Raw genomic sequence first — 56,059 nt, 5'->3', positions numbered from 1 at the left:
TCTCGGGCAATGTCAGTGATGGCGCCGCGCTGGCGCGGGCGCTGAATACGAGCGGCAACGCGACGGCGCCGACGCCGCCCATGCCTACGGGAACCACGACTCCGGGAACCGGGACGACGACCCCTGATACGCACACAGGGGGCACGTCCCAAAACGACCCAACACCGACGACGCCCCCGACCAAGGCAGTCGTGGAAATCACCAACGCGAGCGAAAGCCATTGGAGCCACACCGCCACGATCAAGGGCGTTGCTGATGCGGGCGCACAGGTAAAACTCTTCGACGGCAAGACCGCTGTGGGTTCGGTGAAGGCCGATTCCACGGGACACTGGACCTTCAAGTCCGGCATGCTGTCGGACACGGTCCACAAGTTCACCGCGCAAGAAGTTGACAGCGCAGGCCATGTGGCGGGGACTAGCTCCGGCGCCGCCATCATCGGGTCGAGCGGCCACAATACGCTGAGCAGCACGTCCGGCAATGACGTGTTCGTCGGCAACGGCCATCCCGACTCTTTTGTCTTCGCCGCCAACTTCGGCCACGACGTGATTAAGGATTTTGTCGCCACCGGCGCCGGCCACGACACGATCCAGCTGGCGGCGAGCGAATTTGCTAATTTCGCGGACGTACTCTCCCATGCTCATCAGTCCGGGCCCGACGTAGTCATCTCCTCCGGCCATGACGCCCTCACGCTGAAGCACACCAGCGTGACTTGGCTCAGCGCGCAGGATTTCCACTTCTCCTGACGCCCGCCAACTTCGGCTTTGAAGCGAATCATCACGCCAGCGGCCGACAAAGGCCGCTGGCGTTCAAAGTTCAACGGCTGGCGCTCTGCTCGAACCGCTCGACGGGGGACAAGCCCGAGGCGCAAGCCTACAGACCCAAAGCGGAAGCCTGCTCCAGATCCAGGCGATTGTCGATGCTCTGACAGCGGAGCCCTAGGACCGCAGCGCCTTGATCGATTTGGGCGAAGCCGGTCGCGATGAGTGACAGATCCTTGGCGCGTCTGTTGATCGGCGAGACAGGACTGACCTTCGGACGCTGGCGACAGCAACTCCACCTTCTCGTCGCCCTTCGTGAGCTGGCGAGTGGCAGGACGGTGCAGAATGTTGCGGCCGGGACTGGGCTACGAAGCGGTCAACACATTTATCACAGTGTGCGAAAAGGCGCTGGGGACCGCTCCCACTCAGTGCTTCGCGCTCGGTTAATTAATTAATTATTGCGGGCAGCGGAATTAAATGCCAAATTATTCGCAAGTCACATTCGTCGGGGAGACGGCCATGGACGTAGGCCTCGATATCAGGCCCGTGAGCGGCAAGGCTTTCGCGCGTTATCTTTATGCGCATGCGCCGGGCGCGGCTTGGCTTCGCTTCGCGTTGAAGGATATCGCGGCGTATTGCGTCGCCAAGCCGGAATTCGCCGGCGTGCGCGCCTTATCGCTTGGCGGTCTGTTCGTCGATGTCGGCGCCAATCGCGGCCAGAGCATCGCCGCCTTCCGGCGCCTGGCGCCCGGGGCCGAGATCGTCGCCTTCGAGCCAGAGCCGCTGTGCGCCGCGCTGCTGCTCCGGCGCTTCGGCGCGGTGCCGCGTTTGGCGCTGCACGCCTGCGCATTGGGCCGCGACGAGGGCGAATTGTCCTTCTTCATTCCGCGCTACGGCCGTTGGGATTGCGACGGCATGGCCGCGACGACCCGCGAGGAGGCGACGCTTTGGCTGCGCGATCCCGGCCGGATGTTCCGCTTCGACGAATCGCTGCTGCGCGTCGAGGATCGCCGTGTCGCCTGCCGTAAGTTGGATTCCTTCGCGCTGTCGCCGGACCTGATCAAGGTTCATGCCCAGGGGGCGGAGCTGGATATCCTTGAAGGCGCGCGCGAGACGCTGCGCCGCACCCGCCCAGCGTTGATGTGCGCCTTCCCCTCAGCGGACGTGGTCGAGTTTCTGGGGCGCCTCGACTACCGGCCCTACGCGGCCACCCGAAACGGATTCGCGCCCGGCCTTGCCGGCGGCGACGCCACCTTCACCTGGTTTTTGCCCCCCGCGCGGGCGGAGACGGCAGGCTTGGCGTGAGGGGCGCGCGGCCTTCGGTTCTCATTTCGGGGGGACGGCATCATCCAGGAAACGATGGGCGACATTATCTCGTAATTGCCTCCTGTCTGGGGATGTCCCGTCGATTGTTGAAATAGGGGGAGCGGCGTTGCTCGCCTTGAGCCGGTAGGACGAGTGTCGGAATTTCCGTGTGATGGCCATTTGGAAACAGATGGATGTTGATTTCCGCGAGGAACAGGCTCTGACGCACATTTGATGGCGACACCAGCTATTGCAGTCCGATGACGCTGGCCTGAAGGAGGTCGATTTTTCCTCTGCCGTACATTTGACGTTTCACAAGTTTGAGCTTGGTGATCTGCCCTTCTGTTTGTCCATTGGACCAGGGAGAGAGGATCGCGGCGGCGACGGCGGCGCGGTCTTTGGCGACGCCGCTGGCGAAACAAGCGACGAGGCTGCTTCGTGCGCGCGCCAGCCACGGATCCAGATCGAGCAACGCCTTCTTGCGGATCATCGCCTGAAAGCTGGCGAGAATCTCGCGCGCTTCCACGAGCGCCGGCGCGCCGCGCTCGATCGCCGCGACAGTGACCGTCTCGGATTTCGAAAGATCCGCGCGCCCGATGGTCATGAGCCGGGCGATGGTACGCGCCGCCGGCGCGCGGGCCAAGCCCTGCGCGTCGGCCTTTTCGGCGCGTCGCCGCCGGCTCGCCCATTCACTCACCACGCCTGAGCAACCTCGAAACCCCTCAATCCTGAGTCGACGCCACGGCTCCAAGGCATTGCCTGCTGGCGCAATTTCGTGGCGCGCAGCCGTGCCGCCAGCCGCTTGTCCTGGCGCAGGGACGCCTCGCGATCGAGCAAAAGACCGAGCCATTCCGGATGGCTGAGCCCGCAGGCTTCACTGGAGGCCGCGATTTCGACGAAGGCTTTGGCCATGCCGTGCAGGCCGAGGGTGTGGAGTTGGTCGAGCGTTGGATGTTTGAGCAAGAGCAGTCTCATAACCGTTGAGGCTGTCGATCACGATCGTCCGCGCGCCATCGACCTCGACCGCCCGGGTGACATTGTAGGCGAACCTGCCCGGCGACAGCTCGCCGGGATTGAATTCGTGCAGGCGCAGCCGCCCCGACTCCTCGTAGGGCGCCAGGTCCATGCCGAGGCTGGCGGAGCGTTGGCGCAGAGTGCTGCGCTGTTCGTCGAAAATGAAGCACGCCGCCGATTCGCCGCGCTGAAGCGCCGCGAGCATGCAGCGGGTCACGGCGGACGACTTGCCCGTGCCCGTCGGCCCGATTAATAGCGTGCTGGAGCCGGTCGCCAGCCCGCCTCCCAGCAAGTCGTCCAGCTTGGGGACGCCGGTGCTGACGATGGCGGATAGGGGTTCGGGCCTTCCCGGATAGGTGGCGACGCGCGGATAGACCGCGAGGCCCCCCGTGTTGATGGCGTAATCGTGGGCGCCGCGATGGAATTCGAGGCCGCGCATCTTCACGGCATTCAGCGCGAGCCGCTCGGCCCCGTAGGTGTCCAGGCTGCCGCGCTCCAGCGCGATCACGCCATGGACGATGGTATGCACCTGCAGGTCGTAGGGACGCGCCGTCTTGTCGTCGAGCATGAGGACAGTGCAGCCCAGGCGGGTGAAGACGCGGCGCAGCGCGAAGAACTGCCAGCGGTAGCGCAGCGGCGTCTGGGCCAGCATACGCAGCTCGGAGAGGTTGTCGATGACGAGGCGTTCCGGCTTTTCCTGCTCGACCCGCGCCAGAATGCGCCCGGTGGTCTCGCCGAGTTCGAATTCGGCGGGGTGGAGCAGGGTCTGCTGGTCGTCCACGCTGCGGACGGTGCTCAGCTCGATCACGGAGAGGCCGTCGAGCGACCAGCCGTGCGAGGCGGCGGCCGCGCGCAACTCGTCCTCGGTCTCGGAGAGCGTGACATACATGCTGCGCTCGCCCCGGCGCCGCCCCTCCAGCAGGAATTGCAGCGTGAAGGTGGTCTTGCCGGCTCCGGGCAAGCCCTCGACAAGACAGAGCCGGTGGCGGGCGAGGCCGCCGATAAGGATTTCGTCGAGGCCGGGAATGCCCGTGGACACCCGTTCGCCGCCGTCGCCCGCCCCACCGGACGTCATGTCCCCACCCTCGGTCACATGCGGAAATCCATTGCTGGAGATGGAACGGGAGGAGCCCCACGCCGCTGCACGTCAAACCGCTGGCGGGCGCGCGCGGTTCCGTCCGGATCTCGGGATCTCCCGCGCCTGACCGTTACTGGCTTCACACAAGCGATCACTCCAGTTTTAGCGTGGTTCCGGCGGGCGCCGTCAGTTTCCAGTGGAAGCAGGTTTCGAGGTCTCGACCGCCACTTCTCTCATGACGGAGGCCTCCGTCATGGCGAAGACTTTCTGGCCGAATCCTTCCATTTGAATGTGACGCCCGCATCATCCATCGCGACGAGCCGGGAGTTCGAGATCGCGACGCGGTGGTTGTAGCGCGACAGATAGGCGAGCACAGCCTTCGGTCCGGCGAAAGGACGTTTGGCGTAAACCACCCATTCGCAGCGCCGTAACGGCGCGAGCGCGGCGGCGAACGCCTCGTCATCGGAGAGCGCGGAAAGATCGCCGAAGAAGGCCAGGCCGCCGGCTTTGTGAAGCGCGGCGAGACCTTCGAGGAACAGCCGCCGGAACAGGCGCGACAGCGCGCGCACCGACAGGAAGAAGCCCGGCTTGCAGGCGATCCAGCGCGAGCCGTCCGGCGACAGGCCACCGCCGGGGACGATGATGTGGACATGGGGATGGTGGGTCAGCGCCGACCCCCAGGTGTGCAGGACGGCGGTGAGGCCGATGCGGGCGCCGAGATGTTTCGGATCGGCGGCGATGGTCGTGAGTGTTTCGGCCGCCGCCTTGAACAGCAGATCGTAGACGGCGGCCTTGTTCTGGAACGCGAAAGCCGAGCATCACGGCGACGAAGGCGACGTATTGCGGGCGCCGGATGCGGGCGTAGGGTCCGGTCGTCGCCACTTCCCCCGCGCGCTGCGCCTTATAGAGCGGCCGCCAGCAATAGCCGAGAAGGACAAATCCGGCGCCGATCAGCAGGCTGCTCGCGATGTGCAGCACGCTGAAATGCGGATCGCCCTTGGAACCGAGGATGGTCGACCAGAGATGACCGGAGTCGTGGGACATCAGGTCTGTCCCGGGATAATGCGTCGCGAGCCATCCAGACAGGAAGTAGATCGTCAGCTGAAAGCCGTACATTTCGGTAAACAGCGCCAGCACGAAAGCCGAGAACATGCCGAGTTCGCGCCAGTTCTTCTTCCAGCCCCCTACGGTAAAACTGCTCGCGAAAAAGATGAAGAAGACGCTGTTGATGATGACCAGCGACCAAAGGCCGTAGGCGGGAGCGTCGTGCGTCATGGCTGGTCCTCCTTGCCGGTCTCACTCTTGCCGTGCTGATGGCCGCCATGGCCGCCGTGCATGAACAGGTGCATGAGCGGACAAGCCAGCAACAGGAGGTAAGGCAGGGCGCCGAACAGATGCGCCGTATGCTCGGTGACAAGATAAAAAGCGCCGATTGCGAGGAACGCGCATAGCGCCCAGCCAGCGGGTGTCTTGAGCAAGGGGCGGTGATCGGGCGCTTCCGCGTGCGTCGCGCCGCCATGTTCATGTTCGGATGTCATTGATCATACTCCTTGAAACGCTTCGCGCGCCGCTCGTCTGGAATGGAAAACGGCGCTGGACATCGCGCACCTCTGGATCCGGTCATCCCCATAAGCCGCGCCAGCCGCTGGGCGCCGGAAGCGGCATTCATGGCGGCTCTCGTGAATGGCTCAATCGCCGTCGCGTTCACCAAGGGAATGCGCTCACTTTCCCACGCACTGATCGTACGTGATCTCGCATTGTGCCCTAAGAGATTGATATCGACTGTATAAGGGGGAGTTTTGCAGACAGAAATACCGACTGTTTTCGCAGGCGCTGGCGTGCTGGCGCGCAGCGCGGTATTTGCCCAGATCGACGTCTGGCTCTCTACCGAAATGGAAAGCGCCAGCTGGAGCGGCTTGCAGCGCGAACGCTGCCGCCAGGATCAAGAGCTTTCGTTTCCGTGACATCCTGTTCGCCTCCAGCGCTGTGCTTCGTATGTGAAACGTTCCCGCGCGCCACCGTCCGGGAGCGGAGACGGCGCGCGGGTTTCGGGCGCTGGTTTAGTGCTGCATCTTGAAGTCTATGACGCGCACCGTACCGTCCTGGTTGGCCACCTCGATTTGGACCGGGTCGCCCTTGTGCAGCATTTGCAGATGCGTCGGATCGGTCACCGGGAAGGTCATCGTCATCGCCGGCATATGGATCTTCGAGATCGCGCCATGCGAGATCGTCAATGTTCCTCCGGCGACATCAGCTTTCTTGACTTTGACATTGACCCAAAGCGGTGAGCCGGCAGGCTCCTTGTCCTTGCGGATCTTCTCCATCATCGTCAGCCATTCCGGCCCGTTCATTCTCCCCATCGCCAGCGTCGGTGCGACGCTTGCCGTCGTGAGCGCGCAGGCAAGGGCAAACGCGAGTGTGGAATGCGATTTCAACATATTGACCTCCTCGGACCATTGCTGTGAGCAGCAATATGTAAGTCATGAGGAGTTGATATCCGAGGCGGGCATTGATGTAAATCAATATGTCAAAGTATTATCCAGTATATATAAAAGGGTGTAGGTCGTTGTTTACTGTATAAATACAGTATTTATTTCCTCCAATCGCTTTGTCATTGAAGGCGGCCACTGGACATTTGCCCCGACCTTTCTTCTCGCGTGGCGGCCGGCGTGGTGGCGCATGATCGATCCCATTGACCGGCTGTTCAGGCGCTGCAACCGGTGACGGAATCTCCCAATCGGCAACGAAGGAGACGCCGAAATCGGAAACCCCGATGTGAAAGCAGTGGATTGCGCAGGACGCCATCAGCGCGCAATCCTGGCAGCCGTCCGGCATATCGTGAGAACTGCAAGGCTCATCGTCCGCCATGCTGACCGCGGCGCCAGAATCCATGGGCTGATGGGCGAAGCTGCTCACGGGCGCAAACACCAGTCCGACCAGCGTCAGGCACAGCAGCAACCGTCGAAACGCGGCGACAAGCCGCGACCCGAGGGGTCGCTGGGGCGCCCCTCCGATCGTGCCTTTTGTCACCGCCTTGCGTTTCATAGCTTCGCGCCTCCGCCTACAGCTTCACGCGCCGCAGCCGCGCGGCGTTGGAAATGACGCTGACCGACGAGAGCGCCATGGCCGCCGCCGCTATGATGGGTGAAAGCAGGATCCCGAACATCGGATAGAGGGCGCCCGCTGCGATCGGTACTCCGAGAGCGTTGTAAACGAAGGCAAAGAACAGGTTTTGCCGGATATTGCCCATGGTCGCCTGCGACAGCCGGCGCGCGCGCACGATGCCGGTGAGGTCGCCCTTCAGCAGGGTGACGCCGGCGCTTTCCATCGCCACATCTGTTCCCCCGCCCATCGCGATGCCGACATCTGCGGCGGCGAGAGCCGGGGCGTCGTTGACGCCATCGCCCGCCATGGCGACGATGCGACCCGCCGCCTTGTAGCGTTGCACCACCGCACTTTTCTGATCGGGCAAAAACTCGGCTTCGACATCCTCGATGCCGAGACGCCGCGCCACCGCGCGCGCGGTCGTCCAATTGTCTCCAGTCAGCATCACCGTCTTGACGCCCGCAGCCTTCAGGGCGGCGAGGGCTTCCGGCGTGGTTTCCTTCACCGGATCGGCGATAGCGAAGACGCCGGCGGCGCGATCATCGACTGCGATGAAAATCGCCGTCGCGCCATCCTCGCGCAGGCGGTCGGCCTCTTGCGCGAGATCGCCGCTCTCCACGCCACTCTCTTTGAGAAACCGCGCATTGCCGAGCAGAATGGCCTTGCCTTCCACCGTTCCCAGCGCGCCGCGGCCCGTGGGCGAATCGAAGTTCTCGACGGCAGGCGCCGAAATCCCGCGCTTGCCGGCTGCTTCGACGATCGCGCGGGCAAGCGGATGTTCGCTCGCCCGCTCGACGGCCGCCGCCAGGCGAAGCAGCTCCCGTTCGTCGAACCCGTCGACGGGGATGATGGCCGTAACCGCAGGCTTGCCCTTGGTGAGCGTGCCCGTCTTGTCCACCACCAATGTGTCGACCTTCTCCATCCGCTCCAGCGCTTCGGCGTTCTTGATCAGCACGCCGAGTTCGGCGCCGCGCCCGACGCCGACCATGATCGACATGGGCGTGGCCAAGCCGAGCGCGCAGGGGCAGGCGATGATGAGCACGGCGACGGCGGCGATCAGCCCGTAGGAAAAGCGCGGCTCCGGCCCGAACAGCGACCATGCGACGAAGGCGAGCGCCGCCACGCCGATCACCGCGGGGACGAACCAGCCCGCGACCTCGTCGGCGAGCCGCTGGATCGGCGCGCGGCTGCGCTGCGCTTCAGCGACGAGTTGGACGATCCGCGCGAGCATGGTGTCGCTGCCGACCTTTTCGGCGACCACGATCAGCGCGCCGCTCTGGTTGATGGCGCCGCCGATGACCTTGGCCCCCGCTTCCTTGGTGACCGGCATGGATTCGCCGGTGACCATGGATTCGTCCACCGCGCTTCTTCCCTCGATCACGGCGGCGTCGACCGGCACTTTTTCGCCGGGACGCACGCGCAGCTTGTCGCCGACCTTGACGTCTTCGAGCGGGACTTCCTCCTCCGAACCGTCGGCCTTGATCCGGCGCGCGGTTTTTGGTGCGAGATCAAGCAGCGCGCGAATGGCGCCGCTCGTCGTTTCGCGCGCCCGCAATTCCAGCACCTGACCGAGCAGCACAAGAACGGTAATGACTGCCGCCGCCTCGAAATAGACCGCCACCGACCCGTCGGCGGCGCGGAAGGCGGCCGGGAATATCTTGGGCGCTAAGGTCGCGACCGCGCTGTAGAACCAGGCGATGCCCGTGCCCATGGCGATTAGCGTGAACATATTGAGCTTGCGCGTGACGAGCGATTGCGCGCCGCGCACGAAGAACGGCCAGCCGGCCCAGAGCACCACCGGCGTGGCGAGCGCCAGTTGGATCCAGTTGGATGTCGTACGGTCGATGACGTGATCGAGGCCGATCAGGTGTCCGCCCATCTCCAGCAGGAAAACTGGCGCCGTGATCGCGAGGCCGATCCAGAATCTCCGCTTCATGTCCTTGAGTTCGGGGCTTAGTCCGGTCTCCGATGTCGCGACCAGAGGCTCAAGCGCCATGCCGCAGATCGGGCAGCTACCCGGCGCGTTTCGCCGTATCTCCGGATGCATTGGGCAGGTGTAGGTGTAGATCGTCCCCTCAGTCGCTGTTCCCGCGGCCTCCGCCGCTTCGAGGTAGCGCGCCGGTTCGGCGATGAATTTTGTTCGGCAGCCGGCGGTGCAGAAGTGATAAAGCGAGCCGGCATGTTCGGCCATGTGCGCGGTTTTCGCCGGGTCGACGGTCATGCCGCAGACCGGGTCCTTGACGCGATTCGCTTCGCGCCGGGTGTCGTGAACATGCCCGGCGTTGTCCGCTTCGTCGTGAACGGGGCTGTGATGGGTGTGACCTTCGCGCATTTGGGCCATGATGGATGCTCCTGGATTTTGGTCGTCGGCGATCGACCGCCTATGGGGTCGCAGGTGTGCATGCGCCGCCGAGTGGGCATGACGCCGTGACGCGCACCTCAATGAGTGGAAATGTCGTGCCGTCGTTTGAGTCGCCTGATCGACGTCTGTCCAGGCGATGCTCCGCCTGGATGTCCGGCTTTGAACCGGGCGACAGCGGACGCGATTGAGCGACGGCGGAAAGTCGCCGCAGCGCTTAAGGATAAGGTCGACATGAGGAATTTCCCGGCTGAAACGGCAAGGCGATCGCTTAGCGACGCCTATGGCTTGCGTTCAGACCGAGTGTTTGGGGGGATCCAGTTGCCCGCCAGGTTCGATGCCCTCGACAGGCAAATATCCGCCCAAATGCAGGCGTGACGCCGCCGAAACCGGCGGACGCGCGTGCTCAACGTCAGAACTGACGCAGACCGACGCGCAGCAGCATGCCACGCCGTTGCTGCAAACGCCACAATGGCAGAGACCGCCTCCCTCGCCGTGACGCGAAACCGATACAAATGCGGCTGAAACCCCTCGCTGCATGGCCGTAGTCTTGGGGGCGTGATCTGTTTCGGTCGGGGCGATCACCGCTGGCCTTACCGCGAATTCCGCTGTCGGCTTGAATGACGACGAGGGCGAGGTGGCATGAAGGGCGGGATCGGCGTGATGGTCGTGTCCTGGATGGGCGGAAGCCGTCGTTGAGCCAAGCGCCAGCAGGCCCGCAAAAAGCGCAGCCGCCAACCAAAGCGCAATGGAACCGATCGGACGAAGCACCATCATCTCCAAGCAACCGCCATTATATCCGAAGTCTTGTCGCATTGCTATGAATTGCCTTGAATGAATACATCCCGAGCAGGTCAGTTTCCTTCCGGCGAAACAGCGCCAAGGATTGCGACCGCGAACAGAACGGCAAGCGCGAGCCATTGATCCAGCACGACGTTGCGGAGGATCTGCGCCTTCGTCCCAGCGGGATCGGACGCCATGCGAGGTCCGAGGCGAAACCGGTTGAGACAAGCGATGGCCAGCAGCATGGCGAAGAGAAGCATCTTCGCGGTCAGCATGATCGACCATAAAGAGCCCGGCGAAAACGACGGCTGCTTCAGTTGCGGCCACGCGTTGACGGCGCCGCCGACAACGACCAGCGCGACGGCGAAACTCGCCATCAACCCGAAGCGCCCCAGCACGAAACACACCAGCGTATCCTGATGCGCATCGTTCCTCGCGGATGCGAGCGTGGCGAGGAGCGGCCAAAGGCCGCCGATCCATGCGGCGGCGCCCAGCACATGCAGCGCATAGAAGGCCTGGACGATCGCGCGCAAATCATCTGGAGCCGCAGCGGCGTGGCCCGCGCCCGCCTGAACGACGAGCAGGAGACCCGACACGATCACGGCGGCGCAGTTCGGTACGTTGCGCTCGAACAGGGATGATCTTGCCGCAAACAGAATCCCGGCGAGTCCGAGCGACAGCGCAAGCCGAGCCAGCCAGACATGGCCGAAACCGGTGTCAAGCAAATAGGATGTCGTCAAATCCACGTCGGAAAGCGCGCCCCAACCATCGCCCAGGCCCGCGATGGTCACGGCCAGCCAGACGACGATCGAAACGATCTGAGCGGCGCCGGCGACAGCGAGAACCCTTCGCGCCAGGCGCCGCGATTCGTGGTCGCGCGCGCGCGTCTCCGAACGTCGCGTAAAACGGAAACAGCGAGCCGCCAAAGAGCGCGAACAGAGAGATGAACTGCGTCCATCGCGCGGCGACGAGAATCGCCATTTGGGCGCCCGTCACGGGCGGATTTCGAATTTGTAGGAGCCTTTCATCGGATGGCCGTCGACGCCGACAGCCCGCCACCGGACTTCATAGGCCCCGGCCGCCAAAGGTTGCGTCGGCTTTAAAATCAGCGCGTTCAGCGCCGAGGACTCTGTCGTGGCCTTGCCATTGGCGCCGACGATTCCGCCGGGGCCGACGATCTCGATCGCGCTGACGTTCGCCTCGATCTTTTCATTGAACTCGATGCGGATCGTTTCCGGCGGCGTGGACGCCACCGAATTCGGAGCAGGCGACGCGCCTTTCATATGCGCGTGCGCGTCGGCTTCCGTGACGAAAACGCCGCTGAACGAGGCGGCTCCGATCAGGGCGGCGGCTGTGATCAAACCATGTTTTGTGAACGTCATATCACTTCCTCGTTGATTGTTCGCCGGACGACTGCCGGTCAAGGATATGCGGCGAACACCTGCGTCGTTCCGTCTTTCTTGATGAGCAGAACCTGATAGGGTTCGCGCGCTCCACCCTCCATTCCTGGAGAGCCGAGCGGCATGCCCGGCGCGCTGAGGCCAACGGCCACGGGGCGCTCGTCGAGAAGGCGCCTTATCTCCCGCGCGGGAACGTGCCCCTCGATCGTATAGCCATCGACCTTTGCGGTGTGGCAGGAGGCGACCTTCTGCGGCACGCCATGAGTCTTCTTGACCGCAGCCATGTCAGCTGCGTCGTGCATTGCCACATGCATTCCCGCGGCTTCCAGACTTTGCGCCCAGCGCTCGCAACAGCCGCACTCCGGCGAGCGCCAAGCCGTAACGTTCTGGGCGTCCGCGCCGGTCGCCGCCGCCGTGGCGACAATGGCTGCGAAAAGCGCCTTGATGTGGAGCATTCTCAACCTCTTTCCCTCCGCCGGCCGCAATCGTCGGCATTCAGCCATGCAGACTTTCGAGGCGGCGCCTCTGGACGAGACCGCGCCGCCCGACCGACTTCGCGTCGGCGCTCAGTCCGCGCGCTTGATGCTGTCGATCACATAGCCCGCTGCGCCATGCGTCAGCGTGAATGTGATCTTCGATCCGGTCTTGAGCGCGCCGAGATCGACGCCGGGCGCGACGCCGAAATCCATGGTCATGCCGGGCCATTTCAGCGCCGCGACGGGACCATGGGTGATGTTGAGCTTGTGGCCGGCAGCGTCGATCGCATTGATCGTGCCCTGTCCCGTCGGTTTCTCCGCCTGCGCCACGACCACCGCATCGGCGGCGCGCGCGGGGGCGAAGATTGCAAGCGGCGCGACGGCGATCGCGGCGGCCAGATAGATGCATTTCATTGTCATGTCTCCATTTTTGAGAGCTATTCGGCGGCCATTTGGCCGGCTTCCTTAGCCGAGGCAGGCAAAGCGCCAGCTTGTCGGGGCGCCGCGTTGTCGCGCGGGAGGCCGAATCCCTTGACCAGATCGTAAATCGCAGGAATGACGATGAGGGTCAGCAGCGTGGACGACACCATGCCGCCGATCATCGGCACGGCGATGCGCTGCATCACTTCGGAGCCCGCGCCGGTGCTCCACAGAATCGGCACAAGGCCCGCCATGATGGCGACGACCGTCATCATTTTCGGGCGCACGCGTTCGACGGCGCCGAGCATGATCGCCTTGTGCAGGTCGCCTCTGGTGAAAAGCCTGCCTTCGCGGACCCGCTCGGCGATCACCTCCTTGCGGGCGTGGTCGAGATAGATCAGCATCACCACGCCGGTTTCCGCGGCGACGCCGGCCAGCGCGATGAAGCCGACCGCCACCGCCACAGACATGTTGAAGCCCAGATACCACATCAGCCAGACGCCGCCGATCAGCGCGAAGGGCAGCGAGGCCATCACGATCAGGGTTTCGGTCAGGCTGCGGAAGTTGAGATAGAGCAGCAGCATAATGACCAGCAGCGTGATCGGCACGACCACGCGCATTTTGGCGGCGGCGCGCTCCATATATTCGAACTGGCCGCTCCAGGTGACATAATAGCCGGAGGGGAATTCGACCGAACTCGCCACCGCCTGCCGCGCGTCGGCGACGTAGGAGCCGATGTCGCGGTCGCGCACGTCGACATAGACATAGGCGGCGAGCTGGCCGTTCTCGGTGCGGATCGAGGTCGGCCCCCGCACCAGTTCGACTTTGGCCACCTCTCCGAGCGGTGCCGTTCCTCCGCCCGGCAGCGGAATGAGCACGTCATTGGCGATCGCCTGGGGCGACGAGCGGAAGTCGCGCGGATAGCGGATGGTGACGCCATAGCGTTCACGCCCTTCAACCGTCGTGGTCACGGTCTGGCCGCCAAGCGCCGTGGCGATCACGTCCTGCACGTCGCCGATCATCAGGCCGTAGCGCGCCAGGGCGGAGCGATCGGGGACGACGTCGAGGTAGTAGCCGCCGATGATGCGTTCGGCGTAAGCGCTGGACGTGCCGGGAACGTTTTTCAGGACGGTTTCGACCTGTCGCGCCAGACTTTCGATCTGGTTCAGGTCGCGCCCGAAGATCTTGACGCCGATCGGCGTGCGGATTCCGGTCGAGAGCATGTCGAGGCGGCCCTTGATCGGCATGGTCCAGGCGTTGGACACGCCGGGAAATTGCAGCGCGGCGTCCATTTCCGCGATCAGCTTGTCGATGGTGAGACCGGCGCGCCATTCCTCCTTGGGCTTGAGCTGGACCACCGTCTCGAACATCTCGGTCGGCGCCGGATCGGTGGCGCTGGAGACGCGGCCCGCCTTGCCATAGGCCGACACCACTTCCGGGAAGCTCTTGATGATCCGGTCCTGCGTCTGCAACAGCTCGGCCGCCTTGGTGACGGAGAGCCCCGGCAGCGTCGTCGGCATGTAGAGCAACGTGCCTTCATTGAGCGTCGGCATGAATTCGCTGCCGATCTGGCGGGCCGGCCAGACAGTCGCGACGAGGACGCCAAGCGCCACAACAATCGTCAGCACCCTGGCGCGCAACACCAGGGCGATGACCGGCCGGTAGACGAAGATCAGGACCTTGTTGATGGGATTCCTGGCCTCGGGGATGATCTTTCCGCGCACGAAAATGACCATCAAGGCCGGGACCAGCGTCACCGACAGGAAGGCCGCCGCCGCCATGGAAAAGGTCTTGGTGAAGGCGAGCGGACTGAACAGCCGTCCCTCCTGGGCTTCCAGCGTGAAGATCGGCAGGAAGGAGACGGTGATGACCAGCAGACTGAAGAACAGCGCCGGCCCGACCTCGACCGCCGCTTCGATCAGGATGTCGACGCGCGGCTTGCCCACGGGCGCGCGCTCCAGATGCTTGTGGGCGTTTTCGATCATCACGATCGCCGCGTCCACCATGGCGCCGACGGCGATGGCGATGCCGCCCAGGCTCATGATGTTGGAGCCGAGGCCCAACGCCTTCATCGCCGCGAACGCCATCAGCACGCCGACCGGCAGCATGACGATGGCGACGAGGGCGCTGCGCACATGCAGAAGGAAAACGATGCAAACGAGCGCGACGATGGCGCTTTCCTCGGTCAGCGTGTGCTTCAGCGTTTCAATCGCGGCATGAATGAGTTGCGAGCGGTCATAGACAGGCAGGATCTCGACGCCTTTGGGCAGGCTTGAGGCCATCGCGCTCAGCGTGGCCTTGACGTTGTCGATCACGGTGAGCGCATTGGCGCCGTAACGCTGGAGGGCGATGCCGCTGGCGACCTCGCCTTCGCCGTTCAGTTCGGTGATGCCGCGCCGTTCGTCCGGGCCGATCTCGACGCGCGCCACATCCTTCAGCAGCAGCGGCGTGCCATTGTCCGAGCGCAGCACGATCTGTTCGAGATCCGGAATGCCGCGCACGTAGCCGCGCCCGCGCACGATGAACTCGAATTCCGACAGCTCCACCGTGCGGCCGCCAACGTCGGCGTTGTTGGCGCGAATGGCGTCGCGGATCTTCTGCAAGGGAATGCCGAGCGCCTTGAGCCGGTTCGGGTCGACCACGACATTGTATTGCTTGACGAAGCCGCCGACGCTGGCGACCTCGGCCACGCCTTCCGCCTTGGCCAGACCGTAGCGGATCGTCCAGTCCTGGAGCGAGCGCAGTTCGGCCAGCGTCATCTCCTTGGCGACGACCGCATATTGATAGACCCAGCCGACGCCGGTGGCGTCCGGCCCAAGCACCGGCGTTACGCCGGCCGGCACTTTGCTGCCGGCGGCGCTGAGATATTCGAGCACGCGCGAGCGCGCCCAGTAGATGTCGGTCCCGTCCTCGAAAATGATGTAGACGAAGGAGACGCCGAAGAAGGAGAAGCCGCGCACCACTTTCGAGCGGGGCACCGTCAGCATCGAGCTGGCCAGCGGATAGGTGACCTGATCCTCCACCACCTGCGGCGCCTGGCCCGGAAATTCCGTATAGACGATGACCTGCGCGTCGGAGAGGTCGGGAAGCGCGTCCAGCGGCAGGGTTTTGACCGCAAAGACGCCGGCGGCGACCATGAAGGCCGTGCCGATGAGGATCAAAACGACATTGCGCGCCGACCAGGCGATGAGTTTGCCGATCATTTCGCCTCTCCCATGGTCAGCCCCTTCAGCGCCGCCTTGAGATTGCTCTCGGCGTCGATCAGGAAATTCGCTGAAGTCACGACCTTGTCGCCCTCCGCGACGCCCTCCCGGATTTCGACGGAGCCTTCGCCGCGCCGCCCGGTCCTGACCGCGCGCGGCTCGAAGCGGCCCTCGCCACGGTCGATCAGGACGAGCTGTTTCGCGCCGGAATCGATCACGGCGCTGTCGGGCACGGTGACGACTTTGCCGCCCTCGCCGGCGGCGATCTCGGCGTCGACATACATGTCCGGCTTGAGCAGCAGGTCGGGATTTTGCAGTTCGACGCGAATGCGCACAGTGCGCGTTTCCTTGTTGATCTGCGGATAGACGAGGGTGACCACGCCGCTGAAGCTGCGGCCCGCCATCCCCCGCGGCTGGACGGAGACCTTTTGCCCGATCTTGATCCGCATGTAGTCGCGCTCGGCGACGTCGACCAACGCCCAGACGGAGGTCATGTCCACGATCTTGAACAATTGCTGGCCTGGATCCGCTCGCATGCCCTCGTAGGCGTTGCGCTCAAACACGACGCCGTCGCGCGGAGACCGCCATTCGAGGCTCAACGGAATTTTTCGCGAGCGGTCGATTTCGGCGATGAATTCGGCGGGAACGTCCAGCACGTCAAGGCGCTTGCGGGCGCCTTCAAAGCCCGGATTCGAGAAGTACTGTGCGGCGGCGGAGGCGATTTCCGGCGAATAGAAGCGGAAGAGGACCTGGCCTTTCCTGACCTGATCGCCGGTCGTCACCTCGGCGACCTTTTCGATGAAGGTGGTCGATCTTGTGGACACGAGGGTGATGCGGCGCTCGTCGAGCTGGATCACGCCGGGGACGATGATCTTTGAAACGATGGACCGCGTCGTCGCCGCCTCCGTACGCACGCCGGTGCGCTGCACCTTGCCCGTCGCGATGTGAACAGAGGAGGAATCATCATCCTCGCCCTCGTACACCGGCCGGTAATCCATGCCCATCGCATCCTTTTTCGGAACGGGCGAGACGTCGGCGAGCCCCATGGGATTGCGGTAATAAAGGATGCGCTTTTTGGAAGGCTCAGGCGAAGTGTTGAGCGGCGCCGCGCCGCCGAGCGGCGGCAGCACGGCGGCGAGGTCGGCGGCGCGCACGGGCAGGAAATCCATGCCCATCGAATCTTTCTTGGGCGACAGCGAGATTTCCGTTCCGCCCATCGCGTCGCGCCAGAACAACGGCGCCTCGGCGGACCGCGACGGCGCAGGAAGCTTCGCGTTCAGCGCCACAACGACCGAGCGCCGGACAGCCAGGAAATCCATGCCCATGCCGTCCTTTTTGGGCGTCCTGGACACTTCCGGGCCGCCCATCGGATCGCGGTAAAACAACACCGGATCGTCCTCGGCCTGGGCGGCGGAAACGATTGTGACGTTTGAAAGCAGCGGGATTGCCGACGCCGCAGCGCAGGCGACGCCTCCCGCGAGCGCAAGCGCGCCCATGAGGCGAAAAGACGAGGTCATGATGTTGGGACTCCCGACCGGCGGACCGGCTCAAAGCATGAAGACACGCAGCATCCGCCCGTCTTGGGACGAGCGAAGGCGTTTGTTCACGGCTTCAGGCGATGGGAGGTCGCAGATCGGGAGAAGGAGAACGGCTCGGCAGGATGGCGTCGTCGCGCGAAGGCGACACGGATCGCGCAAAGGCGCCCGGTTCGGCAACGGACGCCACGCGCGGAGGCATCGGCGTTACGATGGCGCACACGGCCATCACGCAGCATTCCGGCAAAGCGCCGTGAGTGTCGCCGGCCCCGCCCGCCGAACGATCGTCCATCAACATGGCGGAGGACATTTGCGTCGTGGCGGAGGACATTTCCGGGCAGCAATGGTGATGGCTTTTCGACGCAAACGCTCCGCTCGTTCCCGCGGCCAGCAGACCGACGAGAGCCAGGACAGAGCATATGAGACGGAGCCAGTTCGCCATCAATCGTTCCATGACACGGCAACTAGTTTAATCGAAAACGAGGCCGTTGTCATGCCTGATGTTTTTGGCGACATCGGAAGAGGATTAATATCCTCCCGCGCTGCCGTTGCTTTGAGGTCGCTCAATGCCGCCGAAAAAGAAAGCCGCCCCTCGCAGGGCGGCCGGAGTCAGGGAGGAATCGCCCAAGAAGGGCACGGCGCCGAAACGCCACAATGAAATGTGTCTAGTCTCGCTATGTTCGCAGTATTGATCGAGATCAATGCGGCAAGACACGCCCTGGGAGTGTGGCGTTGAGGCTACAAACTTGCAGAAGGCCGCGTAGGCTGAGCGTCATGATCGCAACGGCGCCGGGCGAAACAAACAGGCTCCGTGCCATGCCGCCAGCCTTCCCGTGCATCAGCCAGCCGATATAGGTGGCGAACTGCTGGCCTTCGGGTCCACGACGCTACCAGTCCGGCGAGATCGACTACACCGGGAGCATCTCCAAATGCGGCGACAGACGCGTGCGGACACTGCTTTACGAGGCCGCCAATGTGTTGCTGACACGCCGCAAGGCCCCGATGAAGCTCAGAGATTGGGCCTTCGCCATCGCCAAGCGCTCGACCATGCGCAAAGCGCGGATTGCGCTCGCCCGTCGGCTTGCGATCATCATGCACGCGATGCTGCGCAACGGCGCGGAATTCAATCCGAAGCCGGCGCCGTCGGCTACGCCTCATGGGATCTCGACCAGCCTTACGTCGGCTATGCGAAACAGAGCCAGTTGGTGCTCGGCGGCCTGGTCGGTTATGATTTCGGCGCCGTCGACGTCGCGTTCAAATTGACCCGCACCGTGGCCGAAACCAATTAGGGCGGTTTTGAAACGCGCGGATGGGCGATTATCATTGTTCCGCTCTGGATCGCCGAGCCGCCGACGACGGTCGCAGCCAAATATTGAGCGGCTGAAAAGCATTTTGCGCGCAGATCCCATTTGACGTGAGCCTGCATTGGCTGCTGCGACCTACGCCGGTCAAACGGACCATCGCGATCTCGCCGCGTTCCGTCGCATAGCATCGGCGCATGAGCAGGAAAATGAATAGAAATTGACGTTCCTACTAGGAAACAAGATTATTGGCGCGGATCAGAGCGCGCCATTTGGCGGCGCAACAAAAGGACGATTCATGGTTTGCGTGTCTCGCATCCCGCGCCGTGACGAGGCGACTTTTGCCGAAGTCCTCGGCGCCCATCCCGATTTCCCCAGGTTGATCGCCATCAAGATCGACGTCCAGCGGCGCGGCCTGCATTACACCCGGCGCGCCATGGCCGCCGTCGATCCCACGCGTCACCAGATCTATATGTGGGAAGGCGTCGCCTATCCTCATTCCATGCTGTTGCGCGATGGTACGACCATTCTCGCCTATCCCCAGCCGCGCGACCGCAACCCCTATGACGTCGACTTTATCGACGGCGCCTTCGTGCTTATCGACGCGGGGCAGGTGGTGGAGACCGTCGAACTCTGGCCGAAGCCGCTCTATTACGACAAGAAGACCAGCTCCGGCCTGCCAATGAAGGAAGTGGTGTCGGCGCGGCCGCAGCGGCTGGATATTTTCGCCAGCAGCTTTTGTCACTTCGCCCATGTCGATGATCAGGGTTGCCAGTTCTGCCCGCTGCCGCATCATCACAGCCAGTTGCGTGAGGCCTATGACCTGCCGACCCGGCTCAAGCCGGAAGACGTCAAGGAATGTATCGCCGAGGCGCTGAAGGAGCCGGGCCGCTTCACCAACATCCACATCACCGGCGGCTCGGTGATCAAAGGCAGGGAAATGCTCGACGCCGAGCTAGACTATTACATCAAGCTGTTGCGCGCCATTGGCGAGGTGTTCGCCACGCCGCGCTTTCCCAGCCAATTGCTGGCCAGTCCGTTCAGCGAGAAGCAGTTGATCCGTCTGCGCGAGGAGACCGGGCTGGGCAGCTACACCTCCAATATCGAGGTGCTGGACGAGCAGCGCTTCAATTGGATTTGCCCCGGCAAGGCGCATCACATCGGCTATCGCGAATGGAAAGATCGCCTCGTCCGCGCGGTGGACATTTTCGGGCGCGGCAATGTCAATACCGGGATCGTCGGCGGGGTCGAAACCGCCGCCCCGCACGGGTTCCCATCCGAGGCCGAGGCGTTGCGCGCCACGCTGGACGAGGCGGAGGATCTGGCGCAAAAAGGCGTGACCACCGTGCATACGGTCTGGGCGCCGCAGAAGGGCTCGAAATTCTCCGAGCTGAGATCGCCCTCGCTGGATTATTTTATCCGCCTCGCCAGCGGCTTGCAGGAGATTCGCGCTCGCCACGGCCTGTCGGTCGATTTCGACGATTACCGCCGTTGCGGCAATCACCCGGACAGCGACCTCGCCCGCCTGCAGTAAGGATCAGACATGACCTCGCGTCTCTCCCCCGCCGTCACGGCCCTGCTGGACGATCCCGAAACGATAAAGATTCTGGCGACCGTCGGCGCCGACGGCGCGCCTCATGCGGTGGCGAAACAATCGCTGCATCTCGGCGAGGACGGCTGTCTGCATTATCTCGAATTGCTGGAATCCTCGACCACCAACAAGAACATGGTGCGCAGCCTGTGGTTCGACGGCACGGTGGCGATCACGCTGGCGCATCGCGACGGCCGCTCCGTGCAGATCAAGGGCCGTCCGATCAAGGTGCACATCACCGGCGAATTGTTCCAGCGCCATTATCGCGCGCTGCGCCTTTCCGACCCCGAGGCGGATCTGGCCTCGGTCTGGGTGATCGAGCCTGTCGCCGTGACCGACCAGAACGCGAGGGTGCGGCGCGAGGCGGAAGCTGTTCGTCATCCGCATTTCCTGCACCTCGACCGTCTGGCGCGGGCTCAGTAACAGTGAATCAGTCCTTGGGCGCGCTTGCTTCTTGTTCTTGGAAACGATCCAAATGGATCGGAAGCGGCCGTTCGATGCCGAAACAAGCGTGATTATTTGAATTGTAATTCCAGCAAGGCGTCATCGTCCCACTGTGTATCGCTGATGGGTGGGAAGAAGATACGTCCATCGCCGGAGATCAATCGGGCATCCAGGGTTTCGCGCCGCTCGCCTTGCACGAGCGCGACCGCCGCCAATGGGCGTGGGCTTTCGTAATGCACACGCACCATCGCGCTGTGACAAGGTCCGCCAATCGATTGCAGCAGCGTTCGGTTGGCGAAGTCGAATGTTTCTTTCACGAAGGCCCAGCGCATTTCGCATTCCATCCTTAGATCGCCGAAGCGCAAATGATTTTTCGGCAAATCGGGCGAGCGTACGAACGGCGCCCATTTTTGGGCGTTTCGCGGCTGGTTCAGAACGAGACGAGCCGTTTCAATTTCTGCGTTTTCGAGCGGGGGTAGGGAAAACAAACCGTTCTTATCGATCATGACGTCGATTGAGCGGTCCCGCGTCTCCATTTTCAATTGCAGCGCGGTCGAGGGTTTCACGCCAACGGAGGCGATCAAGAACTTCGGCGTGGCCGCGGGCGCCAAGGCGTGGTTTTCGGCGAAAGCTTCCACAGCTTTGCGCAGACGCGCATAAGCCGTTTCGTCAAGTGCGGCGCCATCCACGTCCACATCAGGAACGACCAGGATCTCAGGTTCATTCCGATGCAATATTGGTTTGGCGAGCGCGGGAATAGTTGTCAGCGCCACGCTGATGAGAACAAGTGATTTGAAGCGAGGCATGGAAGTCCTGCCTGGAATCAATGATAAAGATATAAGTTTAATAGGATTAAGTCTTTGTCCGGCGCGAATCAAGGAAAATGGACGCGCGTCGCGAGCAGCCGCAGCGCGACCGGCGCCATCAGATAGGCGCAGGCCGAAGCCAGCAGGATGGGAAGATAGCCGCTTCCCGCCGCGAGCGCGCGTCCGGTCGCGGCGAGCAGCGCCATGCCGCCGAGATTGCCGCAGAGCGCGCCCAGCGCGGTGACGCGGCCCACCCGCGCCGCTGGAACAGCGTCTGTGAGCGTGGCGAACAGGTTGACCGAAAAACTTTGGTGCGCCGCCAGCACCAAGCCGAGCAGCGCCGTCGCCTGCCAGAGCTGATCTGTGAACGCCGCCAGGGGCATGACGGCGGCGGCGAGCGCGGAGACCGTCATCACGCGCCTGCGCGCGACGCCGACCTCTCGTTGGCGCCAAAGCAGCGACGAAGCGGCGCCGCCAACGAACGACCCCGCCGCCGCGCAGGCGTAGATGCAGGCGACCGGCAGACCGAGCGCGCCGCCCTCCAGCGCGAACATGCGGTGGAACAGATCGGGCAGCCAGAACAGCAGCAGCCACCATGCCTGATCCGACAGGACCTTGGCGACGACCAGCGCCCATGTCGCGCGGTCCGCCAGGACGAGGCGCCAGGAGTCTTTTTCGCGCGCGCCGTCGGTTTCGTCGGCCGGCGCGGACGGCGTCAACCGGCGCGACGCGTACAGCCAGGCCGCGCACCAGACCATGCCGATGGCGCCGACTCCGAGAAAGCAGATGCGCCAGCCGTAAATGAGCGCGAGCGCCGGAACCGCCAGCGGCGTGACAATGGCCCCGACGCTGCTCGCGCCATTCATCAGCCCGAGCGCCAGTGCGCGGCCGCGGGAATCAAACAGAGCCGCGAGGGTCTTGACTGCGGTCGGCGTCCCCATCGCCTCGGTGGCGCCCAGCGCTAGACGCGCGAGGCTGAAGGCGCCGAAGCCGACCACGAGTCCGTGGGAGGCGGCGGCGAGACTCCATGAGCCCACGGCGACAAGGTTGGACAGGCGCGGCCCGAGCCGATCGACCAGCCAGCCCACCAGCGGAAAAGCCGCGACCGCGCCGAACTGAAACAGAGCGGCGAGATCGCCGTAATCGGCGTCGCTCCAGCCCAGATCTCGCGCCAGTATCGGCTTGAGCACCGCGATGAGCTGGCGGTCGACGTAATTGAGAATCCCCGCGGTGATGACGAGGACCAGCAGCAAGGGATTTTTCGCCAGCATATCGCCGCCATGCGCCTGAAGGCTAAAATTCCTTGCGGATGTTGACGCCGAAATAGCGGCCATCGTCGCGCGGAACCCAGCGGTAGACATAGCCCGCCGTGCCGGGAACGGCGGTGGCGCCCTGGCTTTGCAGATAGGTGGCGTAGGAGGTGTTGAGGATGTTCTTGACCAGGAACGCCACTTTCAATCCCGCATTGGCGTCGGAAATCGTCACGTCGGCGTCCCAGATTCCATAGGCCTTCTGGATGGTGTCGGGAGATTCGCTGAGGTCGTATTGCACCTTGCTCTGCCAGCGCAGAGCCGTGCCGAAATCGACCGAATATTTTTCCAGCCAGGGCAGGGTGTAGTCGGCCCGGACATTGGCTTTCCATTTCGGCGTGAACGGAACCATCCCGCCCTTGATCGGCCAGTTGCGCCCAATGACGCTGGTGCTGGTGATGGCGGCGTCGGTGTAGGCGGCGGCGCCTTTCAATGACAATTCGTCGGTGACGGCGGCGTTGAAATCGGCCTCCACGCCCTGGCTGGTCACCGTGCCCGCGTTGACCAGATTGGTCACCACCGCGCCGCCGATCAGATTGGGGAAATTCGCCTGGTAATTGTCGAACACCGTGTGGAAGGCGGCGAGATTGAGCAGGACGCGATTGTCGAACAGTTTGGTTTTCGCGCCGATCTCAAACGAGTTGGAGGTTTCCGGCGCCAGCACCTTGCCTTGCGTCGCGGGAACCATGTTGAAGAAGACGTTATAGGCCGGACCCTTGTAGCCATGCGAATAGGTGGCGTAAGTCGTCGCCCAGTCGGTCGCGTCATATTCCAGGCCGGCGCGGGCGGCGTAGCCGGTCTTGAACGTATGGCCCGTCGTGTAGGGCGAGGAGACCGCTATGCCCGTGTCGGCGGCGGTGGACTGGCGCTCGTGGCGATAGCCAAGGTCGTCGCCGATCACGCGCGCGCCGGCGATTCCGCGAAAGACCGGCGTGAAATTGATCGTGTTTTCGTTGAAGGCGGCGATGTTGGTGTTGGTGACGCCATAGGAGGCGAAGCCCGTATTGGTCGTGGCGCCGAGCGTGTCGGTGCGACGATAGGTTTCGCTGTCCTCGCTGTGCAGCACGTAGAGGCCGGCGACATATTCGATGAACTGGCCGCGCGCCGAGGCCAGCCGCAATTCCTCGGACACCTGGTTGAAGTCCAGCGTGCCATGATCGACGACTTGCTTGTTGGCGGGATTCGAGGTGCGGTCGAAATCCTGGAACTGCTCGTTTTTCCAAAAACGGTAGGCGGTGATCGAGGTCAGCGTGTGTCCAAGCAGGGCGTAGTCGAGTTGCAGCGACACGCCGCCATTGTCGTCGTCCGCGTGGGTGAAGGTGTTGGCGTTGATGCTGCGATTGCTGCTGGAGGCGACCACCGGCGACAGCAGGCTGGCGAAAGTGGGGTTGGGCGTGATCACGCCGCCGGGATAGGTCGTGTTGGTGCTGGTGACGACGCCGGTGGGATTGGTTTCGCGGGTGTGCAGGTAATCGAGGGTCAGCAGCGCCCGCAGGTCGCTGGTCTGTGGCGTGATCTCAAATTTGGCGCGCGCGCCGTAATGGCTGGAGCCGTTGACCTTGTCGCCATTGTAGACATTGGCGACATTGCCGTCGTAGTCGGTTCCCACCACGCTCAACAGGCCGTTGACCACGCCGGGGACGAGCGCGCCGGAGACGCCGGCCTTGAAGCGCTTTTCGCCGCCGCTATACCAGGATGCGTCGCCATAACCGCGGAATTCCGAGGTTGGCTGCGCCGTGGTGACATTGACCACGCCGGCGGAGGCGTTCTTGCCGAACAGCGTGCCTTGCGGTCCCTTCAGCACTTCGATGCGCTCGACGTCGAACAGATCGAGGGTGGCCTGTCCCGGACGCGCCAGCGCCACGCCATCCACGACGGTGGAGACGGAGGGTTCGGCGCCCGGCGAGGTCGTCACCGTGCCGACGCCGCGAATGAACAGACCCTGGTCCTTGTTCGACGCGCCGTCGCGGAAGTTCAGGCTGGGAACCAGCTGTGTGATGTCGTTGATGGTGTTGAGATTGGCCTGCGCCGCCTGCGCGCCGTCGACCACTGTGACGGCGACCGGCACTTTTTGCGCCTTTTCCGGCAGGAGCGTGGCGGTGATGACGACGTCTTCGACATGGGCGTTCGCGACCGGAGCGGCGGAGGCCTGCGCCTGGAGTTGGGCCGGGGCTGGCGCAGCCGCGGAATTGGTCGGTGCGGCGGGCGTAGCTTGCCGGGTCGCGCGCAGCGTCTTCACAGGAGGCTTCTTCGCATTGGGCTTCTTCACAGTGGTCTTGGTCGCATGGGGCGGCGCCTGTTCAGGCGGCGCGGCGCCCTGATTCTGCGCCGAGGCGGGGGAGGACGCGATCAGAGACCCGGCCAGCAGCGCGACAAAGCTGACGCATCCCATCGGCCGTCGCGCTGGCGTCCATCCAAAATCTCCGGTCTCACTCTTCATCGCATCGCTCCTGAACGCCTGCGGCGCGGCGCGCCGTGAACGGGTGCGATCAATAGTCAAAAGTCTACTAAAACTGTCAAATATGTTTATTTCATAAGCCCATTCGCTGAAGCTATACAAGGAGCGGCCCTCGGTGTGTCGGTGAGGGTCGACCAAGGGCGTCGCCGCTAAGTCAGACATAAAATTCAGATATTTAATTTGATATGGCTGACTAGGGAGGCGTTTCTGTGTGCCGAAAGGGCAAGGAAAAACAGGACTTCAGCGGGGAGGGTGGATTTTATAAAAACATGTTATAAGTAGGAATATTCCGTTACTTCGCTGATGGTTCCGTGGGACGAACTCGTGCGGCGCCATGAGCCTGGGGGACTCGTGCGGAGCAGGGGAACGCCGGAGCGTGACCTTATGTCGCAGTGGACATGGGAATTGAACGGAAGGGATTGGAGCTGAAATCATGCAGATGCGTCAGATCGAGGCGTTTCGCAGTGTGATGCTGACAGGAGGCATCACCAACGCCGCGGCCATGCTGCACGTCAGCCAGCCTTCGGTCAGCCGCCTGATCGGCGATCTGGAACGCGCCGTCGGCTTCGCCTTGTTCGAACGCAAGGGCCGGCGACTGACGCCGACCCGCCGAGCCGAGGTTTTTTACGAGGCCGTGCGCCAGAGTTTTACGGGGCTCGATCTGCTGGAGCAGGCGGCGCGCCGCATACAGGCCGCGCCGGTTGGAACCGTGCGCGTCTCCGCTTTGTCCGCGCTGGCCGGCGGGGTGCTGCCGCAGGCCATCGCCGAGTTTCAGAAGGTCTATCCCGACGTTCGGGTGGCGGTCGACGGCCAGTCGCAACGCGGCGTCGAGGACCGGGTCTTCCTGGGCCAGGCGGATCTGGGTCTTGGCGTGCGCCAGGAGTTTCGCGATGGCGTCAGCATGAGTCCGCTGGCCACGGCGGAGTATTATTGCGCGCTGCCGCACGGTCATCGGCTGTGGGAGCGCGAACTGATCGTCGCCGCCGATCTGGAGGGCGAGCGGTTGATCGGCCCGATGCACGAATCGGACGCGCTGTGGGACTCGATCGACCGCACGCTGCAGCAGGAGGGCGTCGCAGTGCGCCGTCCGATCGAAGCCGATCTCTCATTCCCGACCTATTGCTATGTCGCCTCCGGGCTTGGTCTCGCCATTGTGGAGCCTTTCTCGGCGCCGCTGTTCGCCAAGCTCGGCGTCGGGGTTCGCCGGTTTCGGCCGCGCGTCACGCTTGACTACGTCTTGATCGAACCCGCGCACCTTGGCCCGGCGCCGGAGGCGGTCGCGGTTTTGCGCGACGCCATCCGCCGCGCGACGGACGCCTTGCTGCGGCAGACCGACCGCCTCGCCGAGGCGACGATTGACAGCGTTCAGCGCACGGGCCGCCCTCGCGCGATAGCGGCAGAGCCGATCTGACGCGGAGCGAACTGCGGCCGTTCAATCGCAGCCGGCGGCGGCCCCGGAAACCGCGACGTCACGCGTTGCTCATCTGGCTGCGGTCGCGTTCGGCCAAAACCCAGGCGCGGAACTGCCGTCCGACCGGGTCGCGCCGCGCGGGAACAGCGATGACATAGCCGCGCTCGCTGGTCAGTCGCTGCTCGGTCAGGCGCCCAACAGGATCGTGTGGAGGGTCGTCATGTGCTTTCCTTGCTTGTCGCGGTTCAGGCGGGGGCGACCTCATCGACGGCGCGGAACCCGTTCAGGGTGCGGGGATAGCCGATGAAGGGCAAAAGCTGGGTCAAGACGTCGATCAGCTTCTTTCGGTCGTTGCCGACATGCAAATTGGCGCCGACATGGCCCTTGACCTGCGGATCGCAGCCGCCCAGCGCGACGAGAAGGCTAAAAGTGAGGAGCTCGCGCATCGCCACGTCAAGGCCGGTGCGCGTGTAAGTGTCGCCAAAGCAATTGGCGGACAGGTATCGTTGAATATGCTGCTCGTCGGGGGGCGCCGATGCATAAAGCTTTTCCACCAACGCGCTCCCGATGATCTGTTTCTGGACGGCAAGTCCTTTTTCCGCGCGGGTCTCGGGCGTGGTGGTGGATTGGGGCGGCAAGGGCAGTTCAATACCGAGCTCGGCGAGAACTTCGTTTGTCGCATGGATGAAGTCGAAGACCTTGGCGATGCCGACATAAGGCACGGCCTGATAGACGATCTCCTTGATCTCGACCGGCGTGACGCCAACGGCGAGCGCCGCGCCAAGCAAGACGCGATATTCGCGCAGGGCCTGGCAGGCGACGATCGCCGCGAGCTGAACCATCAGACGGGTGCGCGCGTCCAGATCGCCGTGCGCGAGCACTTCGTCGAAGGCGAAATTGTCGAACGTCTCGATCAGTTCGGGGTCGGTCGTCGCCAAAGTGGAAACATGACCTGGAAACAACGCGTCGTGGTTTTTCCGCGCTCGTAAATTGGGAGCCATCTTCTATCTCCTGGTTGTCGATGACGTTCCGGCCTGCGTTCGTCTCAAGCTGGAAAATCCGTCGTCAAGCTGGTTGCCTTCCATGCCTCCAGCATGGCGCGGTCGGCATCGAGCGCGGCCCCGACCACCTGAATGGCGTCGCTGCCCAGCAGCAGAAGGTGGAGCGGGTCGGCGGCCTCCACGGCCTCGATGATGGCTTGCGCGCCGCGCGCCGGGTCGCCGCGCTGATGGCCGTCGGTCTTGTCATTTTCGATGCGACGGCGCCCCGAGGTTTCCGCATAGTCGGCGATCGCCGTCCGCGATTGCAGAAGCGAGCGGCCGGAGAAGTCGGTCCTGAATTCGCCCGGCTCCACCGCGATCACCCTGACGCCGAGCGGCCCGACCTCCTTGCGGAGACTGCCGGACAGCGCTTCGAGGGCGCATTTCGTCGCCGCATAATAGCCCGACCCCGGTCCTGGATTTCTCGCGGCGATCGAGGACAGGTTCACGATGGTCCCGCGCCGTCGGGCCGGCGCCGTGCCAGTGTTTTTCCCCCGGCGCGATCCACACCACGTCGCCGGGCCGGATAATCTTGATCGGTCCGCCTTCGCGCTGAACCCGGCCGCAGCCGGCGGTGACGATCAGCGTCTGGCCCAGCGGGTGGCTGTGCCAGGCGGTGCGGGCGCCAGGCTCGAATGTGACCGTGCCGCTGGAGACGTGAGCGGGCTCCGGAGCCGCGAAGAGCGCGTCGATCCGCACCGCGCCGGTGAACCATTCGGCCGGCCCTTGTGCGGAGGGCTGCGAGCCATTGTGCTTGATGTCCATGTTTCTTCTCCTCATACGGTTTCCGCAAGATCGCTGCGCGATCCGCGGAAACGGATCACGCATGACCGCGAACCATGGGATAGACCGCATTGCCCCAATCGTTGCGCGGCTTGTGAACGTCGCAGTGGCAGACGCCGCACTACAGGATGTCGATCACGGCATCCTCGGGGCGCGGATCGCGGCGCCCGAAACGCCACGGCGCGAGCCTGCCTTGCGCCGAATGGGCGTCATATCCTGAAACCTTGGCGACCATGACAAATCCTCGTGCTGGCGCGCTCTTCGGCTGGGGCGGGCCAACGGGTGAAAGAAACAGCGGCGCGCCCAGCCTCGGAAACTACTCAACGCGCCGGGGCGCAGCCGCCCCCTCCGCCGGTCGAACGCATCGCGGGCGCCGCGACTTTTCCCTTTGCGATGAAAGATTAGCTCTTTCGCCGCGCTTCGATTAGGCAACGAAATCCGCATGCGCTTATGACTCTCATTCATGAGTTTGGCGCGCGACGCCGATGGTCAAGGCGTCGTTCCTGCGTCTCTTGCACAAGCGCAAGCGTGTCCCTGCAAGCCGAAACCTCAAGAAGCTATCGTTTCGATATTGACTGACTATCGAAATAATATCATCGTCCTTCCAAGCCAGTTCCACCTGCCTCGAAGGAAACCAAAATGAGCACGATCCATCGCGGCGTCGCCCTGGTCACAGGGGCCTCCTCGGGCATAGGCCGCGCCACCGCGACGGCTTTGGCCAAGGCCGGTTATCGGGTTTTCGGCGCCAGCCGAAGGCCCTCGCTCGACGGCCTCGCCGGCGTGACCATGCTGCCCTGCGACGTGACGGATGACGCCTCGGTGTCAAGGCTGGTGGCGGAGGTCGTCGGCGAGGCCGGCCGCGTCGATCTCCTGATCAACAACGCCGGCATCGGACTGCTGGGCGGCGCGGAGGAATCCTCGATCGCCCAGGCGCAACGCCTCTTCGACATCAACGTGTTCGGCGTCATGCGCGTGACCAACGCGGTGCTGCCTATCATGCGGCGGCAAGGAAGCGGGCGCATCGTCAACATGAGCTCCGTTCTGGGCTTGATTCCCGCGCCCTTCAACGCGCTTTACGCCGCGACCAAACACGCCATCGAAGGCTATTCGGAATCGCTCGATCATGAATTGCGCGCGCAGGGCATTCGCGTTGTGCTGGTCGAGCCGGCCTATACCCGCACCTCGTTCGAGGACAATCTGGTCAAGCCGGACCAGACGCTTGATATTTATGACGCCGGCCGCGCCAGCCTGAGCGTGGTCATGCGCAAGGCCATGGAAACCGGCGACATGCCCGAAATCGTCGCCGAAGCCGTGCTGAAGGCCGCGACGGCTGTTCGCCCGAGGCATCGCTATCCCGCCGGCAAAATGGCCGGACAGGTCAGCTTTCTGCGCCGCTTCGTCCCGGAATCCGCCTTCGACAAAAGCCTGAGAAAGCAAAACGGGCTCCCCGCGTGAAACGCCGGAGGCCATCGTTTCGCATGACCAACCACGCAAACCAGGGAACACGACAATGCAGATGACCGGCAACACCATTTTCCTCACCGGAGGCGCCTCCGGCATCGGGCGCGGCCTCGCCGAAGCCTTTTTTGCGCGCGGCAATACGGTCGTGATCGGCGGACGCCGCAAGGCTCTGCTCGAAGAAGTCGCCGCCGCCAATCCCGGCATGGGCTTCATCGAGATGGACGTGGAAAATCCCGCCAGCATCGCCGCCGCCGCGACAGAACTGACAGCGCGCTATCCGGCGCTCAACGTGCTGATCAACAATGCCGGCATCATGCCGTTCGACAACGCCGGCGGGCAAATTGACGAAGCGGTCGCGCGCCGCATCGTCGACACCAATCTGCTCGGACCGATCTTGCTGACCTCGGCCCTGATCGAGCACCTCAAGCGGCAGCCAAGGGCGACGATCATCCACAACACCTCCATTCTGGCCTATCTGCCGCTGGCGCCCACCGCCGTCTATTCGGCGACCAAGGCGGCGCTGCATTCCTATGCTCTGTCGCAGCGCTTCATGTTGCGCGACACCAGCGTCAAGGTGCAGGAGATCGCGCCGCCGTGGGTCGACACCGACCTGATCAAGCGGAGCGGCGATCCCCGCGCCATGCCGCTCGACGCCTTCATCGCCCAGACCATGGCGGGGCTGGAGACCGAGGACGAGGAAGTGATCGTTGAGGCGGCGCGCCCGCTGCGCGCCAATCAAGGCCCCAACGAGCATGCGCTCATCAATGGCTTCAACGCGTCGCTGATCGCCAATCCGATCCCCGTCTGATCTGAGCGCGCCGGCGCGAGATGCTCGCGCCGGCTCAAACGCCCGTGGTAAGCTCCAGGCGGTCCAATTCGTGTTCGACCTGGCGGTAAGCGTCATCGCCAATCTCGCCGCGACATCGCAAATCGTCGAGCGCATGGCGCGCATGGGGGATGATCTGTCGCCGTAAGATTTTGTCCGGCACGGCATAGGGGTCTTGCCCGGCCTTGGCCTGTTCCAGCATTGACGCATATTCCAGGCGAAGTCGTTCGGCGGCCGGGCCGTCTTCGCCGCCGAGCGCCTCCAGCGCGGCCGTCAGGGTCGCCGCGCGCGCCAGCGCGATCTCCTGTTCGATCAATGTATCGGCCGGCAAGTCAAGCCAGGCGAGCAGCAGGCGCAACGTCGCCCCCTGAATCACCAGCGTGCCCAGCACAACGATGAAAGCGGTCAGCAAAATGAAGGACCGATAGGGAAAGGATTCGGGCAAGGCGAGCGCTGCGGCGAGAGTCACAAGGCCACGCATGCCGGACCAGCCGACAATGATCGCGGCCTTCAAACTCTCGGGCCGGGTCATCTCCCCTGGCTCGTTCGCGGTGGCGTGACGCAGGCTGCGGTAAATGAACACCCAGGCCATCCGAACCGCGATGACGACCGCGAGAATCACAAGGGACAGCAGCAGCCAGTCGATGTGCCTGCCGTCTTCCAGCGCGGGCAGGATCGGGCGCAGCTGCAGGCCGATCAGCGTGAAAGCCAGCACATTGAGCACAAAGGTCACGGTCTCCCAGTTGGCGTAAGACCGCAGCCGGACATCGGCGCGCATGACGAACGTCGAACTGCGCCCGGCCGTGAGCCCGAACGTCACCAGCGTCACCACTTCGGACAGGCCCAGGCGCTCGGCGAGCAGCCAGACGCCGAAAGTGGTGATGAACTGCAGCACCGTCGACGTCGGCGCATCCGCGATGCGCCCGATCAGGACGAGGGCGAGCTTCGCCAGACTCCAGCCCACGACGGCGCTGCCGAACGCGACCAGAAGAAATTGCGGCGCCGCCTCTTGGAACGTCAGTTCTCCCGTGACGACCGCGCCCACCGCGAGCCGGTAAATCAGCAGGGACGTGGCGTCGTTGAGCAGGCTTTCGCCTTCGAGCACGGAGCGGATGCGGTGGGGCGGCTTGGCTTGGCGCATCACCGCGATGGCCGATACGGCGTCGGGCGGCGCCAGCAGCGCCCCCAGCGCGATCGCCGCGCCCCAGGGCATGTCCGGCAAGAACCAGCGCGCGACCATGGCGACGGCGAGGGTCGTCAGCCCGACGGCGACGACCACCAGCGAAAACACCGGCCGCCAGTTGCGCTTGAGATCCCGGAACGACATGTCATGCGCGGCGTCCAGCAGCACGGGGGCGACGAACAGCGCCAGGATCAGATCGGGCGGCAGATCGAGGCTCGGCAGCCCCGGCGCGAAAGCCAGTACGGCGCCGCCGAGCGCCAGCAGGACCGGATAGGGCGCGCCAATCGCCCGCGCCAGCATCGACAGCAGCGCCGCGCCCAGCAGCAGGGCCAGGATGGTCTCGAAGATCAGCATGGGTGAAACATCCTTCCCCGACAGAGTCGCCTTTGCTCAACCCGCCGTCGAGTCCGCCGATCCTGTTCGCAACACCGGCGTCCAGTTTCTCGGAATTGGCTTGGCTGGCGCTGTCGACCCATTGGTCGCGGGTTTCCCATCAGCCGCGCGTGCGCAAGGCTTCGACGAACAGTTCGAAGGCGGGTGAAACCTGGCGCCGGCTTGGGTAATAAAGGTGATAGCCCGGAAACGGCGGACACCAGTCTTCGAGAACACGGATGAGGCGCCCCTGCGCGATCAGGTCGTCGAATTGATCGTCGGGAAGACAGGCCAGCCCAAGGCCGTTGACCGCCGCGCGAACGATCATCGGCGCGTCATTGCAGGTAAACTGCCCGTCGACGCGGACATTGAGGGGGCGGCCGTTGTTTTCGAACTCCCAAGCGTAAAGACCGCCCAGCGTCGGTAGGCGCAGATTTATGCAGACATGCTGCGTTAGGTCGTGCGGCGTGGCGGGTTTCGGATTTCGCGCAAAATAGTCTGGCGATCCCACGACGGCCATCCGCAACTCTGGGCCGATCTTGATGGCGATCATGTCCTTCTCGACGCGCTCGCCGAGCCGCACGCCGGCGTCGTAACGCTCGGCGACGAGATCGGTCAGCCGCCCCTCGATCGAGATTTCCACCATAATGTCCGGGTAATCGGCCATGAGGCGCATCGCCGCCGGCATCAGGATCGTTTCGGTCGCATGGCGGCTCGAGGTGATGCGAATGGCGCCGGCCGGCTTTTGGCGCAGGGCGGTGATCGAATCGAGCCGCGCCCTGATCTCGTTGAAGGCGGGGCGCAGCGTCTGCGCGAGTTGTTCGCCGGCCTCCGTCGGCGCGACATTGCGCGTCGTGCGCGTCAACAGCCGGACGCCCATGCGCTCCTCCAGCCGCCGGATCGTGTGGCTCAGGGAGGATTGCGATGTGCCGATGCGCGCCGCCGCGCGGGTAAAACTGCGTTCCTCGGCCACTGCCAGAAATCCGATCAAATCGCCGAGTTCGTCGCGTTGCATTCATGAATCCAAAACATAGGCTCATGCAGGATATCTTATCTAATTCCCATAATCCACCGGTGCTATGTTGCGTCGCTGAAGCCCTCGATCCCGGTCCTTGGCTTGTAACGATCCGCAACAGGAAATGTTTGAACCATGAAGACTCGTGGCTTTGCCTGCACATCGGCCCGCGCGCCGCTGGCGCCCTTTTCCTTCGAGCGTCGCGCGCCCCGCGCCGATGATGTCGTGATGGAAATTCTCTATTGCGGCGTTTGCCACTCGGACTTGCACTGGTCCCGCAACGATTGGGGCTGGACGGTGTTTCCCGCAATTCCCGGTCATGAAATCGTCGGCCGCGTCATCGAAATCGGCTTCAAGGTCAAGAAATACCGCATCGGCGACCATGTCGCTGTGGGCTGCATGGTCGACAGCTGCCAGCAGTGCGACCAATGCCTCAAGGGCGAAGAGCAGCTTTGCCGCGAGGGCAATACGGGCACTTATGGCGGGTTCGACCGTTTCACCAAGGAGCACACGCTCGGCGGCTATTCCAAGCATATCGTCGTGCGCGAAGAATTCGTGCTGCGGGTTCCCGAAAAGCTCGACCTCGCCAGGGCCGCGCCGCTGCTGTGCGCCGGCATCACCACATGGTCGCCGCTGAAGACCTGGAAGGCCGGTCCCGGCAGCCGCGTCGGCGTCATCGGCCTGGGCGGGCTCGGCCATATGGCGGTCAAGCTCGCCGTCGGCCTGGGCGCCCATGTCACCGTGCTCAGCCGCACGCCGGACAAGGCCGCCGACGCCCAGGCGCTGGGCGCCCACGCGCTGCTGGTCTCCAGCGACGCCGACGCCATGGCCAAGGCCGCCAACGGGTTCGACCTGATCATCGACACGGTGCCGGTCAAGCACGACCTCAACCCCTATATGCCGCTGCTGGATGTCGATGGCACGCTGGTGATCGTCGGGCAGATCGGCCCGCTCGCGGAACCCAGCACCGTGCCGCTGGTTCTCGGCCGGCGCCGGATCGCGGGCTCGCCGATCGGCGGCATTCGCGAGACTCAGGAAATGCTCGATTTCTGCGCCGAGAAAAACATCCTGCCGGAATGCGAGATGATCCGGATGGACGAGATCAACCACGCCTTCGAGCGGATGGAAAAATCGGACGTCCGCTATCGCTTCGTCATCGACATGGCCTCGCTGGAAGTCGCCTGAACGTCCTCGCCCCTGCGGATGCGCCGACACAAAATTGGAGTGGTTATGAGCTCTGTCCCCCTTGACCATCCTCATCGTCGGCGCGACCGAAAGCATCGGACGCCTTGTCGTTGAAGAGGCGCTGGCGCAAGGCCATGCGGTGCGCGCGCTTGTCCGCGACGCCGCTAAGGCGCGTCAGCTGCCCTCGGAGGTCCAGTTGGTCCTTGGCGACGTGACCCGGCCGGAGACGCTCGCCGCCGCCGTGGATGGGATTGACGCCATCGTGCTGACCCTGGGCGCGGACGGCCAGGGCAAGCGCGGCGCCGAACAGGTGAGCTATGGCGGCGTACGCAACGTGCTGGCGGCGCTGGGATCGCGCCGCGCGCGGATTGCGCTTATGACCGCCATCGGCGTCACCGAGCGCCTCGGCCGGTATAATCGCGCCACCGAGGCCCATGACTGGAAACGCCGATCCGAGCGGCTCCTGCGCGCCAGCGGCTTGCCCTATACGATCGTGCGTCCCGGCTGGTTCGATTACAATGCGCCCGACCAGCATCGCATCGTTTTGCTGCAAGGCGATCCCAGCGTGCCGATCGAGGAGGTCGCGGGCGCGGTCAAGGACTTGATCGCCGAGGGCAAGGTCAAGCACTTCGGCCTGTCCGAGCCGAGCGCGCAGACCCTGCGCCGCGCCCACAAGGTGCAGCCGGTCGCGACATTGCAGAACGAATATTCGCTGTGGACGCGAGGCCCGGAGACCAATGGCGTCCTCGAAACCTGCGAGGAGCTCGGCGTCGGCCTCGTGCCCTACAGCCCGCTCGGCAAGGGGTTTCTGACCGGGGCGATGAGCAAGGACACCAAACTCGGCGAGGGGGATTTTCGCAAGATCCTGCCGCGCTTCACGCCGGAGGCGATGGAAAAGAACCAGGCTCTGGTCGATCTGTTGCAGCGCATCGCCAAGGAGAAGGCCGCGACGCCCGCCCAGATCGCGCTGGCCTGGCTGCTGGCGCAAAAGCCCTGGATCGTTCCGATCCCCGGCACCACCAAGCTTCATCGCCTGGAGGAAAACCTCGGTTCGGTCGATGTCGCGCTGACGCAGGGCGATCTCGCGGAGATCGAAAGCGCCGCCGCCGCGATCAAGGTCGAGGGCGAGCGTTATCCCGAACAGCTCTTGAAGACCACCGGCCTGTGAGCCCGATGAATCCCACGGAGGACAGCATGACGGAAAACATCAAGGACAAAGTCGTCGTCATCACCGGCGCCAGCAGCGGGCTCGGCGCGGAAACCGCCCGCCAGCTGGTGAAAAACGGCGCCAGGGTGGTGCTCGGCGCCCGGCGCGTCGACCGGCTTGAGGCGCTGGCCGAGGAGCTTGGTCTCGGCAAGGACGCGATCCTCGGCGCCGATGTCGCCGACGCCGCGCAGGTGCAGGCCCTGGTCGACAAGGCGATCGCCAGCCACGGCCGGATCGACGTGATGATCAACAATGCCGGCGTCATGCCGCTGGCGCCGCTCGAACTGCTGCAAATCAAGGAGTGGCATCAGGTCATCGACATCAACATCAAGGGCGTGCTCCATGGCGTCGCCGCCGCGCTTCCTTACATGAAGACCCAGAAGAGCGGACATTTCATCAATGTCTCCTCGGTCGCCGGTCACAAGGTCCGGCCGGGCAATGTCGTCTATGCGGCGACCAAACATGCGGTGCGCGCCATCTCGGAAGGCTTGCGCCAGGAGGTCAAGCCCTACAACATCCGCACGACGATCCTCTCGCCCGGCGCGATCGACACCGAGTTGCCGGGGAGCATAACGGCGACCGAAGTGGCGAAAGCCACGCAGGGTTATTACGCGCAGAACGCCATTCCCGCCTCGAGTTTCGCGCGCTGCGCGCTCTTCGCGATCGGTCAGCCCGACGATGTCGACATCAATGAAATCCTGTTCCGCCCGACCAGACAGGAACTCTGATCTTGGCCGAGCGGGGAGCCGGAGCCGAGATGCTCGACAACCAGGCGGCCAGGCATGACCGCGCGATTGAAACGCCCAACCATGCGCCGAGCCAATGGCGCGTGCTCGCCATCCTCAGCGCGTTGATGGGGTTCGCCTCGATCTCCACCGACACCTACCTGCCCGCCATGCCCGCGATGGCGCGCGCGCTAAAGGCCGACGCCGGCGATGTGGATTTCACCATCTCGGCCTATCTGATCGGCTTCAGCTTCGGGCAATTGTTCTGGGGCGCCGTCAGCGATCGTTATGGCCGCCGCCTTCCCGTGGCGGCGGGGCTTGTTCTCTTCATCATCGGATCCGCCGGCTGCGCGCTGTCGGCGGGCGTCTGGACGATCATCTTCTGGCGCGTCGTGCAAGCGCTGGGCGCCTGCGCCAGCGTCGTGCTGTCCCGGGCGATGGTGCGCGACCTTTACGAGGGGCCGCGCGCGGCCCAGATGCTTTCAACCCTGATCGCCATTATGGCGATCGCGCCGCTGCTGGGGCCGATCCTTGGCGGCGAGATCGAGGTTTTCGCCGGTTGGCGCGCCATTTTCTGGGGGCTGGTCGGCGTCGGCCTCGTGACGCTCGCGGCGCTGTTCACGCTGCCGGAAACCTTGCCCGCGCCGCGGCGCCAGACCGCCTCCCTCTGCGGCGCCTTCGGTCGATACGGCCAGCTGCTCAAGAACCGCAAGATCCTCGGCTACGCCGGAGCGGGCGCGTTCTTCTATGCCGGCATGTACGCCTATATCGCCGGGACGCCATTCGCCTTCATCACCTATCATCACGTGCCCGCCGAAGCCTATGGCCTGCTGTTCGGCGCCGGCATTCTCGGCATTGTCGTGACAAATATCCTCAACACGCGTCTGGTCCTGCGATTTGGCATCGACAGGATCCTCATGGGCGGAGCGCTGGCGGCCGCGCTCGCCGGCCTCGCGCTTGCCTTGACGGCCTTCACCGATTGGGGCGGGCTCTGGGGCCTGTTCGCGCCGCTTGTGCTGTTTGTCTCCGTCGCCGGCTTCATCGTGGCGAATTCCATCGCGGGGGCCATGGCGGATTTTCCGGATCAGGCCGGAGAGGTCTCGGCTTTGGTCGGGGCCATCCAATATGGCGCGGGCATCGCCGGCTCGGGTCTCGTGGGCGCTTTCGCCGATGGAACGCCTTGGCCGATGGGATGGGTCATCGCGTTCGCGGGCGTCGGCAGCCTGGTTTGCGCGCGCCTCGTCGCGGGCGCCGCGTTCGCGCGACCGGAGGAGCGGACAAAGGAGCGCTGTCCGGCGTCGACAGGCGCCACCGCCTCGAATCCAGCTTCATCTGCATATAATCAAAGGGATAACGAAGCATGATTCTTTCCGTTTCACCGTCGCGCTCGCGCGGTCGTTTCGCCTTTCTGCCGGCGCTGGCCCTGATCGCCCTCCCGCTTGCGGGTTGCGACGATCCGAAAGCCTCGAACGCTGCGAGCGCGCCGCCGCCGCCGCAGGTGACAGTCGCCAAGCCGCTCAAGAAACTGGTCGCGGACTCGGACGAATATGTCGGACGCTTTGTCGCCAACGAATTTGTCGAAGTGCGCTCGCGGGTCTCCGGCTATCTCGATCAGATCCAGTTCAATGACGGGCAACTCGTCGCCAAAGGCGACCCGCTGTTCCAAGTCGATCCGCGCCCGTTTCAGGCCGCGCTGGCCCAGGCCCAGGGCGCGCTGGCCCAGGCGCAAGCCAACAGGGCTTTCGCCGAGGCCGATCTGCAACGCAGCCAGGCGCTTGTGCGCGGCGCGACCATCACGCAGCAAAGCTACGATCAGCGCCTCCAGGCCAAGCGCGCCGCCGACGCCGCCGTGATCGTTCAGGAGGCCGCCGTGCGTCAGGCGCAGCTCGATCTTGAATTCTCGCAATTGAAGGCCCCGTTCACCGGGCGCATTGGCGACCGGCGCGTGTCGGTCGGCGGCCTCGTCACCGGCGGCGCCAATGGCTCGGCGACTTTGTTGGCTACCATAGCCAGCGTCGATCCGATCCGGCTGGAATTCACCATGGACGAGGGCGCCTATCTGCGTTACCTGCGCGCCGCGCCCGGCGACGATGCGCCAGATCGTGGCCTCAACCTTCCGGTGCGGCTGAAACTGCTCGACGAAAAAACCTTCAGCCGCGACGGCCACACCGATTTTGTCGACAATGCCGTCAACGCGGAGTCCGGCACGATCCGCGCGCGCGCCGAATTCTCCAATGTGGATGGCAAGCTGACGCAGCGCAATTCGAGAGCCTGACCTTGCCTCTTGCCGTCATTCTGATCGTGCCGATGAGTCTGGTCGCCGCCATCTCGGGCGTCATCCTGCGCGGGCAGGACAATAATATTCTGACCCAGGTCGGTTTTGTCGTGCTGATTGGACTCGCGGCCAAGAACGCCATCCTGATCGTCGAATTCGCCAGCCAGCTCGAAGAGCAGGGTCGGGATCGTTTCGCAGCGGCGGCCGAAGCCTCGCGCCTGAGAATGCGCCCGATCGTGATGACATCGCTCGCCTTCATCCTGGGCACGGCCCCGCTGGTCTGGGCGACGGGCGCGGGCGCGGAACTGCGTCAGACCCTGGGCACGGCGGTGTTTTCCGGCATGATCGGCGTCACCCTGTTCGGCCTGGTCTTTACGCCGGCCTTTTATGTGCTGTGCCGGAAATGGGCGGGCAAACGCCGCAACGCGCCGGCTGGGGGAAGTCTCGAACAGGCCTCGGCGCCAACGCCGCTATGAGCGTGAGGCGCGCGACTTGGCCGGGTCACAGCGTCTTGCGTTGTTCCAGTCGGCGGCGGAGCGCCGCTTCAGCCGCCGGACCGGCGACGACCTTGACGCCCTCGGCGAGCGCGCGCCCTGTCGCCTTGTCGACCAGAACCGGCTCGACCGGCAAGCCGGTGACGGGGTCGACCAGTTCAACGCTGCGTCCCTCCGGCGCGAAATTCTCATTGCCCCAGGCGACCAGCATGAGCAGGACGGGACGAAAACTGCGGCCGAGATTGGTCAGGACATATTCATGCCGAGGCGGCTTTTCGCTGTAGGCTTGGCGCTGCAACAGACCGCCGTCGACCATGTCATTGAGCCGTCGCGTGAGCGTATTGGTCGCTATGCCCAGATTGGTCTGGAAATCGTCAAAACGTTTGACGCCGTAAAATGCCTCGCGAAGGACACAAAATGTTCCACCAGTCGCCGACGCGCTCCAGGCTGCGGGCGACCGGACATTGCATATTGCCGATGGTTTTTCGCTTCATGGCGCTATTTTAAATCCGTCCCTTGCATCATGCCAGCATTTAAGCTGGCGGCGCGCAGGCCTGAATGTCCGGTCTGTGGCTATTTGCCGGAAACCTGTTACTATCGTTTCGATACCTTTTAATATGGACTGACGGTCGTGTTGAATGAATTCTGCCCGGTCGCGCATGGCGTCGCGCGCATTGGCGACGCCTGGAGCTTGCTGATCCTTCGCGACGCCAGCCAGGGGTTGACGCGCTTCGACCAGTTTCGCAAGAGCCTCGGCATAGCGCCGACCATCCTGACCAAACGCTTGGCCACGCTCACCGAGGCGGGACTGCTGCAAAAGCGTCAATATTCGGAGCGCCCGCCGCGCGACGAATATCTCCTGACCGAGGCGGGACGCGATTTCCTGCCGGTGCTGGTGATGATCGGCGCCTGGGCGCGGCGGCATCACGGCGCAACGCCTCTGAACAGGTTCGCCGACGCGGAAACGGGCGAGGAAATTCGCCCGGTCGTCATCGACGCAACCACCGGCGCGGAGATCGGGACGCGTCCCTTGAAGATTATCCCCGCGTGATGATCCGCCCCGGGCGATCTGCATTGATGCTTCAGAGCATTTCGAGCGCGAGGGCGATGCCCTGTCCGCCGCCGATGCAAAGCGCCACAATGCCGCGCCCAAAACCGTCGCGTTGCAGCGAATGGAGCAGGCGCGTCGTCAGGACGGCGCCGGTGGCGCCAATGGCGTGGCCGTGGGCGATGGCGCCGCCTTCGACATTGATGATATTCTCATCTATCCCCAGTTCGCGCGCGACGGCCAGCGGCGCGGCGGCGAAGGCCTCGTTGATCTCGAAACGCTCGACATCGCCGAGCGTCCAGCCCGCGCGCGCCAGCGCCTTGTGAATAGCGGGAACCGGCCCAAGGCCAAACATGCCGGGCTCGACGGCGCCGACGCCATAGCCGGCCAGTCGCGCCAGCGCCGGCAAATGTCTGGCCTCGGCGAAGGCGCGGTCGGCCACGATCAGCGCGGCGGCGCCGCTGTTCAAGCCGGGCGCGTTGCCCGCCGTAATGGTCCCGTTTTCCCGAAAGGCCGGGCGAAGCTTGGCCAGCGCCTCAAATGTGGTATTCGGCCTCGGCGCTTCATCGACGGCGAAGGTTTCAACGCCCTTCTTGCCCGGCAATTCCACCGCGACAATTTCGGCGGTGAATTTGCCCGCCTGCTGGGCCGCGCTGAAACGCTGCTGCGAGCGCGCGGCAAAGCGGTCCTGGTCCTCGCGGGTGAGTCGCGCGTGGGTGACCAGATCTTCCGTATGCCAGCCGGAATGTTCGCCGGAAAAGGCGTCGTTGAGACCGTCGCGAAGCAGGGAATCCTGGATTTCCGCTGGTCCCATGCGATAGCCCCAGCGCGCGCCGTCCATCAGATAGGGCGCGCGGGCCATGTTCTCCATGCCGCCGGCGATGGCCGCGTCGACTTCGCCGGCGAGAATCTGTTGCGCCGCGCTGACAATGGCCTGCGCGCCGGACCCGCAGACGCGATTGACCGTCAACGCTGGAACCTCAACCGGAACCCCGCCGCTGATCGCCGCCTGTCGCGCCGGGTTCATCCGGTTGCCCGCCTGGATGACATTGCCCATGATCACGCCGCCAATCGCCGCCGGGTCGAGGCCGGAGCGCTTCAAGGTCTCGCGCACGACGGTCGCCCCGAGCGCGGGCGCGGGGATGTTTTTCAGCGCGCCGTTGAAGGCGCCGATCGCGGTGCGAACGGGGCTGCACAGAACGATGTCGCGGGTCGCCATGATCATGTCTCCTTGGAAAGATTTTGCGTTCAGTTTTCCTTGCCGCCTTTGGCGATCGGGAAAATTTGGCAAGTCTCCGACCCATGCGCGATCAGAGCGCCGCGGGCGTCGAGAATCTTGCCTTCCGCCGAGGCGGTGCGCCCGCTGATATGAAGCAGCGTGGCCTCGCAACGCAGGCGCCCCGTGGCTTCGCGCACCGGCTTGACATAGGTTGTCCGGAGGTCGGTGGTCGCATAGGCCTTTCCGGCTTCAAGAGCCGAATGCACGGCGCACCCCATGGCCGTGTCGAGCAGCAGCGCCAGCCAACCGCCATGCACCAGGCCCATGGGATTGTAGAATCGCGATGAAGGCCTGGCTTCAAACACCAGCCGCCCCTTTTCCACGCTGACCGGCCAGACGTCGGCGACCTCGGCAAAGGGCGGGGCGGGATATCGACCCTCAAGAATGCCCCGCAGAAATTCGAGTCCGCTCATTCCAACGGCGACCTCTTGCGGGACCAGGCCAAACAACTGGTTTTTCATATCCATTCGCAAATTCCTGTTGCAGGGGCGCGGCGGCAAAGTCGCTCGGGCCAAATTGGATCAATGCGCCTCGGCGCGCGCGCTTTTCGGCGGCCCGACCCTGCGCATTAGCAGGACCATGGCGGTCGCCACCGCAAAGCACAGGCCGATGAGGGTGAAGGCGTCGGCATAGGCCATCACCTGCGCTTCGCGGTAAGTCAGCGACCATAAGTCCTTGAGGGCGCCGGCCTGGCCCTGCGCGGGATTGCCGAACACCAAATCGCCCCGCGCCGCGACGGCGCGCAACCGTTCGACCATCGCGGCATTGGTCGCGTTGAGATGCTCGGCGAGGCACAGAAAGTGCAGATTGGTCCGGTCGTTCAGAATGGTCCCGCAGGCGGCGATGCCGATGGCGCCGCCGAGATTGCGCATGAGATTGAACAGGCCCGACGCAAGTTTCAGCTTGGTTGGCGGCAGGCCGCCAAGCGTCAAAGTCACCGTTGGCGGCACGGCGAATTGTTGCGCGACGCCGCGCAAAGCCTGCGGAAACAGCAATTCGCGCCAGCTCCAGTCATGGGTGATCGGGGTGAAGGCCCACATGCTCAAGCCGAACAGCCCCAGCCCGAACATCAACAGCCAGCGCAGGTCGATCCGTTTGGCGCAAAAGGCGTAAAATGGAATCGCCAGAATCTGAAACACGCCCGTGGTGAAAACGGCGGCGCCGATTTGCAGCGCGCTGAAGCCGCGCACGCGGCCCAGAAAAAGCGGCGTCAGATAGATGGTGGCGAAAATGCCGACGCCGGTGATGAAGGAGAAGAAGCAGCCCAGCGCGAAATTTCGGCTTTTCAACGCGGTGAGATCGACCACCGGATTGGCGAAGGTCAGGCTGCGCCAGACAAAGCCGACGCCGGCCAAGCCAGAAATCCAGGCTGTCGTCAAAATGGTTTCGTCTACCAGCCCCAGCGCGGGCCTTCCTCCAACGTATATTCGAGGCAGCCGAGGAAGAGCGCCATCAGCACAATGCCAAGATAATCGGCGCTGCGGATCAGGCTCACGTTCGGCTTGTCAATGCGCAACATCAACGGCACGACAACCGCGATGAACAGGCCCGGCGGAAGATTGACGAAGAACAGCCAGCGCCAGGAAAAACTGTCGGTGATCCAGCCGCCGACGGTTGGCCCCAGGGTTGGCGCCAGCGAGGCGATGGCGCCGATGGTCGCCGCCGCGATCTCGCCCGGCGCGACATCGGCGATGATCGTCGCCCTCTGGCCGCCGCGCATATGCGCGAGCTGGCTTTCCTTGAAATTGGCGTCGACCCAGAGGCCGCTGGCGGGCACGAGCGAAATCAGCGCCGCGCCGACCGGGGCATAGGCGCCGGCGCGCGCCGCCCGGTTGCCGACAATGCCGTCAATCGGCGCGCGAATTTCGGTATAGGACAGATTCAGCGCGGCGATTTTTTGCTGGGCCAGCGCCTGATCAAGCGCGGCCCCGGCCTGAGCCTTTTGCGTCTCGATCACCGCGATCTGCCGCCGGGCGGCGTTGAGCGCGGCGCGGGCCCTGCTGCCGGCGGCGAGGGCCTTCTTGTGGTCGGCGTCGGCTTGCTGGAAGCGCTGTTTTGACGCGAATTGCGCGGCGGACAATCTGTCGTAGCGATCATAGTCAAACCGCGTGCGCGCCACCTCGGCCTCGGCGGCGCTTATGTCCGCCGCCGCCTGATCGACCAGCGCCTCCTGGAGTTTGCGCGTCGCGTCGAGATTGGCCAGCGACGCTTTTTGCGCGGCGACCATCGCCCCGGCGCTGTCGAGCGCGGCGCGGAAATCGCGGTCGTCGATCCGGATCAGGAGATCGCCGGCGCGCACGCTCTGATTGTCCTCGATCGCGACCGCGCTGATGAAGCCCGCGACCTTTGGCGCGATGACCGTCACGTCCGCATTGCAGACGTGCGCGGAGATTTTCGCGTGACTTTGACACCGGCCAAGCCTTGATTGAGCAAGGCTTGGCTTTTGATGAAAAAGCTATGAATGGAAGCGTGCGGGTTAGCGCAGGTTGAACGGCGTTGCTCCGCCCGATTCCGGAGCACGCGCCAGCCAACACGACATTCCGATTTGTGCAAGAGCCTGAATCAGTCGGCGGCGCCGCGTTTAGCTGATCCTCATCGACAACTCCACGTCGCCAGAGACCTGCGTTGACATATAGCCGTGTTCGGGCGAGCGGACGCGCGCCAAATATTCCGGGCTCCAATCGGCATTATCGGCGAGGATGAAGGCACCAGGCCGCAGGCGGTCCTCGACCAGCGCCAGTACGTCCGAATAGAGGCCCTTGGCGCCGTCCAGCAACAAAAGATCGATCTGGGGAGGGAGGTCGCGCGCCAGCGTCTCCAGCGCGTCGCCTTCCCGGATTTCGATCAGGTCGGCAAGTCCGCCGGCCACGAAATTCTCACGCGCGCGCGCCACCTTGGACGGCTCGAATTCGCTGGTGATCAGCCGTCCGCCGCCATTGTCGCGAAGCGCGGCCGCCAGGTGGAGGGTGGAAAGGCCAAACGAGGTCCCGAACTCGACGATGTCGCGCGCGCCAGTCGAACGCGCGAGCATATAGAGGAGCGCTCCGGTCTCGCGGGAGACGGCTAGATGCGCATCCTTCAGCGTCGCGTATAATTCGCGATAGTTCGTCTTGCTCGACATGACTGCCGCCCGCTCATCGGCGGGGATTTGCATGACGCTGGGCAGCACTGCCGCCATCGTGGCGTCGGCGTCGGTGAACAGGCGATCGAGCAGCGTTGAAACGCGGGCGGTTGAAAGGGTCGACATGAGGTTGTCTCCGAGTTTGATTGCGTGAAGGGCGCCGCCGCCCGACTCATCCACGAAGCCCGCTCCCGGCGGCAGATTTGCGGAGCATTTCACGACGGCGCGCGGCCCGCCGTGAGGCTGGACGGATCAGTCCAGACCGGCTTTGCCTGGCGCCCAGTAGGCTTTGGCGAGGATGCGGGCCGAACCGACGCCGGCGGCCTTGAGTGCGCGGCTGACCCGCTGGATGGACTGCGCTTTTCCAGTCAGGACGAAACGCACATCAGCCGCGCCGGCATGGCGCTCGATCTGCGTCTCGATCGCCGCCAGATGGGCGTCTCCGGCGCGGCGCTCGATGAGGGCAGCCTCGACGCCAAGCCGTTCGAGCACCGGCGCGCATTCGTCCGCCGATGTTACCTCGAACAGGAACGCGCTCGTGGCGTCTTGGGGACGAAGGCCGGCGACGGATGACGCCAGGCCGAACGAGGTCTCGTCGCCAAAGAGCACGAAGGGCGGTTTCAGGTCCGCGATGTCGAGGGAGGCGCGCGGACCCCGAAACTGGCATGCCTGCCCAGGTGTCAGGGATCGGACCCACGCGCTCCCTGGCCCCTCACCGCGCAGCCAGACGAGGATGGAGGCGGCGCCGGCGGCGGCGTCCCACGATATCGGCGTATAGGTGCGGGCGGTGAGCCCTCCGCCGACTTTGACCTGGATTTTCTGTCCGGGCCGCCAGGCTGCTGCGCGCAATCCCTCGCCCTCGAAGCTTATCAAACGAAAACGATCCGACAACTCGTCAACGGAGGCGATCACTGCCGGTCTCATCAACCAGCGGACCAGGGTTCGGGTCAGCCGTCCATCGGCCTGCGATGCGGGTACTGTGTGCGCTTCATTCGTCTCGCTGCTCATTGTTAACCTCATTCGGGGCGGGGCGACGGCTGATGATGACCTTGTCGGCGCCGCCTTGCGTTGATCGAATAATACGAATAGATAGTCGCGTTATCAATTCGCGTTCCGGAGGCTGTCCGTGACCATCCGTCCAACACCCCGCATTTCCGCGCGAAAGCAGCCGAAACAAGAACGCTCCCGGCAGGTCGTCGCGGCGATATTGACAGCGGCGGGTCGCGTTTTGGCCCGCGAGGGCGTTCGCCGCTTCACGGCGGCCCGCGTCGCCGTCGAGGCGGGCGTCAGCGTCGGATCGCTCTACCAATATTTTCCGAACAAGGAGGCGATCCTGTTCCGCCTTCAGGCCGATGAATGGAAAGAGACCGGCGGGCTCCTGGGCGGCATCATCGCGGACGCGACGCTCCCGCCGTTGGAGCGGCTGCGCGCGGCCGTTCACGAATTCATCCGTTCCGAATGCGAGGAAGCCGGAATGCGCGCCGCGTTGGACGACGCGGAACGGCTTTATCGCGATGCGCCAGAAGCCCGCCGGCTTCGTCTGGCGGTCACGCGGACGGTGCGCGCCTTCATGCGTGAGGCGCTCCCGCACACCCCGCAATCCGTGCGCATCGTCGCGGCCGATGTCATGATGACGGCGATGGAAGCGGTCGGAAAGCAGATCTCTGAAGGCGAATATGCACCTGCCGCCATCGACGCCCGTGCGCGCGCTCTAGCCGACATGTTCTGCGCGTATCTGGACACTCTCCGCGCGAGCGTAGACGTGTAGCTTTGTGCATTATCGTTCATTTATAGATCAGGAATCGCGAGCATCGGCGAAATCATATTTACATCTTATTCGGAGCATCATTCTCGCGGCCCCAACGTGATGCTATATTCCAGGCGTTACGATGCTTGAACCGTTGGTCTTCAGGAATAGACTTGGAAGATCACCGCCAGCACATCATTGACGAAGGCCGTGGCATCCTTCGCGAGAAACGCTCACCGGGCATTAAGCAGTCGGGCATCATCGAACCGGATTGCACGGCGTCCGGCAGGTTTCGGCTCACGACGAGAAGTCCCCCGACACAACTGGGTAGGGCTCAAATGAGCCGATTGTGTTGAAGAACTCGACCGTTGCCGCGATGCGGGCGGCGTGATTCACTTCCCCTGCTGATTTGCGGGGGATGCTCCGCCGCCGTCGGTCGCGTCGCGCCCGCTCGAAGCGCGCGTCAAGACGCACAACGCCACAATGTAGAACCGTTCTAATTTATTGGTTTTCATTTGCGCGATGAACATGAGTTGGCGATTCTTGCGTGACGGAACGCCCAACCGTATTCGTCGAAGATTCTTCGACCATATGCGGTTCTTACGCCCATGATAAATCTAATTTACGGCGACGTTGTCGCGCGCATACTTATGCGCGCGTTATTAAACGCTAATAAAATGAGGAGACTAAATGAAGATCAACATCATTTTTGGTTCCGACGGCGGCGCAACCCGCGGCGTCGCCGCTAAAATCGCCGCAAAATGCCAGGGGCGGACCATTGATATTAAAAAGGCGGGGGTCGCCGACTTCGAGAATTGCGACTTGTTGGTGCTGGGATCGCCTACCTATGGCGACGGAACCCTGCAAACGGATTGGGAAGACAATATCGGCAAGCTGCGCGGCGCCAATCTCAAAGGCAAGAAGATCGCCTTGTTCGGCACGGGCGACCAGCAGAACTATCCCACCTCTTTCCTCGACGCGATGGGCATTCTCTACGACGAGGTTTCGGCTTTGGGCGCCCATGTCGTCGGCTTCACCGACACCGCCGGTTTCGACTACATCGAGTCCACGGCCGAACGCGACGGCCGGTTCGTCGGCCTCGCCCTCGATCTCGACACCCAATCCGGAATGACCGAGAAAAGAGTCACGGCATGGCTGAACCAATTGCTCTGATCACGAAAGTTATCGAAGCGCAGCCGTTCGCGCCGGCTTGCGCGCTGGAAGGCAACGCGTTCCTGCGACTGCTCAATCACCATGTCTATGAATATGGACGCGGAGTCCGCGCTCTGTTCCTGATGACATTGACTCATGGCGAACTGACCAGCGCCGTCGAGCGGCTGCAAAGGCTCGGGGTGGATCATTTCGTGCAAAATGTCTGCCCCGCCAAGGCCAATCTGTTTTTCGGCCGGGCCGCCTTCGTCGATGTGGCGCGCGCGCTGGCGACGCGGCCGCTCAATTTGCTGACGCCGGAGGAGGATTTCATGCTCGGCGCGCTGCTCGGCTATGACCGCGAGCAGCAATGCCTGCGTTATCTTGCGCGTCGCCAGAGCGTCGCGCTGGCGACCGCCGCTGAGTGATTTTCCCGCGCGCCGGCGTCGGGCGCGTGGGGTTGTCCGCTGAATACACTTGACGCACGCTCGCCGAGCCCACCCAGCGTCGACATCGCCACGTCGGGCCGCGCCAGCGTCGCCGCCGCAATGGTCGCTTCGCGCGCCGCACATCGCATTCCCGCCGCAGGCGCCATCAGCTTCATCAGATTGGTCGGCTGGGCGACGCTGCGGATCAGTTCGACAATGGCGCCGACCTGTCCCCCGGCGAAGACAGGTGTGTCGCGCGAACTCGGCGGCGTCAGCTGATCAGTCGATCTATTCGGCGATTAGTGTCTTGGCGTTGCTTGCGCCGCGATCCCCATCATTGAAGGAATACCGCTGCGCGACAGCCGCGCTCAGGACGGGAAATAGCCGCAATGCGTGAAATCGAGCCGTTATTTTGGCTAATTTATCATTGATTTATCTCATCCAGAGGCCGCGCTGAAGGTATCCGCGACGCAACCCCAGACATCGCGGCGGCCTCAGCAATGGAGGTGATCTTGTAGAGTGATTCAAGTTGGAAGACGGCTTTATGTGAGACGCATTACGAAAGCGATGTGTCGCGCCTTTGTAATAGAAATGAATAGAGCAAGCCAATACAGAGCCGCGTTCAACGGCGCCGGGCGCCGCGCGTAACGACGAATGAACCTGGAGAGACCGCATAAATGGCAACGAACCCCGCGCCTGCAACGAACCTGGATCTTGCCACGTTCGCGATGAGCCTGAACGACGCCTCGCGCGCGCTTTACGGCGGTCTGTGGTCGCAAACCGCGGACGAAGGCGCCCAAGGGCCCGGGTCGCTCGCCAAATACAGCGCCGACCTGACAGCCATCCAGAAGCAATTGACCGGCCAGACCGACGCGGCTTCAATGCAGATTGTCACCGATATCGGCAATGCGCTCGCGGCGGCGCCGAACACGATCGGCAACGCCGGCGGCGTGGTTGACGCGCAAACGGCGTTGCAGGCGGCGCATATGGATATCCTGGCCCAGGTCGCCAACAGCCCCACGCTGAGCGCGGCGGGCGTGACGCAGGTTCCCACGGTGCAGAACTTCGATCCCGCGACGGCGCCTCACGCGACCTTCGCGGACATCGGAAACCTGTTCAACGATGTCGTCGCCAAATCCTTCGGCGGCGTGAACGCCACGGAAGCGGGCGGCGTCAATAGGGAAATCACTGCGATTCAGAACGACCTGAAGCAGTTGATCGCCAACGATCCGCAGGATTTTCACGGCTTGGCGCTGGTGCACACGCAGGCGATTATCGATCAGCTCTCGCTGGAGAAGCAGTACAACAACCAGGCCGGCGCCACGACGGTTTCCGCGCGCGGCCCGGCTGACACCCTGCTGGACATCATCGACATCGTTCATGGCGACGATGCGCTCGCCGCCCTGGCGCACGCCAATGGCGCCGACGGCTGGGCGGCGTCGCCCGCTTCCGCCACGGACACGCCGAGATATCAGGACAACGCCGAGCAGACCAATTTCTGGGCCGGCTTCGTCGCAGGTTCGAACGCCCTCGGCGACGCCGCGTCCGCTCTCGTCGGAACGGGCGACAAGGCCGCGATCAACGCCCTGCTCCATCAACTGCACACGTTCGAAAAAAACGTCACCAACTTTGACGCGGCGCAGGGCGGCATTTTCGCGGGACGCTTCGACAACGAACTGCTGGGCGCCAAGAGCACGCTCGGCGCAGAAGTCGACATGATGATCAAGGGTTTGAGAACCGGCGACAAGGAGCTGGTCGACGCCGCCGCCCAGCAGATGCACGACAATGCCGCCGACGTGGCTGGCAACAGCATTCCCCTAAACAACGGAGACTACAACACAGACGCGCGGACGATCGCGGATGCGCTGAACATGACCAAGGCGCCGACAGCGACAGCCTTCGACCTGACCAGCGCGAAGGGCGCGGTTGTCCCCACGACCGTCGCCGTCGCCGGAGGAGCCGCTGGCGGAGCGGACGCTGGAGCGGCTCCTGGTGGAGACGCCGGCGGGGCCGGAGCCGCGCACAGCCACGGCGGTCCGCATCATGTCGCCGACGCCATGCCCCACTTTGATGGCGGACATCACTTCCATCACATGTGGGGCTGACGCGCCAAAAAATCGCCGCCTCCGGGCAAGAGGCGGCGAGACATCGTCATCCGAACAGGAAATCATTGGCGTAGAGCTGCGCTGGCGCCACTCCGACGCGCGCGAAATGCGCGCCGCCGTTCCGCTCGCGCAGACGCACGTCGCCGAGATCGAACGTTTGCCCGTTCCCTTCGTCGCCGTTTCCACGTCCATCGCGCCTCTGGCCGCTCTGGGATTGCGTGAGCTGGCCGGGTTGAGCTGTATGGCGTTCTGCGTGTTTCGCGCGGGTCCAGGATGTTTACGGGCGGGCCGCTCAGGCCGATTGGAATCCGATAAGGCGAGCCTGAAGCAGGGCGATCTTTTTTCTGCCGTATCGCAATGTCGGGCCGCTCGCCAACCTCAACGCCGGGGCGCGGAGTGATAACGCCAAACGGCCGGCATCGCTTAGGATGCCGGCCGTCCATATTCAGCTTCACATGCTTGATCGATCCATATGCGCGGCGGTGGACGCGCCGCGTGATGGAGGGCGATCACATGCTAAGATCGCCAGATCAGCCGAGGATCGTGGTCTCGATCGCGGCAGCCTTCTTCAGGCCGCCCTGCCAGTAGCCCGGGAACCAGGTGGTGTGCGAGAGCACAGCCGCGTGGACGAGGATGGCGATAACGGTCACGGAGCCGAGCAGCAGCGGCAGGCCAACGCTCGGGTTGACAACAGTCCAAATCTTGCCTTGATTCATGTCAGAAGTTCCTCAATGCAGCCAGGGGGAGAAAGCGAACGCGAGAACGTGCGCGAAGATCGCGATCACGAAGAACACGCGGGTGCCGTCGATGACGTGCTTGTGGAGCTCTTCGGATTCTTCGGCGGTCAAGCCCGTCAGACCCTTTACATCAGCCATTGTAGACCCCTCAAAATGCGCCACTGTTTTTTCGTGCAAACTTGCACGTTGCCTGTGACAAGGCGGCGGGAGCTTTTGCGAACTCTAAGTGGGTTCGCCATTGCATCGCTGGAGTCACAATACATGGACGAATTTTAATGTCAAATTCACTTGACGCCCGGATTTCGAGCGCTTGCTCCCATCCGAGATAAGGCGCGGCCGACATTGCCTACGTATTCCAAGGCTTTAGCGATGCCGCGCGCTGCGTCGAGGAGTGTAGCTGAACGCGGGTTGCGGTAATTACGGAGGGCGGGAATGTCCGCTGATGGAGGGGAGGCCCAGCCCCTGAACTCCGAGGCGCAGCGCCACACCCCGGCCGCTCCGGTATCGGCTTAATTGTTCAGGACCCATGGGAGGTAGCGGCGCGGCTCACCGGTCACCCCTTTTCAGACCGTCAGCGCCGCCGGTCCCCTGCAGTTTGGCCAGGCGTCGGCGGGCGGATCGTCCGCCAGCGCAATGAAGAGGAGCTTCGCCTCGCGTTGCGGCCCAGCCCGGTTGAGAACGAACGACCCCGCCGCTGGAAATTGTCATTCAATCGCATTACATTGACGTCGAGAGGGGGGCGCTGCGATGGCTGCGAGTGCTTTGGTTCAGACCCGGATTGACGCCGACGTGAAGCAGCGCGCCGCCGCGGTCCTTGAGAATATGGGCCTCACGCTGTCGGACGCCGTCCGGATCCTGCTGACACGCACGGCGAATGAGGGCGCCCTCCCGCTCGAACTCGTCACGAGCAGCGACGCTCATGACGCCTGGTTCCGTGCAAAAGTTCAACAGGCGCTCGAGGACACGCGGCCCGATGTCGACGACGCTGAAGTTGAAGCTCGGTTTGCTGAGCGGCGCGCGGCGTCGCTACGTAAAGCGGGCCGGGGCGAAAGGTGAGGCTGGTATGGGCGCTCGCAGCCATCGAGGACCGCGAAGGAATCTTCAGCCATATCGACGCCGATAGCCCGAGGGCGGCGGTTCACGTCGACGAACAAATCGCGCTCGCCACGCGCCGGTTGCTCGATTTTCCCGAAAGCGGCCGGCCCGGCCGCGTCGCGGGGACCCGCGAACTCGTTATTCCGCGCACCCCGTTCATCGCGGTATATGCTGTCTCGATCGACACAGTCCGCATGCTTCGTGTGCTCCACGGCGCCCAAATCTGGCCCGACCACGTCGACGAGGAATAGGCCGTTCAATATCCATCGAAGCGCTTGAAGCCGCTGTGAAGCGCCGCCGCGTCGCTGGCGACGACGCTTTCGTGTCAAAATGGCCGCCGCGGCGATCGTGCCGGTCTCAGAACAGAGTTTTTTCAATGGAAGACAATGCGGCGGCGCGGCCCGTGAATATGGGGTCGCGACGCTTGCATGAGGTGATATCTGTCATTCACGGATATTCCGCGCCGCCTGCTACCAGTCTGCCGCCAGACCTGACAGCGTCTCCGCCAAAAATTCGATCCACGCGCGCGTCTTGGCCGCGGGACGGCGGTCGGGGTGGGTGAGCGCGTGGACGGCGCCGACGGGCGTCGGCGGCTGGTCGAGCGTCAATTCGACCAGCGATCCCGCCGCGAGCGCCTCGGCCGCGATGTAGCGCGGCCCATAGACCAAGCCCTGTCCCGCCATGGCGGCGCGCAAAAGGGCTTCGCCATTGTTGGCGCGCAGCCAGCCGCGCACGGGCGCCTTGATCTCGCCGTCGAGGCCAAAACGCCAGCTCGACGGCCCCGCCTGTTCCGCCAACGTATAGCCGAGGCAGTCGTGCGCGATGAGGTCGGACAGCAATTTTGGCGTTCCCCGCCGAGCGAGATAGTTCGGCGACGCGCAGACGACGGCGCGCATCGGCGCGAGTTTCCGTGCGACGAGGCTCGAGTCGGCGAGACGGCCGATGCGGATCGCCATGTCCCAACGCTCGTCCAGCAGATCGACATAGCGGTCGCTGAAGCCGAATTCGAGGATTACGTTCGGATGGCGCTCGTGAAACAGCGGAGCGAGCGGGGCGATGTGCAGCACCCCGAAGGTCGCCGGCGCGCTCACGCGCAACACGCCTTCGATGGCGAGCGAGCGCGACGAGGCGTCGGCTTCGGCCTCGGCGATCTCGGCCAGGATGCGCTCGGCCTTGTCGAGATAGTCGGCGCCGGCCTCGGTGAGCGACAGTTTTCGCGTGGTGCGCCGGACCAGCGTCGTCCCGAGCCGGGCTTCCAGCGCATCGAGATGCTTGGCGGCCATGGCCGGCGACATGCGCAATTCGCGCGCCGCCGCCGATAGGCCGCCCAACCTGAGCGCGCGAACAAAAACCTCCATCGCCGTGAGTCGGTCCGCCATTTCCTACCGTGAGTATGAGGTGAAACCAATAGCGCATGTATTATCGTTTCTCGGCAGGAAAGCTATATCTCAATCACGACACATCTCCACCCGAGACAAGCCATGAGCCTTCCCACCTATTACATCCCCCACGGCGGCGGGCCGTGCTTCTTCATGGACGATCCGCAGGGCGTCTGGACCGGCATGGCCGCGTTCCTGCGCGGCGTTCCGGCGGCCTTGCCCGCGCGGCCCAAGGCCATCCTCATGGTGTCCGGCCATTGGGAAACTGACGGCTTCGCCTTTTCCGGCGCGGAAAGGCCGGAGCTGATCTTCGACTATTACGGCTTTCCCCCTCACACCTACCAGCTTCGCTACGACGCCCCCGGCGCGCCCGATCTCGCCGCCCGCGCGGCAAGCCTGCTCGGCGCGCAGGGGTTTGCCGCGCGCATTGACCCCCAGCGCGGTTGGGACCATGGCGTCTTCGTTCCGCTAAAAGTCGCCTTCCCGGACGCTGATATTCCCGTGGTCGAAATGTCGCTCGACCGCAGGCTCGATCCGGCGCTGCATCTGGCGGCGGGGCGGGCGCTGGCGCCGTTGCGCGACGAGGGCGTGCTGATCCTGTGTTCGGGCATGAGTTTTCACAACATGCGGGCCTATGGCGATCCGCGCGCCACGGCGCCGTCGCACGCGTTCGACCGCTGGCTGACCGAGAGCGTCCAGCTCGACGGCGCCGCCCGCGCAAAAGAACTGGAACGCTGGAGCGAGGCGCCCTCGGGCCGGTTCGCCCATCCCCGCGAGGAGCACCTGCTGCCGCTGATGGTCGCCGCCGGCGCCTCGGAAAATTCCGGCGCGCGCATCTACGGCGCCGACGTCCTGAACACCGCGCTCTCCGCTTTCCGCTTCGATTAATCGCCAGGGAGACTTTTTCATGAGCATCGCCATCACAGGGGCCACCGGACAACTCGGACGCCTTGTCGTCGCCGCCCTCAAGGCCAAGGCGCCCACGACAAAAATCATTGCGCTGGTCCGGTCGCCGGAAAAGGCCGCCGACCTCGGCGTTGAGGCCCGCGCCTTCGATTATTCCATACCGGAAAGCCAGGCGGCCGCACTCGCGGGCGTAACGACTCTGTTGCTGATCTCGTCGAGCGAAATCGGCCAGCGCGTCGCCCAGCACCGCAACGTGATCGCGGCCGCCAAAGCGGCAGGCGTGCGGCTTCTCGTCTATACCAGCCTGCTCCATGCCGATCATTCGCCGCTCAGCCTCGCCGAAGAGCATCGGGCGACGGAAGCCGACCTCACCGCCTCCGGCATTCCCTTCGTGATTCTGCGCAACGGTTGGTACGCGGAGAATTACACCATGGGGGTCCCCGCGGCGCTCGCTCATGGCGCGCTGGTCGGCAGCGCGGGCGATGGCCGCCTGTCACTCGCCACGCGCGCGGATTACGCCGAAGCGGCGGTCGCCATTCTGACTGGCGCGGGCCAGCCTGGCCAGATTTACGAACTGGCCGGCGACGCGGCGGTGACGCTTTCGGACCTCGCCGCCGAGATCGGTCGGCAAAGCGGCCGCGACATTCCCTACACGAATTTGCCGCGGGACGCCTATGCCGCCGTTCTCAAGCAGGCCGGCTTGCCGGCGCCCCTGCCGGACCTGCTCGCCGCCTGGGACATCGACGCCTCGCGCGGCGCCCTTTTTGACGACGCGCGCCAGCTCTCCGCGCTGATCGGTCGCCCGACCACGCCGCTCGCTGAGGCCGTGCGCGCCGCGCTTGCCTGATCCAAACGGGCGCCGTTTGCTGCGGCGCCCGTTTCGCCATTCGCGCGCTCTTTTGGATTTCGGTTTCGCCTCGACCGGGGTCGATAGCGCGGGGCGTCGACCCGCAGGGCGGAGGCGGGATCAGTGGCCGGCCCAATCCGCGGTGAATGTCGCCGTGACAGGCGCCGACGATTTCTAGCGCCCGATAGGTCACGAGTTCACGCGTCGCCATGACCGCGCGCGCTTCAGGATCTCAGTCGCCTGTCACCACCACGGCGGGCCTGCGTCTCCTCGCGCAAGGCTCCTCTCCTTGGTTTGAACTTCATGCGTCGGCGTCGGCCTCGGCGCAGCGCGCGGCGTAAAGCGCGGCGATGGACGGCGCGATGTATTCATGGGCGTAGGCGTCGCTCGGCTCGATGCCGGCCGCCTTGAGTTCGCCGCGCGGGCAGCCGCCGATCTTGGCGCACAGCATCACGTCGCAATCCCGGATCAGCTCGACGATCCGCGACAGCGAGGAGTCCTCGCCCAGCCCGCCCTGGCAATACTGATCGTCAATTTTCCGCGCGCCCAAAAATTTCACGCCCAAGGCGTCGGCGCGATAGATCAAGAACTCTTTCGCATGGCCGAAATGCTGGTTGATGAGCGCGTCGCCCTTGCTGGCGACCGCGACGGTCAGCACGCGCCCCGGCCTGGTTTCGGCGGGCTTCACCGCCATGCGGGCGAAGGCCGCAAGCTCGCGCTTGGCCTCGATCTGGCGGCGATAGGCCTCGCGCTTGGCGGGATTGACCTCGATCGTCTCCGGCAGCTTGTCGAGGGTGAACTCCTGGCCGCGATCCTCGCCCAGCATGCCCACGGCGTCGGCGCGGCACTGGCGGCAATGCCGCATCAATTTCGCTCCACCCTCGCAGGCGTCCTG

At 64.0% G+C, this 56,059-nt stretch carries 53 protein-coding genes and 7 pseudogenes (1 of these 60 cut by a window edge); 27 read left to right on the top strand and 33 right to left on the bottom strand.

Annotated elements, in window-relative coordinates; translation table 11 throughout:
* The 3 genes and pseudogenes from CFB24_RS19150 to CFB24_RS19140 form a co-directional block, all read left to right on the top strand.
* Positions 1–743: the 3' portion of an Ig-like domain-containing protein gene (locus CFB24_RS19150; RefSeq protein WP_088522237.1), read on the top strand. 709 nt of this gene lie to the left of the window's left edge; 743 of the gene's 1,452 nt are visible here — the last part of the coding sequence; its start codon lies off the left edge, out of view; it ends in the stop codon at positions 741–743.
* A gap of 154 nt (positions 744–897) precedes the next feature.
* Positions 898–1,205 (top strand): annotated as a pseudogene (locus CFB24_RS19145) (helix-turn-helix domain-containing protein); the annotation flags it as partial.
* A 72-nt stretch (positions 1,206–1,277) separates the two neighbouring features.
* On the top strand, positions 1,278–2,063 hold the full coding sequence (locus CFB24_RS19140; protein WP_158255295.1) for an FkbM family methyltransferase: 786 nt from the start codon (positions 1,278–1,280) through the stop codon (positions 2,061–2,063).
* A gap of 247 nt (positions 2,064–2,310) precedes the next feature.
* Here the strand turns inward: CFB24_RS19140 and CFB24_RS19135 are convergent.
* The 4 genes and pseudogenes from CFB24_RS19135 to CFB24_RS19120 form a co-directional block, all read right to left on the bottom strand.
* Positions 2,311–2,832: pseudogene (locus CFB24_RS19135) on the bottom strand (transposase); the annotation flags it as partial.
* Positions 2,787–3,026, bottom strand: a pseudogene (locus tag CFB24_RS19130) (ATP-binding protein); the annotation flags it as partial. The pseudogenes CFB24_RS19135 and CFB24_RS19130, both read right to left, overlap by 46 nt.
* A complete protein-coding gene (locus CFB24_RS19125) occupies positions 2,938–4,152 on the bottom strand; it encodes an ATPase domain-containing protein (RefSeq protein WP_088522235.1) in 1,215 nt (404 codons plus the stop codon). The pseudogene CFB24_RS19130 and the gene CFB24_RS19125, both read right to left, overlap by 89 nt.
* A 278-nt stretch (positions 4,153–4,430) precedes the next feature.
* Positions 4,431–4,970, bottom strand: a pseudogene (locus tag CFB24_RS19120) (IS91 family transposase); the annotation flags it as partial.
* On the opposite strand from CFB24_RS19120, the gene CFB24_RS22715 reads away from it, so the two are divergent.
* A complete protein-coding gene (locus tag CFB24_RS22715; RefSeq protein ID WP_141098513.1) occupies positions 4,948–5,469 on the top strand; it encodes a hypothetical protein in 522 nt (173 codons plus the stop codon). The pseudogene CFB24_RS19120 and the gene CFB24_RS22715 overlap by 23 nt on opposite strands.
* Here the strand turns inward: CFB24_RS22715 and CFB24_RS19115 are convergent.
* A complete protein-coding gene (locus CFB24_RS19115) occupies positions 5,427–5,693 on the bottom strand; it encodes a DUF2933 domain-containing protein (RefSeq protein WP_088522234.1) in 267 nt (88 codons plus the stop codon). The genes CFB24_RS22715 and CFB24_RS19115 overlap by 43 nt on opposite strands.
* 261 nt (positions 5,694–5,954) lie before the next feature.
* Here CFB24_RS19115 and CFB24_RS23175 point away from each other — a divergent pair, with 261 nt between their 5' ends.
* Entirely contained in the window at positions 5,955–6,119 is a 165-nt protein-coding gene (locus CFB24_RS23175; protein ID WP_158255294.1) for a hypothetical protein, read from the top strand.
* A gap of 96 nt (positions 6,120–6,215) precedes the next feature.
* Here CFB24_RS23175 and CFB24_RS19110 read toward each other — a convergent pair whose 3' ends face one another.
* The 9 genes from CFB24_RS19110 to CFB24_RS19070 all read right to left on the bottom strand — a co-directional run bounded on the left by CFB24_RS19110 (position 6,216) and on the right by CFB24_RS19070 (position 17,418).
* Entirely contained in the window at positions 6,216–6,593 is a 378-nt protein-coding gene (locus CFB24_RS19110; RefSeq protein WP_088522233.1) for a copper-binding protein, read from the bottom strand.
* Between the two features lie 97 nt (positions 6,594–6,690).
* Positions 6,691–7,200, bottom strand: coding sequence for a hypothetical protein (locus CFB24_RS22710; protein WP_141098512.1), 510 nt, complete (start codon positions 7,198–7,200; stop codon positions 6,691–6,693).
* Between the two features lie 16 nt (positions 7,201–7,216).
* Positions 7,217–9,601: a heavy metal translocating P-type ATPase gene (locus CFB24_RS19105; protein WP_170068175.1), complete on the bottom strand. Its 2,385-nt coding sequence runs from the start codon at positions 9,599–9,601 to the stop codon at positions 7,217–7,219.
* A gap of 872 nt (positions 9,602–10,473) precedes the next feature.
* Positions 10,474–11,193, bottom strand: a complete 720-nt coding sequence (locus tag CFB24_RS19095) for a CopD family protein (RefSeq protein ID WP_141098511.1) — start codon at positions 11,191–11,193, stop codon at positions 10,474–10,476.
* Between the two features lie 201 nt (positions 11,194–11,394).
* Positions 11,395–11,784, bottom strand: a complete 390-nt coding sequence (gene copC, locus CFB24_RS19090) for a copper homeostasis periplasmic binding protein CopC (RefSeq protein ID WP_088522230.1) — start codon at positions 11,782–11,784, stop codon at positions 11,395–11,397.
* A 38-nt stretch (positions 11,785–11,822) separates the two neighbouring features.
* Entirely contained in the window at positions 11,823–12,257 is a 435-nt protein-coding gene (locus CFB24_RS19085) for a DUF411 domain-containing protein (RefSeq protein ID WP_088522229.1), read from the bottom strand.
* A gap of 111 nt (positions 12,258–12,368) precedes the next feature.
* A complete protein-coding gene (locus CFB24_RS19080) occupies positions 12,369–12,692 on the bottom strand; it encodes a copper-binding protein (RefSeq protein WP_088522228.1) in 324 nt (107 codons plus the stop codon).
* A gap of 23 nt (positions 12,693–12,715) precedes the next feature.
* Complete coding sequence (locus CFB24_RS19075) at positions 12,716–15,901, bottom strand: efflux RND transporter permease subunit (protein WP_088522227.1); 3,186 nt, start codon at positions 15,899–15,901, stop codon at positions 12,716–12,718.
* Positions 15,898–17,418, bottom strand: coding sequence for an efflux RND transporter periplasmic adaptor subunit (locus CFB24_RS19070; protein WP_088522226.1), 1,521 nt, complete (start codon positions 17,416–17,418; stop codon positions 15,898–15,900). The genes CFB24_RS19075 and CFB24_RS19070 overlap by 4 nt, the downstream gene beginning before the upstream one ends.
* 897 nt (positions 17,419–18,315) lie before the next feature.
* On the opposite strand from CFB24_RS19070, the pseudogene CFB24_RS19065 reads away from it, so the two are divergent.
* From CFB24_RS19065 to CFB24_RS19055, 3 genes and pseudogenes are all read left to right on the top strand, one after another.
* A pseudogene (locus tag CFB24_RS19065) lies at positions 18,316–18,567 on the top strand (transposase); the annotation flags it as partial.
* A 468-nt stretch (positions 18,568–19,035) separates the two neighbouring features.
* The gene (locus CFB24_RS19060; protein WP_088522225.1) at positions 19,036–20,271 is read left to right on the top strand and encodes a radical SAM protein; all 1,236 of its coding nucleotides are present in this window, start codon (positions 19,036–19,038) and stop codon (positions 20,269–20,271) included.
* A gap of 9 nt (positions 20,272–20,280) precedes the next feature.
* Positions 20,281–20,751 carry a pyridoxamine 5'-phosphate oxidase family protein gene (locus CFB24_RS19055; RefSeq protein WP_088522224.1) on the top strand — a complete coding sequence of 157 codons (471 nt, stop codon included), beginning with the start codon at positions 20,281–20,283 and terminating at the stop codon, positions 20,749–20,751.
* Positions 20,752–20,843: 92 nt separating this feature from the next.
* Here the strand turns inward: CFB24_RS19055 and CFB24_RS19050 are convergent, their stop codons facing one another.
* The 3 genes from CFB24_RS19050 to CFB24_RS19040 form a co-directional block, all read right to left on the bottom strand.
* Positions 20,844–21,578 carry a hypothetical protein gene (locus tag CFB24_RS19050; protein ID WP_141098510.1) on the bottom strand — a complete coding sequence of 245 codons (735 nt, stop codon included), beginning with the start codon at positions 21,576–21,578 and terminating at the stop codon, positions 20,844–20,846.
* Positions 21,579–21,646: 68 nt separating this feature from the next.
* Positions 21,647–22,849: an MFS transporter gene (locus CFB24_RS19045; RefSeq protein WP_158255293.1), complete on the bottom strand. Its 1,203-nt coding sequence runs from the start codon at positions 22,847–22,849 to the stop codon at positions 21,647–21,649.
* A 22-nt stretch (positions 22,850–22,871) separates the two neighbouring features.
* Positions 22,872–25,328, bottom strand: a complete 2,457-nt coding sequence (locus CFB24_RS19040; protein WP_158255292.1) for a TonB-dependent receptor — start codon at positions 25,326–25,328, stop codon at positions 22,872–22,874.
* Positions 25,329–25,779: 451 nt separating this feature from the next.
* Between CFB24_RS19040 and CFB24_RS19035 the strand changes: the two genes are divergently transcribed.
* Positions 25,780–26,757 (top strand): LysR substrate-binding domain-containing protein, encoded by a 978-nt coding sequence (locus tag CFB24_RS19035; RefSeq protein ID WP_088522220.1) that lies wholly within the window; start codon positions 25,780–25,782, stop codon positions 26,755–26,757.
* 245 nt (positions 26,758–27,002) lie between these two features.
* Here the strand turns inward: CFB24_RS19035 and CFB24_RS19030 are convergent, their stop codons facing one another.
* From CFB24_RS19030 to CFB24_RS19020, 3 genes and pseudogenes are all read right to left on the bottom strand, one after another.
* Positions 27,003–27,758 (bottom strand): carboxymuconolactone decarboxylase family protein, encoded by a 756-nt coding sequence (locus CFB24_RS19030; RefSeq protein WP_088522219.1) that lies wholly within the window; start codon positions 27,756–27,758, stop codon positions 27,003–27,005.
* A gap of 44 nt (positions 27,759–27,802) precedes the next feature.
* Complete coding sequence (locus tag CFB24_RS19025) at positions 27,803–28,246, bottom strand: SDR family NAD(P)-dependent oxidoreductase (protein ID WP_206605495.1); 444 nt, start codon at positions 28,244–28,246, stop codon at positions 27,803–27,805.
* Positions 28,247–28,259: 13 nt separating this feature from the next.
* Positions 28,260–28,562 (bottom strand): annotated as a pseudogene (locus CFB24_RS19020) ((R)-mandelonitrile lyase); the annotation flags it as partial.
* A gap of 657 nt (positions 28,563–29,219) precedes the next feature.
* Here CFB24_RS19020 and CFB24_RS19010 point away from each other — a divergent pair.
* Positions 29,220–30,035 carry an oxidoreductase gene (locus tag CFB24_RS19010; protein ID WP_088522217.1) on the top strand — a complete coding sequence of 272 codons (816 nt, stop codon included), beginning with the start codon at positions 29,220–29,222 and terminating at the stop codon, positions 30,033–30,035.
* A gap of 55 nt (positions 30,036–30,090) precedes the next feature.
* Entirely contained in the window at positions 30,091–30,849 is a 759-nt protein-coding gene (locus tag CFB24_RS19005; RefSeq protein WP_088522216.1) for an SDR family oxidoreductase, read from the top strand.
* Between the two features lie 34 nt (positions 30,850–30,883).
* Here CFB24_RS19005 and CFB24_RS19000 read toward each other — a convergent pair whose 3' ends face one another.
* On the bottom strand, positions 30,884–32,404 hold the full coding sequence (locus CFB24_RS19000; protein WP_088522215.1) for a cation:proton antiporter: 1,521 nt from the start codon (positions 32,402–32,404) through the stop codon (positions 30,884–30,886).
* Between the two features lie 139 nt (positions 32,405–32,543).
* The gene (locus CFB24_RS18995) at positions 32,544–33,437 is read right to left on the bottom strand and encodes a LysR family transcriptional regulator (protein ID WP_088522214.1); all 894 of its coding nucleotides are present in this window, start codon (positions 33,435–33,437) and stop codon (positions 32,544–32,546) included.
* A 135-nt stretch (positions 33,438–33,572) separates the two neighbouring features.
* Between CFB24_RS18995 and CFB24_RS18990 the strand changes: the two genes are divergently transcribed.
* The 6 genes and pseudogenes from CFB24_RS18990 to CFB24_RS18965 all read left to right on the top strand — a co-directional run.
* A complete protein-coding gene (locus tag CFB24_RS18990) occupies positions 33,573–34,622 on the top strand; it encodes an NAD(P)-dependent alcohol dehydrogenase (protein WP_088522213.1) in 1,050 nt (349 codons plus the stop codon).
* 61 nt (positions 34,623–34,683) lie between these two features.
* Positions 34,684–35,790, top strand: coding sequence for an aldo/keto reductase (locus CFB24_RS23695; RefSeq protein WP_244593284.1), 1,107 nt, complete (start codon positions 34,684–34,686; stop codon positions 35,788–35,790).
* Positions 35,791–35,816: 26 nt separating this feature from the next.
* Positions 35,817–36,557 (top strand): SDR family oxidoreductase, encoded by a 741-nt coding sequence (locus tag CFB24_RS18980; protein ID WP_088522248.1) that lies wholly within the window; start codon positions 35,817–35,819, stop codon positions 36,555–36,557.
* Between the two features lie 29 nt (positions 36,558–36,586).
* Positions 36,587–37,918 carry a multidrug effflux MFS transporter gene (locus CFB24_RS18975; protein ID WP_088522247.1) on the top strand — a complete coding sequence of 444 codons (1,332 nt, stop codon included), beginning with the start codon at positions 36,587–36,589 and terminating at the stop codon, positions 37,916–37,918.
* The gene (locus CFB24_RS18970; protein ID WP_088522212.1) at positions 37,915–38,829 is read left to right on the top strand and encodes an efflux RND transporter periplasmic adaptor subunit; all 915 of its coding nucleotides are present in this window, start codon (positions 37,915–37,917) and stop codon (positions 38,827–38,829) included. Before CFB24_RS18975 ends, CFB24_RS18970 begins: the two co-directional genes overlap by 4 nt.
* Positions 38,808–39,305 (top strand): annotated as a pseudogene (locus tag CFB24_RS18965) (efflux RND transporter permease subunit); the annotation flags it as partial. The gene CFB24_RS18970 and the pseudogene CFB24_RS18965, both read left to right, overlap by 22 nt.
* Before the next feature lie 25 nt (positions 39,306–39,330).
* Here the strand turns inward: CFB24_RS18965 and CFB24_RS18960 are convergent.
* Entirely contained in the window at positions 39,331–39,681 is a 351-nt protein-coding gene (locus CFB24_RS18960) for a winged helix-turn-helix transcriptional regulator (RefSeq protein WP_244593285.1), read from the bottom strand.
* A 273-nt stretch (positions 39,682–39,954) separates the two neighbouring features.
* On the opposite strand from CFB24_RS18960, the gene CFB24_RS18955 reads away from it, so the two are divergent.
* Complete coding sequence (locus tag CFB24_RS18955) at positions 39,955–40,374, top strand: winged helix-turn-helix transcriptional regulator (RefSeq protein WP_425332109.1); 420 nt, start codon at positions 39,955–39,957, stop codon at positions 40,372–40,374.
* A gap of 31 nt (positions 40,375–40,405) precedes the next feature.
* Here CFB24_RS18955 and CFB24_RS18950 read toward each other — a convergent pair whose 3' ends face one another.
* The 6 genes from CFB24_RS18950 to CFB24_RS18925 all read right to left on the bottom strand — a co-directional run bounded on the left by CFB24_RS18950 (position 40,406) and on the right by CFB24_RS18925 (position 45,779).
* A complete protein-coding gene (locus tag CFB24_RS18950; RefSeq protein ID WP_088522246.1) occupies positions 40,406–41,590 on the bottom strand; it encodes a thiolase family protein in 1,185 nt (394 codons plus the stop codon).
* A 29-nt stretch (positions 41,591–41,619) separates the two neighbouring features.
* Entirely contained in the window at positions 41,620–42,117 is a 498-nt protein-coding gene (locus tag CFB24_RS18945; RefSeq protein WP_088522210.1) for a PaaI family thioesterase, read from the bottom strand.
* Positions 42,118–42,171: 54 nt separating this feature from the next.
* Complete coding sequence (locus CFB24_RS23965; RefSeq protein ID WP_158255291.1) at positions 42,172–43,029, bottom strand: MFS transporter; 858 nt, start codon at positions 43,027–43,029, stop codon at positions 42,172–42,174.
* A gap of 11 nt (positions 43,030–43,040) precedes the next feature.
* A complete protein-coding gene (locus CFB24_RS23960) occupies positions 43,041–44,015 on the bottom strand; it encodes an HlyD family secretion protein (RefSeq protein WP_206605494.1) in 975 nt (324 codons plus the stop codon).
* Between the two features lie 216 nt (positions 44,016–44,231).
* Positions 44,232–44,897 carry an O-methyltransferase gene (locus CFB24_RS18930; protein ID WP_088522245.1) on the bottom strand — a complete coding sequence of 222 codons (666 nt, stop codon included), beginning with the start codon at positions 44,895–44,897 and terminating at the stop codon, positions 44,232–44,234.
* Between the two features lie 126 nt (positions 44,898–45,023).
* Entirely contained in the window at positions 45,024–45,779 is a 756-nt protein-coding gene (locus CFB24_RS18925; RefSeq protein WP_088522244.1) for a siderophore-interacting protein, read from the bottom strand.
* 118 nt (positions 45,780–45,897) lie between these two features.
* Between CFB24_RS18925 and CFB24_RS18920 the strand changes: the two genes are divergently transcribed.
* From CFB24_RS18920 to CFB24_RS22705, 5 genes are all read left to right on the top strand, one after another.
* Entirely contained in the window at positions 45,898–46,539 is a 642-nt protein-coding gene (locus tag CFB24_RS18920) for a TetR/AcrR family transcriptional regulator (RefSeq protein WP_088522207.1), read from the top strand.
* 669 nt (positions 46,540–47,208) lie between these two features.
* Positions 47,209–47,691, top strand: coding sequence for a flavodoxin FldA (gene fldA / locus CFB24_RS18915; RefSeq protein ID WP_088522206.1), 483 nt, complete (start codon positions 47,209–47,211; stop codon positions 47,689–47,691).
* Entirely contained in the window at positions 47,670–48,095 is a 426-nt protein-coding gene (locus tag CFB24_RS18910) for a DUF2023 family protein (protein ID WP_088522205.1), read from the top strand. The genes fldA and CFB24_RS18910 overlap by 22 nt, the downstream gene beginning before the upstream one ends.
* A 728-nt stretch (positions 48,096–48,823) precedes the next feature.
* Positions 48,824–50,200 (top strand): hypothetical protein, encoded by a 1,377-nt coding sequence (locus CFB24_RS18905; protein WP_088522204.1) that lies wholly within the window; start codon positions 48,824–48,826, stop codon positions 50,198–50,200.
* Complete coding sequence (locus CFB24_RS22705) at positions 50,166–50,600, top strand: hypothetical protein (protein WP_141098509.1); 435 nt, start codon at positions 50,166–50,168, stop codon at positions 50,598–50,600. The genes CFB24_RS18905 and CFB24_RS22705 overlap by 35 nt, the downstream gene beginning before the upstream one ends.
* Positions 50,601–50,730: 130 nt before the next feature.
* Here CFB24_RS22705 and pufA read toward each other — a convergent pair whose 3' ends face one another.
* Both pufA and pufB read right to left on the bottom strand, forming a co-directional pair.
* Positions 50,731–50,916, bottom strand: coding sequence for a light-harvesting protein (pufA, locus tag CFB24_RS18900; RefSeq protein ID WP_088522203.1), 186 nt, complete (start codon positions 50,914–50,916; stop codon positions 50,731–50,733).
* 12 nt (positions 50,917–50,928) lie between these two features.
* Positions 50,929–51,075, bottom strand: a complete 147-nt coding sequence (gene pufB / locus CFB24_RS18895; RefSeq protein ID WP_088522202.1) for a light-harvesting antenna LH1, beta subunit — start codon at positions 51,073–51,075, stop codon at positions 50,929–50,931.
* Positions 51,076–51,684: 609 nt separating this feature from the next.
* On the opposite strand from pufB, the gene CFB24_RS18890 reads away from it, so the two are divergent.
* Positions 51,685–51,993 carry a type II toxin-antitoxin system RelB/DinJ family antitoxin gene (locus CFB24_RS18890; RefSeq protein WP_088522201.1) on the top strand — a complete coding sequence of 103 codons (309 nt, stop codon included), beginning with the start codon at positions 51,685–51,687 and terminating at the stop codon, positions 51,991–51,993.
* Positions 51,990–52,283, top strand: coding sequence for a type II toxin-antitoxin system RelE/ParE family toxin (locus CFB24_RS18885; protein ID WP_088522200.1), 294 nt, complete (start codon positions 51,990–51,992; stop codon positions 52,281–52,283). The genes CFB24_RS18890 and CFB24_RS18885 overlap by 4 nt, the downstream gene beginning before the upstream one ends.
* Positions 52,284–52,502: 219 nt before the next feature.
* Here CFB24_RS18885 and CFB24_RS18880 read toward each other — a convergent pair whose 3' ends face one another.
* Positions 52,503–53,411, bottom strand: a complete 909-nt coding sequence (locus CFB24_RS18880) for a LysR family transcriptional regulator (RefSeq protein WP_088522199.1) — start codon at positions 53,409–53,411, stop codon at positions 52,503–52,505.
* 102 nt (positions 53,412–53,513) lie between these two features.
* Between CFB24_RS18880 and CFB24_RS18875 the strand changes: the two genes are divergently transcribed.
* Together CFB24_RS18875 and CFB24_RS18870 are read left to right on the top strand one after the other, a co-directional pair.
* A complete protein-coding gene (locus CFB24_RS18875; protein ID WP_088522198.1) occupies positions 53,514–54,299 on the top strand; it encodes a DODA-type extradiol aromatic ring-opening family dioxygenase in 786 nt (261 codons plus the stop codon).
* 19 nt (positions 54,300–54,318) lie between these two features.
* Entirely contained in the window at positions 54,319–55,164 is an 846-nt protein-coding gene (locus CFB24_RS18870; protein WP_088522197.1) for an SDR family oxidoreductase, read from the top strand.
* A gap of 301 nt (positions 55,165–55,465) precedes the next feature.
* Here CFB24_RS18870 and CFB24_RS18865 read toward each other — a convergent pair.
* Positions 55,466–56,059 (bottom strand): NifB/NifX family molybdenum-iron cluster-binding protein (locus CFB24_RS18865; protein WP_276328282.1); only part of this gene is annotated, 594 nt, incomplete at its 5' end.

Origin of the sequence: Rhodoblastus acidophilus (assembly GCF_900187365.1) — a bacterium.
Classification (GTDB): Bacteria; Pseudomonadota; Alphaproteobacteria; order Rhizobiales; family Beijerinckiaceae; genus Rhodoblastus; species Rhodoblastus acidophilus.
This window is presented reverse-complemented; position numbering and strand designations above follow the sequence as displayed.

Coding starts and splice junctions, on each gene's coding strand:
- CFB24_RS19140 (WP_158255295.1), top strand. CDS start 1,278: ATGGACGTAGGCCTCGATATCAGGCCCGTGAGCGGCAAGGCTTTCGCG.
- CFB24_RS19125 (WP_088522235.1), bottom strand. CDS start 4,152: ATGACGTCCGGTGGGGCGGGCGACGGCGGCGAACGGGTGTCCACGGGC.
- CFB24_RS19115 (WP_088522234.1), bottom strand. CDS start 5,693: ATGACATCCGAACATGAACATGGCGGCGCGACGCACGCGGAAGCGCCC.
- CFB24_RS19110 (WP_088522233.1), bottom strand. CDS start 6,593: ATGTTGAAATCGCATTCCACACTCGCGTTTGCCCTTGCCTGCGCGCTC.
- CFB24_RS22710 (WP_141098512.1), bottom strand. CDS start 7,200: ATGAAACGCAAGGCGGTGACAAAAGGCACGATCGGAGGGGCGCCCCAG.
- CFB24_RS19105 (WP_170068175.1), bottom strand. CDS start 9,601: ATGGCCCAAATGCGCGAAGGTCACACCCATCACAGCCCCGTTCACGAC.
- copC (WP_088522230.1), bottom strand. CDS start 11,784: ATGACGTTCACAAAACATGGTTTGATCACAGCCGCCGCCCTGATCGGA.
- CFB24_RS19085 (WP_088522229.1), bottom strand. CDS start 12,257: ATGCTCCACATCAAGGCGCTTTTCGCAGCCATTGTCGCCACGGCGGCG.
- CFB24_RS19080 (WP_088522228.1), bottom strand. CDS start 12,692: ATGAAATGCATCTATCTGGCCGCCGCGATCGCCGTCGCGCCGCTTGCA.
- CFB24_RS19075 (WP_088522227.1), bottom strand. CDS start 15,901: ATGATCGGCAAACTCATCGCCTGGTCGGCGCGCAATGTCGTTTTGATC.
- CFB24_RS19070 (WP_088522226.1), bottom strand. CDS start 17,418: ATGACCTCGTCTTTTCGCCTCATGGGCGCGCTTGCGCTCGCGGGAGGC.
- CFB24_RS19060 (WP_088522225.1), top strand. CDS start 19,036: ATGGTTTGCGTGTCTCGCATCCCGCGCCGTGACGAGGCGACTTTTGCC.
- CFB24_RS19055 (WP_088522224.1), top strand. CDS start 20,281: ATGACCTCGCGTCTCTCCCCCGCCGTCACGGCCCTGCTGGACGATCCC.
- CFB24_RS19050 (WP_141098510.1), bottom strand. CDS start 21,578: ATGCCTCGCTTCAAATCACTTGTTCTCATCAGCGTGGCGCTGACAACT.
- CFB24_RS19045 (WP_158255293.1), bottom strand. CDS start 22,849: ATGCTGGCGAAAAATCCCTTGCTGCTGGTCCTCGTCATCACCGCGGGG.
- CFB24_RS19040 (WP_158255292.1), bottom strand. CDS start 25,328: ATGAAGAGTGAGACCGGAGATTTTGGATGGACGCCAGCGCGACGGCCG.
- CFB24_RS19035 (WP_088522220.1), top strand. CDS start 25,780: ATGCAGATGCGTCAGATCGAGGCGTTTCGCAGTGTGATGCTGACAGGA.
- CFB24_RS19030 (WP_088522219.1), bottom strand. CDS start 27,758: ATGGCTCCCAATTTACGAGCGCGGAAAAACCACGACGCGTTGTTTCCA.
- CFB24_RS19010 (WP_088522217.1), top strand. CDS start 29,220: ATGAGCACGATCCATCGCGGCGTCGCCCTGGTCACAGGGGCCTCCTCG.
- CFB24_RS19005 (WP_088522216.1), top strand. CDS start 30,091: ATGCAGATGACCGGCAACACCATTTTCCTCACCGGAGGCGCCTCCGGC.
- CFB24_RS19000 (WP_088522215.1), bottom strand. CDS start 32,404: ATGCTGATCTTCGAGACCATCCTGGCCCTGCTGCTGGGCGCGGCGCTG.
- CFB24_RS18995 (WP_088522214.1), bottom strand. CDS start 33,437: ATGCAACGCGACGAACTCGGCGATTTGATCGGATTTCTGGCAGTGGCC.
- CFB24_RS18990 (WP_088522213.1), top strand. CDS start 33,573: ATGAAGACTCGTGGCTTTGCCTGCACATCGGCCCGCGCGCCGCTGGCG.
- CFB24_RS18980 (WP_088522248.1), top strand. CDS start 35,817: ATGACGGAAAACATCAAGGACAAAGTCGTCGTCATCACCGGCGCCAGC.
- CFB24_RS18975 (WP_088522247.1), top strand. CDS start 36,587: ATGCTCGACAACCAGGCGGCCAGGCATGACCGCGCGATTGAAACGCCC.
- CFB24_RS18970 (WP_088522212.1), top strand. CDS start 37,915: ATGATTCTTTCCGTTTCACCGTCGCGCTCGCGCGGTCGTTTCGCCTTT.
- CFB24_RS18950 (WP_088522246.1), bottom strand. CDS start 41,590: ATGGCGACCCGCGACATCGTTCTGTGCAGCCCCGTTCGCACCGCGATC.
- CFB24_RS18945 (WP_088522210.1), bottom strand. CDS start 42,117: ATGGATATGAAAAACCAGTTGTTTGGCCTGGTCCCGCAAGAGGTCGCC.
- CFB24_RS18930 (WP_088522245.1), bottom strand. CDS start 44,897: ATGTCGACCCTTTCAACCGCCCGCGTTTCAACGCTGCTCGATCGCCTG.
- CFB24_RS18925 (WP_088522244.1), bottom strand. CDS start 45,779: ATGAGCAGCGAGACGAATGAAGCGCACACAGTACCCGCATCGCAGGCC.
- fldA (WP_088522206.1), top strand. CDS start 47,209: ATGAAGATCAACATCATTTTTGGTTCCGACGGCGGCGCAACCCGCGGC.
- CFB24_RS18910 (WP_088522205.1), top strand. CDS start 47,670: ATGGCTGAACCAATTGCTCTGATCACGAAAGTTATCGAAGCGCAGCCG.
- CFB24_RS18905 (WP_088522204.1), top strand. CDS start 48,824: ATGAGCCTGAACGACGCCTCGCGCGCGCTTTACGGCGGTCTGTGGTCG.
- CFB24_RS22705 (WP_141098509.1), top strand. CDS start 50,166: ATGGCGGACATCACTTCCATCACATGTGGGGCTGACGCGCCAAAAAAT.
- pufA (WP_088522203.1), bottom strand. CDS start 50,916: ATGAATCAAGGCAAGATTTGGACTGTTGTCAACCCGAGCGTTGGCCTG.
- pufB (WP_088522202.1), bottom strand. CDS start 51,075: ATGGCTGATGTAAAGGGTCTGACGGGCTTGACCGCCGAAGAATCCGAA.
- CFB24_RS18890 (WP_088522201.1), top strand. CDS start 51,685: ATGGCTGCGAGTGCTTTGGTTCAGACCCGGATTGACGCCGACGTGAAG.
- CFB24_RS18880 (WP_088522199.1), bottom strand. CDS start 53,411: ATGGCGGACCGACTCACGGCGATGGAGGTTTTTGTTCGCGCGCTCAGG.
- CFB24_RS18875 (WP_088522198.1), top strand. CDS start 53,514: ATGAGCCTTCCCACCTATTACATCCCCCACGGCGGCGGGCCGTGCTTC.
- CFB24_RS18870 (WP_088522197.1), top strand. CDS start 54,319: ATGAGCATCGCCATCACAGGGGCCACCGGACAACTCGGACGCCTTGTC.